The sequence below is a fragment of the Streptomyces sp. H39-S7 genome (genome assembly GCF_027158205.1).
In the GTDB taxonomy this organism is placed as follows: Bacteria; Actinomycetota; Actinomycetes; order Streptomycetales; family Streptomycetaceae; genus Actinacidiphila.
The window spans coordinates 57,505-115,175 of record NZ_JAPVLU010000024.1 but is presented as its reverse complement, the minus strand read 5'-3'; the positions used below and the strand labels follow the sequence as shown (position 1 = coordinate 115,175).

47 protein-coding genes and 4 pseudogenes are annotated in these 57,671 nt (G+C 70.1%); 29 read left to right on the top strand and 22 right to left on the bottom strand.

What is annotated here, in order from left to right; translation table 11 throughout:
* Positions 1-85 precede the first annotated feature (85 nt).
* Both O3X23_RS23635 and O3X23_RS23630 read right to left on the bottom strand, forming a co-directional pair.
* Positions 86-382 (bottom strand): hypothetical protein, encoded by a 297-nt coding sequence (locus O3X23_RS23635; protein WP_269273498.1) that lies wholly within the window; start codon positions 380-382, stop codon positions 86-88.
* A 212-nt stretch (positions 383-594) separates the two neighbouring features.
* Positions 595-1,503 carry a LysR family transcriptional regulator gene (locus O3X23_RS23630; RefSeq protein WP_269273497.1) on the bottom strand — a complete coding sequence of 303 codons (909 nt, stop codon included), beginning with the start codon at positions 1,501-1,503 and terminating at the stop codon, positions 595-597.
* 110 nt (positions 1,504-1,613) lie between these two features.
* Here O3X23_RS23630 and O3X23_RS23625 point away from each other — a divergent pair, with 110 nt between their 5' ends.
* From O3X23_RS23625 to O3X23_RS23585, 9 genes and pseudogenes are all read left to right on the top strand, one after another.
* The gene (locus O3X23_RS23625) at positions 1,614-2,600 is read left to right on the top strand and encodes a fumarylacetoacetate hydrolase family protein (protein ID WP_269273496.1); all 987 of its coding nucleotides are present in this window, start codon (positions 1,614-1,616) and stop codon (positions 2,598-2,600) included.
* 5 nt (positions 2,601-2,605) lie between these two features.
* A complete protein-coding gene (locus O3X23_RS23620) occupies positions 2,606-3,562 on the top strand; it encodes a cyclase family protein (protein WP_269273519.1) in 957 nt (318 codons plus the stop codon).
* 194 nt (positions 3,563-3,756) lie between these two features.
* A complete protein-coding gene (locus O3X23_RS23615) occupies positions 3,757-4,884 on the top strand; it encodes an FAD-dependent oxidoreductase (protein WP_269273495.1) in 1,128 nt (375 codons plus the stop codon).
* Positions 4,881-5,879 (top strand): amidohydrolase family protein, encoded by a 999-nt coding sequence (locus tag O3X23_RS23610; protein ID WP_269273494.1) that lies wholly within the window; start codon positions 4,881-4,883, stop codon positions 5,877-5,879. Before O3X23_RS23615 ends, O3X23_RS23610 begins: the two co-directional genes overlap by 4 nt.
* Before the next feature lie 12 nt (positions 5,880-5,891).
* Positions 5,892-6,830: a VOC family protein gene (locus O3X23_RS23605; RefSeq protein ID WP_269273518.1), complete on the top strand. Its 939-nt coding sequence runs from the start codon at positions 5,892-5,894 to the stop codon at positions 6,828-6,830.
* A gap of 82 nt (positions 6,831-6,912) precedes the next feature.
* The gene (locus O3X23_RS23600; protein ID WP_269273493.1) at positions 6,913-7,869 is read left to right on the top strand and encodes a fumarylacetoacetate hydrolase family protein; all 957 of its coding nucleotides are present in this window, start codon (positions 6,913-6,915) and stop codon (positions 7,867-7,869) included.
* A pseudogene (locus O3X23_RS23595) lies at positions 7,866-8,652 on the top strand (SDR family NAD(P)-dependent oxidoreductase). Before O3X23_RS23600 ends, O3X23_RS23595 begins: the two are co-directional and overlap by 4 nt.
* Positions 8,653-8,661: 9 nt before the next feature.
* Positions 8,662-8,787, top strand: a pseudogene (locus O3X23_RS23590) (CoA-transferase); the annotation flags it as partial.
* 16 nt (positions 8,788-8,803) lie between these two features.
* A complete protein-coding gene (locus O3X23_RS23585) occupies positions 8,804-9,091 on the top strand; it encodes a hypothetical protein (RefSeq protein ID WP_269273492.1) in 288 nt (95 codons plus the stop codon).
* Positions 9,092-9,436: 345 nt separating this feature from the next.
* Here O3X23_RS23585 and O3X23_RS23580 read toward each other — a convergent pair whose 3' ends face one another.
* Positions 9,437-12,511 carry a fibronectin type III domain-containing protein gene (locus O3X23_RS23580; RefSeq protein ID WP_269273491.1) on the bottom strand — a complete coding sequence of 1,025 codons (3,075 nt, stop codon included), beginning with the start codon at positions 12,509-12,511 and terminating at the stop codon, positions 9,437-9,439.
* A gap of 903 nt (positions 12,512-13,414) precedes the next feature.
* On the opposite strand from O3X23_RS23580, the pseudogene O3X23_RS23575 reads away from it, so the two are divergent.
* Both O3X23_RS23575 and O3X23_RS23570 read left to right on the top strand, forming a co-directional pair.
* Positions 13,415-14,530 (top strand): annotated as a pseudogene (locus tag O3X23_RS23575) (cation:proton antiporter domain-containing protein); the annotation flags it as partial.
* Between the two features lie 412 nt (positions 14,531-14,942).
* Positions 14,943-15,581: pseudogene (locus O3X23_RS23570) on the top strand (glycoside hydrolase family 15 protein); the annotation flags it as partial.
* Positions 15,582-15,626: 45 nt separating this feature from the next.
* Here O3X23_RS23570 and O3X23_RS23565 read toward each other — a convergent pair.
* On the bottom strand, positions 15,627-16,163 hold the full coding sequence (locus O3X23_RS23565; protein WP_269273490.1) for a gluconokinase: 537 nt from the start codon (positions 16,161-16,163) through the stop codon (positions 15,627-15,629).
* Positions 16,164-16,451: 288 nt separating this feature from the next.
* Between O3X23_RS23565 and O3X23_RS23560 the strand changes: the two genes are divergently transcribed.
* From O3X23_RS23560 to O3X23_RS23540, 5 genes are all read left to right on the top strand, one after another.
* On the top strand, positions 16,452-17,288 hold the full coding sequence (locus O3X23_RS23560) for an SDR family oxidoreductase (protein WP_269273489.1): 837 nt from the start codon (positions 16,452-16,454) through the stop codon (positions 17,286-17,288).
* A 19-nt stretch (positions 17,289-17,307) separates the two neighbouring features.
* On the top strand, positions 17,308-18,630 hold the full coding sequence (locus O3X23_RS23555) for an NAD(P)/FAD-dependent oxidoreductase (RefSeq protein WP_269273488.1): 1,323 nt from the start codon (positions 17,308-17,310) through the stop codon (positions 18,628-18,630).
* A gap of 36 nt (positions 18,631-18,666) precedes the next feature.
* On the top strand, positions 18,667-20,157 hold the full coding sequence (locus tag O3X23_RS23550) for a cytochrome ubiquinol oxidase subunit I (RefSeq protein WP_269273487.1): 1,491 nt from the start codon (positions 18,667-18,669) through the stop codon (positions 20,155-20,157).
* Positions 20,154-21,173, top strand: coding sequence for a cytochrome d ubiquinol oxidase subunit II (locus tag O3X23_RS23545; protein WP_269273486.1), 1,020 nt, complete (start codon positions 20,154-20,156; stop codon positions 21,171-21,173). Before O3X23_RS23550 ends, O3X23_RS23545 begins: the two co-directional genes overlap by 4 nt.
* Before the next feature lie 88 nt (positions 21,174-21,261).
* Positions 21,262-23,025 carry a cation:proton antiporter gene (locus tag O3X23_RS23540; RefSeq protein ID WP_269273485.1) on the top strand — a complete coding sequence of 588 codons (1,764 nt, stop codon included), beginning with the start codon at positions 21,262-21,264 and terminating at the stop codon, positions 23,023-23,025.
* Between the two features lie 48 nt (positions 23,026-23,073).
* Here the strand turns inward: O3X23_RS23540 and O3X23_RS23535 are convergent, their stop codons facing one another.
* From O3X23_RS23535 to O3X23_RS23525, 3 genes are read right to left on the bottom strand one after another with little or no spacing between them, the layout of a single operon-like run.
* The gene (locus tag O3X23_RS23535; protein WP_269273484.1) at positions 23,074-24,654 is read right to left on the bottom strand and encodes a GMC oxidoreductase; all 1,581 of its coding nucleotides are present in this window, start codon (positions 24,652-24,654) and stop codon (positions 23,074-23,076) included.
* A 58-nt stretch (positions 24,655-24,712) separates the two neighbouring features.
* The gene (locus O3X23_RS23530) at positions 24,713-25,654 is read right to left on the bottom strand and encodes a cyclase family protein (RefSeq protein WP_269273483.1); all 942 of its coding nucleotides are present in this window, start codon (positions 25,652-25,654) and stop codon (positions 24,713-24,715) included.
* A 22-nt stretch (positions 25,655-25,676) separates the two neighbouring features.
* Positions 25,677-27,500, bottom strand: coding sequence for a glycoside hydrolase family 15 protein (locus O3X23_RS23525; RefSeq protein ID WP_269273482.1), 1,824 nt, complete (start codon positions 27,498-27,500; stop codon positions 25,677-25,679).
* 204 nt (positions 27,501-27,704) lie between these two features.
* Between O3X23_RS23525 and O3X23_RS23520 the strand changes: the two genes are divergently transcribed.
* The 3 genes from O3X23_RS23520 (at position 27,705) to O3X23_RS23510 (ending at position 31,674) form a co-directional block, all read left to right on the top strand.
* Positions 27,705-29,141 carry a DUF2252 domain-containing protein gene (locus tag O3X23_RS23520; RefSeq protein WP_269273481.1) on the top strand — a complete coding sequence of 479 codons (1,437 nt, stop codon included), beginning with the start codon at positions 27,705-27,707 and terminating at the stop codon, positions 29,139-29,141.
* 197 nt (positions 29,142-29,338) lie between these two features.
* Entirely contained in the window at positions 29,339-30,685 is a 1,347-nt protein-coding gene (locus tag O3X23_RS23515; RefSeq protein ID WP_269273480.1) for a chloride channel protein, read from the top strand.
* A 65-nt stretch (positions 30,686-30,750) separates the two neighbouring features.
* On the top strand, positions 30,751-31,674 hold the full coding sequence (locus O3X23_RS23510; protein ID WP_269273479.1) for an aldose 1-epimerase family protein: 924 nt from the start codon (positions 30,751-30,753) through the stop codon (positions 31,672-31,674).
* A gap of 118 nt (positions 31,675-31,792) precedes the next feature.
* On the opposite strand, the gene O3X23_RS23505 is transcribed toward O3X23_RS23510, so the two are convergent.
* The gene (locus O3X23_RS23505) at positions 31,793-32,248 is read right to left on the bottom strand and encodes a MarR family winged helix-turn-helix transcriptional regulator (protein ID WP_269273478.1); all 456 of its coding nucleotides are present in this window, start codon (positions 32,246-32,248) and stop codon (positions 31,793-31,795) included.
* Between the two features lie 116 nt (positions 32,249-32,364).
* On the opposite strand from O3X23_RS23505, the gene O3X23_RS23500 reads away from it, so the two are divergent.
* From O3X23_RS23500 to O3X23_RS23460, 9 genes are all read left to right on the top strand, one after another.
* On the top strand, positions 32,365-32,757 hold the full coding sequence (locus tag O3X23_RS23500; RefSeq protein ID WP_269273477.1) for a nuclear transport factor 2 family protein: 393 nt from the start codon (positions 32,365-32,367) through the stop codon (positions 32,755-32,757).
* A gap of 102 nt (positions 32,758-32,859) precedes the next feature.
* Positions 32,860-34,083 (top strand): alpha/beta hydrolase family protein, encoded by a 1,224-nt coding sequence (locus O3X23_RS23495; protein ID WP_269273476.1) that lies wholly within the window; start codon positions 32,860-32,862, stop codon positions 34,081-34,083.
* A 576-nt stretch (positions 34,084-34,659) separates the two neighbouring features.
* Positions 34,660-35,910, top strand: coding sequence for an MFS transporter (locus tag O3X23_RS23490; protein WP_269273475.1), 1,251 nt, complete (start codon positions 34,660-34,662; stop codon positions 35,908-35,910).
* Entirely contained in the window at positions 35,907-37,736 is a 1,830-nt protein-coding gene (locus O3X23_RS23485; protein ID WP_269273474.1) for an alpha/beta hydrolase family protein, read from the top strand. Before O3X23_RS23490 ends, O3X23_RS23485 begins: the two co-directional genes overlap by 4 nt.
* Positions 37,733-37,861 carry a hypothetical protein gene (locus O3X23_RS23480; protein ID WP_269273521.1) on the top strand — a complete coding sequence of 43 codons (129 nt, stop codon included), beginning with the start codon at positions 37,733-37,735 and terminating at the stop codon, positions 37,859-37,861. Before O3X23_RS23485 ends, O3X23_RS23480 begins: the two co-directional genes overlap by 4 nt.
* A gap of 145 nt (positions 37,862-38,006) precedes the next feature.
* On the top strand, positions 38,007-39,908 hold the full coding sequence (locus tag O3X23_RS23475) for a RiPP maturation radical SAM C-methyltransferase (RefSeq protein ID WP_269273473.1): 1,902 nt from the start codon (positions 38,007-38,009) through the stop codon (positions 39,906-39,908).
* A gap of 53 nt (positions 39,909-39,961) precedes the next feature.
* Positions 39,962-40,621, top strand: coding sequence for a DUF5825 family protein (locus O3X23_RS23470; RefSeq protein WP_269273472.1), 660 nt, complete (start codon positions 39,962-39,964; stop codon positions 40,619-40,621).
* A gap of 417 nt (positions 40,622-41,038) precedes the next feature.
* Entirely contained in the window at positions 41,039-42,244 is a 1,206-nt protein-coding gene (locus tag O3X23_RS23465) for an NADH:flavin oxidoreductase (protein ID WP_269273517.1), read from the top strand.
* 98 nt (positions 42,245-42,342) lie between these two features.
* Positions 42,343-42,615: a hypothetical protein gene (locus tag O3X23_RS23460; protein WP_269273471.1), complete on the top strand. Its 273-nt coding sequence runs from the start codon at positions 42,343-42,345 to the stop codon at positions 42,613-42,615.
* A gap of 121 nt (positions 42,616-42,736) precedes the next feature.
* Here the strand turns inward: O3X23_RS23460 and O3X23_RS23455 are convergent, their stop codons facing one another.
* The 3 genes from O3X23_RS23455 to O3X23_RS23445 all read right to left on the bottom strand — a co-directional run bounded on the left by O3X23_RS23455 (position 42,737) and on the right by O3X23_RS23445 (position 44,598).
* Positions 42,737-43,180, bottom strand: coding sequence for a PaaI family thioesterase (locus O3X23_RS23455; protein ID WP_269273470.1), 444 nt, complete (start codon positions 43,178-43,180; stop codon positions 42,737-42,739).
* A 114-nt stretch (positions 43,181-43,294) separates the two neighbouring features.
* Complete coding sequence (locus O3X23_RS23450) at positions 43,295-43,966, bottom strand: enoyl-CoA hydratase-related protein (RefSeq protein ID WP_269273469.1); 672 nt, start codon at positions 43,964-43,966, stop codon at positions 43,295-43,297.
* A gap of 50 nt (positions 43,967-44,016) precedes the next feature.
* Positions 44,017-44,598, bottom strand: coding sequence for a TetR/AcrR family transcriptional regulator (locus tag O3X23_RS23445; protein WP_269273468.1), 582 nt, complete (start codon positions 44,596-44,598; stop codon positions 44,017-44,019).
* 167 nt (positions 44,599-44,765) lie between these two features.
* On the opposite strand from O3X23_RS23445, the gene O3X23_RS23440 reads away from it, so the two are divergent.
* Positions 44,766-45,329 (top strand): TetR family transcriptional regulator, encoded by a 564-nt coding sequence (locus O3X23_RS23440; RefSeq protein ID WP_269273467.1) that lies wholly within the window; start codon positions 44,766-44,768, stop codon positions 45,327-45,329.
* 67 nt (positions 45,330-45,396) lie between these two features.
* On the opposite strand, the gene O3X23_RS23435 is transcribed toward O3X23_RS23440, so the two are convergent.
* The 11 genes from O3X23_RS23435 to O3X23_RS23385 all read right to left on the bottom strand — a co-directional run bounded on the left by O3X23_RS23435 (position 45,397) and on the right by O3X23_RS23385 (position 55,725).
* Positions 45,397-45,663: an ester cyclase gene (locus O3X23_RS23435; protein WP_269273466.1), complete on the bottom strand. Its 267-nt coding sequence runs from the start codon at positions 45,661-45,663 to the stop codon at positions 45,397-45,399.
* Between the two features lie 70 nt (positions 45,664-45,733).
* Positions 45,734-46,687 carry a GlxA family transcriptional regulator gene (locus O3X23_RS23430; protein WP_269273465.1) on the bottom strand — a complete coding sequence of 318 codons (954 nt, stop codon included), beginning with the start codon at positions 46,685-46,687 and terminating at the stop codon, positions 45,734-45,736.
* A gap of 23 nt (positions 46,688-46,710) precedes the next feature.
* Positions 46,711-47,355, bottom strand: coding sequence for an HD domain-containing protein (locus O3X23_RS23425; RefSeq protein ID WP_443047945.1), 645 nt, complete (start codon positions 47,353-47,355; stop codon positions 46,711-46,713).
* 265 nt (positions 47,356-47,620) lie between these two features.
* Positions 47,621-48,970: an NADase-type glycan-binding domain-containing protein gene (locus tag O3X23_RS23420; protein WP_269273463.1), complete on the bottom strand. Its 1,350-nt coding sequence runs from the start codon at positions 48,968-48,970 to the stop codon at positions 47,621-47,623.
* On the bottom strand, positions 48,967-49,566 hold the full coding sequence (locus O3X23_RS23415) for a phage tail protein (RefSeq protein ID WP_269273516.1): 600 nt from the start codon (positions 49,564-49,566) through the stop codon (positions 48,967-48,969). The genes O3X23_RS23420 and O3X23_RS23415 overlap by 4 nt, the downstream gene beginning before the upstream one ends.
* 62 nt (positions 49,567-49,628) lie before the next feature.
* Positions 49,629-51,587, bottom strand: a complete 1,959-nt coding sequence (locus O3X23_RS23410; RefSeq protein ID WP_269273462.1) for a putative baseplate assembly protein — start codon at positions 51,585-51,587, stop codon at positions 49,629-49,631.
* Complete coding sequence (locus tag O3X23_RS23405; protein ID WP_269273461.1) at positions 51,587-52,030, bottom strand: GPW/gp25 family protein; 444 nt, start codon at positions 52,028-52,030, stop codon at positions 51,587-51,589. Before O3X23_RS23405 ends, O3X23_RS23410 begins: the two co-directional genes overlap by 1 nt.
* The gene (locus O3X23_RS23400) at positions 52,030-53,928 is read right to left on the bottom strand and encodes a VgrG-related protein (protein WP_269273460.1); all 1,899 of its coding nucleotides are present in this window, start codon (positions 53,926-53,928) and stop codon (positions 52,030-52,032) included. Before O3X23_RS23400 ends, O3X23_RS23405 begins: the two co-directional genes overlap by 1 nt.
* Entirely contained in the window at positions 53,928-54,650 is a 723-nt protein-coding gene (locus tag O3X23_RS23395; protein WP_269273459.1) for a CIS tube protein, read from the bottom strand. Before O3X23_RS23395 ends, O3X23_RS23400 begins: the two co-directional genes overlap by 1 nt.
* A gap of 3 nt (positions 54,651-54,653) precedes the next feature.
* On the bottom strand, positions 54,654-55,091 hold the full coding sequence (locus O3X23_RS23390) for a phage tail protein (RefSeq protein WP_269273458.1): 438 nt from the start codon (positions 55,089-55,091) through the stop codon (positions 54,654-54,656).
* A 154-nt stretch (positions 55,092-55,245) separates the two neighbouring features.
* Positions 55,246-55,725: an extensin gene (locus O3X23_RS23385; protein WP_269273457.1), complete on the bottom strand. Its 480-nt coding sequence runs from the start codon at positions 55,723-55,725 to the stop codon at positions 55,246-55,248.
* Positions 55,726-57,671 lie beyond the last annotated feature (1,946 nt).

Sequence of the window (57,671 nt, the reverse complement as noted above, 5' to 3'; positions counted from 1 at the left end):
GAGCTATCGCCGACGGATTTCAGAAGCGCTACGCCTGTGCTCCGCCACCCGGGCTGTGCGGCCGGCTTGACCTGCTACTGCCTGGTCACGGCCCGGTCAGCGCCGGCTTCGGGTCACCTTCGGCTGCGGCCGGGTCGGGTGCGCCGGACTTACGCAGGTGTACCAGCAGGGCGGCGAAACCGGCGAAGAAGCCACTCGCCAGCCCGGAGATCGCATGATTCACCATATTGGCAGTCTCATTGGAGGGCAGTCCGACGAGGGCTCCATTGATGCAGGAACTCAGCATGGCACCGATGAAACCGCCGATGCCGCCACTCACCAGGGAGACGCGGACATCCGCGGAACGCAGGCCACTTCGCCCCGTTGTCCTGTATGCGCGCATGAGTGAGTTCCTCTCGATGGGCCGGAGAAGACTGCCGGCGGCGATGCAGGACACACTGCGGCACCGCCCACCTGTCGAGGAAGACGCGGACCCATTGCTTGCGGTGATAGCACCTATCGGCCGACTGGATGGGAGACGGAACCGGAAGCCTGTCCTGCCTGCGCGAGCTGACCACCCGTGCAGGACGCGGCTTCATCCGAGCGCAGGAGCGGTCAGCGGCGAGCCATCTGCGCTCCGAGTTTCATCGCTGTCTCACGCAGCCAGATGTGAGCGGCGTCCTGGGTGTGCAGGGGGTGCCACCACAGAGCCTCCGCCACGGGGACCGCGTCGAAGGGGCACGGGAGAATGCGTACGGCGTACGCGTCGAGCAGTTGCTGCGCCAGGCGTTCTTGGATCATGGCGATGCGGCGGGTACCCGCGACGAGGGCGGGCAGGAGCTGGAAGCTCTGTGTGGAGACCTCGATGTGGGGGTCGATGCCGAGCATGCTGAGTTGGCGGTTGACGGGCGTGTCGTAGGGGCGCTGGTAGATCGCCCAAGGGAAACGGGCGAGGTCTTCCAGGGTGAGCCGGTCGGACACCTCGGGGTGATCCTCGGACACGACACACACCCAGCGGTCCTCGTAGAGCTCGACGGTGGGGAAGCCGCTGATGATGCCGTGCGGCATGAGGAGACCGTCAACGGTGCTGAGGATCGTAGCGGTGTTCTCCAGGATGTCCGGCGGGGGCTGGAGGAAGCGCAGACGAATGCCCGGCGCTTCTTTGTGGAGAAGGCGAGCGAGCTCGGTGCCGAAAGTGGCCACACCGTAGTCGACGCTCAGGAGGGTGAACTCGCGTTCCTCGACGGCCGGGTCGAAGTCCGCCTGCGTGGTGAAGAGGCGTTCCAGCAGGTCGCAGGCGGTGGCGGTGCGGGTGAGCAGGGCGGTGCCCAGGGGCGTCAGTTCGTAGCGGTTGCCGGTGCGGAAGAGCAGCTCGTCGTCGAAGTGGTGGCGCAGCCGGGCGAGGGCGGCGCTCATGGCGGGCTGACTGAGGCCGACGCGGTGTCCGGCTCGGGTGACGTTGCGCTCCTCCAGCAGCGCCCGCAGGGCGACGGTGAGGTTGAGATCCAGGCTGGCGAGGTTCACCGGCGGCTCCTGCAGCTATTCGTTGCGTAGATAGTCAGTATCCACAGAATCGATTTCCTTGATTGCTCGGCGGGGTCCAGATTAGTGCCAACGCATGGAGAGGAAACCCCGTGGCAACACTCGCGCAATTTTCCGGCCCCCTCGCCGTCGGCACTGTGTCCGTGGCCGACGGAGCGCCGTTCCCGGCTCTGGTCGTCCCCGAAGGGCGTGTCCTGGACATCGCTCAGGCGTTCGGGGAGCCCGGGCTGACGGTCAGGGATCTTCTCGAGGACTGGGAGCGGAGTCTGCCGCGCCTGGAAGCCCTGGCCCAGGACGGTGCGGGGGAGTGGGTAGCACTCGCGGACGTGCGCGTGCACGCACCGCTCGAGCCGCGCCAGATATTCCAGTCGGGTGCCAACTATCGCAAGCACGTGGTTGACCTGGCGGTGGCTCATGAGCCGGCGGACGGTCGGCCCGCGGAGCAGGTCCGGGAGCAGACTGCGGCCATGATGGACCGCAGGGCGACCGAGGACCAGCCCTACATGTTCATCGGACTGCCCTCCGCTGTCACCGGCCCCTACGACGACGTTGTTCTGCCGGCCTGGTGCGAGAAGCCCGACTGGGAATTGGAACTCGTCGCCGTGATCGGCAAGCCCGCTCACCGGGTGCCGGTCGAAGAGGCGCTCTCCCACATTGCCGGGTACACCATCGCCAACGACCTCACAGCTCGTGAGCTGGTCTTCCGCCGGGACATGCCGGAGATCGGCGCCGACTGGCTGCGTGCCAAGAACGCCCCCGGTTTCACCCCGCTCGGCCCCTGGATCATCCCCGCCGCTTCCGTCGGGGACCCCGGCAGCCTCCAGGTGACCCTGGAACTCAACGGCGACACCATGCAGGACGAGTCGACCAAGGACATGATCTTCGACGTGGCGCGGCTGGTCTCCTACGCCTCGCAGACCACGCCCCTGCTGCCCGGTGACCTGGTCCTGACCGGAAGCCCCGCCGGTAACGGCATGCACTGGGGGCGCCTGCTGCGTGACGGTGATGTCATGCAGGGCACCGTCACCGGTCTGGGCACCCAGCGCACCCGTTGCGTCGCGGAAGTTCCCGCCCCGTGAGCGCCCTGGACCGCAGCGACCCCGAGGGTGCCATCGCCCACGCTGCGACGTCCTACTCCAACTGGGACCGGTGGGGAGCGGACGACCGGCTGGGCACCCTGAACTTCCTCGATGAGGCCAAGCGCAGGCAGGGCGCCGCACTCATCCGCCGGGGCACGGCCTTCTCGCTCTCCCAGCGCTTCGACATGGATGGGCCGCAGAAGGGCTGGCGGCGGCGTACCAACCCCGTTCACACGATGCTCGACACGGGCACCGACGCCGCACTGGGGTTGCAGGGCTTCCCGCACGGTATCGGTGGTGCGGACGATGTGATCGCCATGCCGTTGCAGTGCTCCACCCAGTGGGACGGTCTCGGTCACATCTTCGACCACGGCAAGGCGTGGAACGGCCGCAACGCCGCGGAAACCGTCACCTCCGCCGGAGACCTGGTCACCGGCATCGAACACATGGCTCCGCACGTCGCGGGCCGTGGCGTGCTCCTGGACGTCGGACGTGTCCTGGGCGTGGACGGGGAACTGCCCGACGGCTTCGCCATCACCGAGGAACACCTCACCGCCAGCGCCGAGGCGCACGGGGTGGAAGTGGGTCGCGGTGACATCGTCATCGTCCGCACCGGGCAGCTCACCCGGGCCCGCCGCACCGGCTGGGGCGAATACGCGGGCGGCCCGGCCCCGGGCCTGTCGTTCACCGCCGCCGGATGGCTGCACCGTACCGAGATCGCCGCGATCGCCACCGACACCTGGGGCTTCGAGGTGCGGCCCAACGAGTTCGACCACGCCTTCCAGCCGCTGCACCAGGTCGCCATTCCGAACATGGGCCTGCTGATCGGCGAGATGTGGGACCCCGACGCGCTCGCGGCGGACTGCGCGGCCGACGGGGTGTACGAGTTCTGGCTCACCGCGGCCCCCCTGCCCATCACGGGCGCCGTCGGGTCGCCCGTCAACCCGATCGCCGTCAAGTAGCCGTCCCGGAGAGCCGGCCGGACGGAATGCGTCCAGGACAGCCGTATCCCGCCCGGCCCCTCGCCAGGACCCACCCCGACCCCGCTCCCGATGAACGCACTTCGCGTGCCCTCCACACCTACTCCGGTCTCCGGACCGACCTCCAGCCGCTGCCCGACGACGCGCGGCCCCTCAAGCGGGAGGAACCCCGAAACATGACTCATCAACCCACCGTTCTCGTCATCGGCGGCGGCACCGCGGGCAACGGTCTCGCCGTTCTGCTCCGCACAGCCGGCATCGCCGTCGATCTGGTCGAGGCCAAGGCCGACTGGAACGCCTACGGTTCCGGCATCACCCTCCAGGGCAACGCCCTGCGCGTCCTGCGGGAGATCGGCGTCTGGCAGGAGGTGTGCGCCCAGGGCTACAGCACCGACGGTGTCTCGATCACCACTCCCGCCGGCCACGTGGTCTTCACCCAGCAGGACGTGCACACCGGAGGCGACGACCTTCCCGCCACCTTGGGCATGCAGCGCCCCGCACTGCAGAACATCCTCATCGCGGCCGTCCGCGCCTCCGGAACCTCCGTCCGCCTCGGCTGCACGGTCGAGAAGCTGGCGCAGGACGCGACCGGCGTGGACGTGACGTTCACCGACAGCACCTCGGGCCGGTACGACCTGGTGGTGGCCGCCGACGGAGTGAGTTCCAGCACCCGGGACGCCATCGGGATACCGGACCGGCCGGTGCCCACCGGCATGGCCATCTGGCGCACGCCGGCGCCGCGTCCGGAGGGCGTCACTCGCACCCATCTCGCGTACGGCGGTACGGCGTTCATCGCCGGGTTCTGTCCCACCAGCGACACCACCCTGTATGCCTACCTCGTCGAGGCGAACCGGGACCGGGCCGCGATCGACCCGGCCTCGTACGCCGACGAGATGCGCAGTCTCGCCCGCGGGTACAGCGGGTTCTGGGACGAGATCCGCGACACGATCACCGATCCCGCGCAGGTCAACTACACCTGGTTCGACCGGCACCTGGTGGAGGGAGCCTGGCACCGGGGCCGGGTGGTCCTGGTCGGCGACGCCGCCCATGCCTGCCCGCCCACCATCGCGCAGGGCGCCGCCATGTCGCTGGAGGACGCCTCGGTCCTGGCGGAACTGCTCAGCTCCCACGACGTGTGGGACGACGCGCTGTTGACCGCCTACCGCGACCGTCGCATGCCTCGCGTCCGCAGGGTCGTCGACGCCTCTGTGCAGATCGGCCAGTGGCAATTGGACGGTGTCCGCGACGCCGACGTCCCCGGCCTGATGGGCCGCACCATGGCCGTACTCAAGGAGCTCCCGTGACCACCGCACCAACCGTCGACGTCCACGCCCACCTCCTTCTTCCGCAGCTCCAGGAACTCGTCGTCGACCGCCCCGGTTTCGGTGCGGCCCGCGACCTGGACGCCCGCCGCAACGGACCTGAGGCGTTGGCCGTCAGCGGACCCATGGTCGGCAGTCGCATCGCGCTGCTGACGGACGTCGACGCGCGGATCGCGGCCATGGACGCGGTGGGCGTCGATGTCCAGTTGGTCTCGCCCTCGCCGTCCCACTACCACTACTGGGCCGACGAGAACGTGGCCCGCACCGTGGGCGAGTTGGCGAACACCGCGACCGCCGCCCACTGCGCAAAGGCCCCCACGCGCCTGCGCGGCCTGGGCCTGGTCCCGCTCCAGCACCCGAAGCTGGCCGTCGAACTCCTCGATCACGCGCTTGCCCAGGGTATGTGCGGCGTGCAGATCTCCTCGCACGCACCGGGCCGCGAGCTGTCCGATCCGGCCTACGCGCCCCTGTGGGCCCGGGCCGAGGAGACCGGCGCCCTGCTCTTCCTGCACCCCTTCGGCTGCACCCTCGACGAGCGACTCGACCGGTGGTACTTGTCCAACACCGTCGGCCAGCCCACCGAGAACGCCGTCGCCCTGTCCCACCTGATCTTCTCCGGCGTCCTGGACCGCCATCCCGGACTGCGGATCATCGCGGCGCACGGGGGCGGGTATCTGCCCACGCATATCGGCCGGTCCGATCACGCGTGGCGGGCACGTCCGGACGCCCGGGGCTGCGCGGACGAGCCCAGCAGCTACCTCAAGCGGTTGTACTTCGACTCCCTCGTCCACGACCCTGCCGTCCTGCGCGAACTGGTGCGCGTGGCCGGCCCGGACCGGGTGCTGCTCGGCTCCGACTTCCCTTTCGACATGGGCACCGACGATCCGGTGGCCGCTCTGCGCGCCGCGGATCTGCCCGAAGCCGACTTCCACGCCGTCCGCGGCGCCAACGCAAGCGCGCTCCTGCGCCTCGCCTGAGGAGGAACGATGATGAGTGGACGCCTGCTCACCCACCTGCGACACGTCGATCTCGCCGTGCCGGACTACGACAAGCAGCTCGACTTCTACGCAGGCGTCTGGGGCCTGACGAAGGTCGCCGAGGACTCCGGTATCTCCTACCTGGCCGCTGAGGGCTCGCCCGAGCAGTACGTGGTGAGACTGCGCAAGGCCGAGGACAAGCGCCTGGACCTCGTCGCCTACGGTGCCGCGACCGCGGCCGACGTGGACGCACTCGCCGAGAATCTGCTCGCCGGCGGCGTTCAGCTGATCACCCGCCCGGGGAAGATGGACACCCCCGGCGGCGGATACGGCTTCCGGTTCTTCGACGTCGACGGCCGCACCATCGAGGTGTCCGCCGACGTCGAGGCACGGGTGCACCGGCGGGTGGAGGAGAAGGAGGCCATCCCGGTCCGGCTCTCCCACGTCGTCCTCAACTCCCCCGATCTGAACCGCACTCGCGAGTGGTACGAGAGCCACCTCGGCTTCGCACTGTCCGACAGCCTCAGCTCCCCGCACATGGGCGAGGTCATGCACTTCATGAGGATCAGCAACCAGCACCACTCCATGGCCCTCGCCAAGGGACCCCACACCTCGCTGCACCACGTCTCGTTCGAGATGCGCGGCCTGGACGAGTACATGCGCGGCTCCGGCCGGGTGATGCGGGCGGGCTTCCGCAAGATCTGGGGCCCGGGCCGGCACATGGCCGGTGACAACACCTTCACGTACTTCCTCGACCCGCACGGCAACACCGTCGAGTACACCACCGAACTCGAGGAGCTCGACGAGGACACCTGGCATCCCCACGTCTACGACTTCTCCCAGCCGGAGGTCACCGACCAGTGGGGCACCGCCAACGCGATGAACGAGATCGTCGCGAAGGAGTCCTTCAACGACGTCGACCGCGGCGTGTTCCTCGCCCCGCCGGTCTGACCCTCCCTGATCTCCGGGGGCGCGGTGCCCTGTCCTGCCCTGACCCACGGCCCCGCCCCCGGACCACCCCTGGAGTACCGCCATGCGCTTCGCCTCCTACGAACACCACGGCCGCCGCCTCGGCATCGTCGAGGACGACGGCCGCCTCTACCCCGTGCCCGGCCACGACGACCTCCTCGCCCTGATTCGCTCCGGCCGCGCGCACGAGGCCGGCACCGCCACCCTCGACGTCCCCGCCGGCCCGAAGGTGCGGGACGTCAGGCTGTTGCCGCTGCTGCACCCTCCGACCGTGCGCGACTTCGTCACCTTCGAGGAGCACGTCGAGGGCGTACGCCGGTCCGTCGAGGGCACGGCCGGGGTTCCCGCTCAGTGGTACGAGGCGCCCACGTTCTACTTCGGCAATCCGTACGCGATGATCGGCGCGCACGACGACGTTCCGGTGCCCCCCGGGTCCTCGGTCCTGGACTTCGAGCTCGAAGTCGCCGCCGTCATCGGCCGCGAAGGCCGCGACCTGACCCCCGAGCAGGCACGAGACCACATCATCGGCTACACGATCTTCAACGACTGGTCGGCCCGCGACCTGCAGTCCGCCGAGATGAAGGTGGGGCTGGGCCCCTGCAAGGGCAAGGACACCGCGACGACCCTGGGCCCGTACCTCGTCACCGCCGACGAACTGGAGCCCTACCGCGATGCCGACGGCTTCCTGCGCCTGGCCCTGACCGCCGAAGTCAACGGCGAAGTGGTCGGCAAGGACCTGCTGTCCAACATGAGTTGGACCTTCGAGGAAATGGTCGCCTACGCCTCGCGCGGTACGGCCGTCATGCCGGGAGACGTGCTGGGCTCGGGCACCTGCGGCAACGGCGGCTGCCTCGCCGAACTCTGGGGTGTAAGGGGCGAGCAGACACCGCCACCCCTGCGGCCCGGGGACGTGGTGACACTCACCGTGGAGGGCATAGGTACGGTGTCCAATCGCGTGATAACCGGATCGTCGGCGGTGCCGTTGCCCACGGGACGCCACCGGCCCCGGAGCCGGCCGTGAGGGAAGCCCGCCCTGGCCGGCTGCTGGGCAAGGTCGTGGTCATCACGGGCGCGGCCCGTGGCCAGGGCGCTGCCGAAGCGACAGCCCTTGCGCAGGAAGGTGCCCACGTCATCGCCACCGACGTGACACCCTCTCCAGGCTGCCGCCGGCTAGATGTCACCAGCGGGGCGGCGTGGACCGAACTCGCCGCTGAACTGCGCCAGGAGCACGGCCGCGTCGACGGCCTGGTCAACAACGCGGGCATCACCTGGCGCGCCCGTCTCGGCGACGTGGGGGCCGAGGACATGGCCCGCGTGCACGCCGTGAACGTCATTGGTCCACTGCTCGGCATCCAGCATCTCCTGCCGCTCATGCGACCCGGCGCCTCCATCGTCAACATCGGCTCGTCCGCCGCACTGACCGCCCACCCACTACCCGGTGGCGTACACCACCAGCAAATGGGCCCTGCGTGGGCTGTCGAAGACCGCGGCCATGGAGCTGGGGCCACGGGGCATCCGGGTCAACACCATCCATCCCGGTTTCATCGAGACGGAGATGACGGCCTCAGCCGATCCCGCCTTCCGTGCGGCGAATATCCGCGAGACCCCTCTGGGCCGTACCGGCACGGTCGACGAGGTCAGCCCACTGGTGGTGTTTCTCCTGTCGGAGGACGCCTCCTTCATCACCGGTGCTGAAATCCCTGTTGACGGCGGATACACCGCACACGGCGGAGCGAGAGCCATCTCTGACGCCTTGCGGCCCGGCGCCGAAGAGATCTTTGCGTCCCGCAGTGAAAAGGATTAGCCGCACCTCATGGACAAAGTCAGCGCAAGCGCCGCGGAAGCCGTTGCCGACATCCCCGACGGTGCCTCGCTCCCCGTCGGCGGATTCGGCCTCAGCGGCATCCCCGACGCTCTCATCCGAGCCCTCCACCCTCGCGTGAGATCATTCGTCCATGAGCAGCGACCTGGAAGTGAGTGCTCTGGCGATCAATGTCACGATCCCGCAGGTGCTCCGCTGGACGGACACTCGGCGCGGTGAAGCGTTCATGCTGACCACACTCAACGTCCGGCTCCTCCCGGACGGTCACCTCGCCGTAAAGGCCTATGGCCGACCAGTGGGTGGTGGCCGGGGCGCATACGTCTCGTTCCCTGTCCCCGACAAACCCGAACTGGCGGCCCTGGTCGCCGGCGCCGCCGGCCGTGCCAGTGCGTTGTGGGCCGCCCATCGTGGTCTCGGCTGAGCCTTATTCGGCTCGAATGGGTTTTCCTCACCCGCTCCCGCGAACACCGTGACCTGACCCGCAGATTCCTCCTCGACGAGCTCCTGGAACGCCTGCACTACCCCGCCGCTCTCGAACGCTTTCCACACCCCGGCCCCCGCCGGCGCGGCCCCCTGGTTCCACCGGACGCTGACCGATGGGCAGGGTGACGACAAGGCGTTCCAGTGCGGGGAGGACGCCAAGGGGCCCGGTCCGATCGTGACTGGCCCCACCGCCGTTCGGCGGTGGGGCCAGGGGTGCAGGCCGTTCACGGAGAGCGGCTACCTGTCTGGTGCCCGTCGGGTCGTTCGCCGTTGCGGGTGGGTGTTACGCGCAGGTGACCTTGAGTGCGGTGTCTGCTGCGCACATGAGGGTGGTAGTGCCGTTGTTGGGGTCGCTGGCATAGGGGTTGGCGCCAGTGCGGGTGATCGTGAGGGGGTGGGCCGTGCCGGGCGTCATGGTGCCGACGGTGAAGGAGATGAGGGGGGTGATCTTGTCGGTTCCGGCGGGAATGGCGCCGGTGTCGCAGGTGAGCGTCCGGCTCGTCGTGTTGATCGTGCACGAGGAGGGGGCGGTGGGGTTGGTGAAGACGGGCGGGTAGGCGAGTTGGTAGGTGACGTTGGTGGCGTCGCTCGCGCCGAGGTTGAACACATCGGGTGTCACGGTGATGTTGCCGCCGCCCGCGATTGCGGTTGAGGTGGTCAGGACGGGCAGCGGATTGGTGGCCGGTGCCGGCGGCGAGAGCGCGGAGGCGGGCCCCTGTCCGCGGGCGGTGACCGCGGTGACCTGGACGCTGGCGTGCCCGCCTTCGATCTGCGGGATACGGTCGGCGGGGATCGGCATCGAGGTGGCGGTGCCGGGGGCGGTGCCCAGGACCGTTTCGGAGCCGGCCGGGTCGCCGGGGTTGTTCACGACGGTGACCACGTACTCCTCGATGGCGCTGCCGCCGTCGGCGGGCGCCGTCCAGGTCACGGTCGAGCCGTCCGGACTGATCGCCGGCGCGTGCGGGGCCGCGGGCAGACTCGCCCCGTGGTGGTGCGCAGCCTGGGCGGTGACGGACGGGCAGGTGGCCGTGCCGGCGGTGGTGGCGTTGATCAGGTCGGTGTAGTTGGTCCCGGGGTGGGTTGGCGGGGTGTAGAGGCCGGTCGGGCTGACGGTGCCCAGGGAGCCGGCCGCCATCGACCATGTGACGGCTTGTGCGGGGTCGCAGGCAGCAGGCCAGGTGACGGCATACTGCTTGGTCGCCGCTGCGGCGGCGGTCAGGGACTTCGATGCGGTCCGCGGGCCGGTCGCGGCGGCCGGCGCCGCGCTGGACAGGGACGGTATCGGGAACGCCCCGGCGCTCTGGTAGAGGGGGAAGGTGGTGTTGTAGACGACGCCTCCGAACGAGAACGACGTCAGTTTGAAGTCCAGGAGGAAGAACACCGACACTTTCAGTGGCGCGGTCACCTTCAGCCAGGGCGTGGCGGCGGTGTCCGCGGTGATTTCGATGGAGGGCGTGACCTCCAGCTCGGGTCCGGCGACGTCGTAGATGAGGATCTTCAGTGACACGGGGAACGCGAACGTGACCGTCGCCGCGGCGTTCAGGTCGTAATTGAACGCCGTGACGGGGTTTTTGGTCAGGTCGGTCTTGTGCGTGTTCCCGCTGCTGTCGCGGTGGACCTTGCCGCCCATGGTCCGCTCGTACGTGGCGTTGAAGGTGAACTTGATCGAGCCGTCGATCGAGGTCTGGGTGTAGATCGTCAGCGAGGGGCAGAACGCGATCGCGTAGACGATCACGCAGCCCGTACCCGCCGGCTTGAGAGTCAGCAGCGGCTCGCGCTGCGTCTCGTGCTTGTAGGCGATGCCCAGTTCGCCGGTGATCGATGCCTTCGCGGTCGCGGTGGCGGAGAAGTCGTAGGTGAAGGTCTTGGTGGAGTACCACGAGCCGTTCGGGTCGTCCTGGAAGCTGGCGTTGGCTTCCCAGTTGGTGGTCAGGCTCAGCGCGGCGGTCAGTTTGGCGGTGATCGTGGCGTTGCCCAGACGTTCCTTCATCTTGGGGTCGTCGTTGAGCTTCTGGGCCAGATCGAGGGTGAAGGTCTTGTTGGCGATGGGGATCGCCACCTGGGGTGCCATCGTGGCCTGGAAGTTCGGGTTGAGCATCTGGATCCGGTAGCCCTGGGCGCCCGAGGTCGCCTGGTTGCCGTGGGCGGTGAAGTCCAGGGCCCGGAAGGCTTGTTGCAGCGCGGCCTGACTGGTGGTGAGGGTGACCGTGCCGCCCGTAGTGCTCTTGCTGTCCACGACGCGCAGCAGGCCGGAGTGGGCCAGCGGATTGGTGCTCTCGCCGACAGCGATGATGTTCTTCACCGCCAGGTTCGTGACCTGGGCGGGCGGGTTGGTGAACACCACGGTGGTGTCGGTGACGCGGGTGATGGTCGCGATGGACGCGGCGGACAGGAACACGGTGCCCGCCGCCAGGGTCGGGTGGGGTGCGGCCGTGACCGGGGTGCTGGTGGCGCTGAGCTGTCCGTTGTGCTGGGTCCCGGTGACCGTGATCTTGTACTCGACGTCCGGGGCCAGACCGGTCAGCGTTGTGCGGGTGGTGGTGGCCGGCACGGTCGCCACGACGGGCGCCTGGCCGGGCGCGACGGCGTCCACGATGTAGTTGGTGATGGTGTGCCCGCCGTTGTCGAACGGCGCGTCCCAGCTCACCTGCAGGGAGGTCGGGTCGGGCTGGGCGCCGTCGGCGCCGGGCGGGGGTGGCCCGGCGGAGACGTCCTGCGGGGCGCTGGAGGTGTAGGCGGGCCGGGCGGCGACGGTACCGTTCGCCTCGGCGCCCACGGTCTGGCTGTCGGACGTGCCGGCCGGCGAGGTGCCGGCAGCATTCGTCGCGGTGACCGTCACCGAGTAGTACTTGCCGTTGACCAGACCGGTCAGGGTGGTGTGGATGGCGTTTCCGGCCACGCTCGCGGTCACACTGGCCCCGGGGCCGTTCGGTGTCGCGGTGACCGTGTAGGACGTCACAGGCGAGCCGTTGGGGTGGGCCGGGTTCCAGACCACGAGCATTTTCGTGTCCCGCCCCAGGACAGTCGCAAGGGTGGGGGCCAGTGGCGGCTTCGGGGTCTGCGGGCCGCCGATGAACGGGGTCGAGACGCCGGAGAGCGCGCCGCCCGCTGTGGTTTCGGTGGCCTCGAACGCATAGTTGGCATCGTTGGTCAGGCCCTGGATCTTCACCACGGGCGGGTTGGCCGGGTCGGGATTGAGCACGTGCCCGTTGGCGATCGGCGCGCCGGTGGGGTCCCCGTTGTCGTCGAGCGCGTACGCGTGGACGTCGACGCGTGCGACCGGTTCCTGGGCGGTGTCGCCCATGGTGACGGTGACATGCACCGTGCCGGTGGTGAACGGCTGTACCGAGTCGATCATTGGCGCCTGCAGGGCCTGCGCCACCGAGCCTGACCGCTGTGGCGCGGCGTCAGCCACGCTCACCGAGCCGGTGCCTAACCCCAGCACCACCACTACGGCTAGAGCCGTACTGCCCCACGCTCGCCTGCCGCGGGTTCTCCTGGAAAGCCACATGCTCACGCCTCTCCGCACGCGGGCACACAGAATCCCGCGTGCTCACGTCACGGATGAACGGCGGTGGGTAGAAGTGATCGGCTCCGCCCGCACGCGCAACACGCATGAACAGAACCTGACCCGCCGCAGGGAACGTAGCAATCCCTTCGGTCGAACATATGTGAAGAGCAAAATATGCTTAGGGGATACGCCATGCCCTGCCTAAACCGCGCAAAAAGGCGTAGGAAAATCGAAATGCCTGCCATGTGGCGATGTGTGCGACCCCGTTGTCGAGGTGCGTCACCACAGTCACGCTCCGGGCCGAAGCGGCTGGTACCCGCCCATCCCGGCTCAGCCGGTTGGGCCGGCCGGGGGAAGCCGTTCCGTCCAATGGCCCCACAGCGGCCCCGTCAGGGCTGCCCTCACATGCGTCCGGTACTTGCCTGATCCTCGCCTGCCGGGCAGCGGCCGGACGGGCCGGAGCAGTGGTGTTGCCGGCGATCGCCGCGTACACCTGCGCCGACGCTACCGGCTGTGGGGCTGGGCCGGCTTCTGGGACCCGGCTTCGGGAGGCGCGGAACGCGGCAGGTGGCCGCGACGGCTCATCGACCAGGCGGTGCCGCCGGCAGGGAGGCAGCGCCCGGTTGACCTCCGTCTTCGAGGCCGACCACGGCAGAGCGGCGACCCTCCAGGTGGTGGCACGACCGTAACTCCCTGCCGGTCGGTACGGCCGCATCCCCCCGCATCAGGGCTCCACCGAAGGGAGTTGCTGTGACAGACGAAGAGGTCCTTCTCGGGATCGCACTGACCCTGGCCCTTGCCACCGGCTCGCAGATCCTGGCGAGTAAACTTCGTGTGCCCGCCCTGATCATCCTGCTGCCGGCGGGGTTCGCTGCCGGCGCGATGACCGAGGTCGTCCACCCCGACAAACTGATGGGGCCGAGCTTCTCCGCCCTGGTGTCGATGTCCGTCTCAGTGATCCTCTACGACGCCGGCCTCGGACTCAACCTGCGCAAACTCACCGGCCGCACACGGTGGATCGTGGGGAGACTCCTCCTGCTCGGCGTGCTGGTCACGTTCCTGGCGACCGCTGCCGTAGCACCCGCGCTGTTCGACATGCCGCTCCGGGAGGCGTCGATGCTCGGAGTGATCCTCGTCGTCTCCGGCCCCACCGTCGTGGGTCCGATTCTCGACTTCGTCCGCCCCACCGACAAGGTGCGCCGCATCCTCATCTGGGAAGGGACCCTGACCGATCCGATCGGCGCCATTCTGGGAGCGCTGGTCTTCCACGCGATCGCCACCACGCACCAGATCGACATCGGCCGCGGCTACCAACTCGGCCAGTTCGCGCTCAGCATGGCCGTGGGACTGGTCGGTGGAGCGGTGGGGACGGGGCTGCTGTGGCTGACGCTGCGCACGCTCCGGCTGGGCGAGACACTCGGAACGCTGGCTCAGTTGGCCACCGTGATCGTCGTGTCCGCGTGCTGCGACATCGTCCGGGACGACACAGGGCTCATCGCGGCCATCGTCACCGGGCTCGCCGTCACCAACATCGGTAAATTCGACATGCCCGCGCGGCGCCCCTTCTTCGAGGCGCTGGCCCAACTGATCATCGGGCTGCTCTTCGTCTCGATCTCCGCCACGATCACGCCGGCCTCCCTCGTGCCCGTACTCCTTCCCAGCCTGGCCCTCATCGCCATCCTCGTCCTCGTGGTACGCCCCCTCGTCGCGTACGTGTCGACTGCACGCTCCGGGCTGGCCGCAGGTGAGCGGGCCTTCGTCGGATGGATGGCCCCCCGCGGTATCGTCGCGGCCGCCACGGCAACGGCGTTCTCGGCGAACCTCGTCAATCGAGGAGTCGGCGGGGCCGCCAAGATCCTTCCCGTCACGTTTCTCGTGATCGTCAGCACCGTCGTTGTGTACGCTCTGAGCGCCGCGCCGGTCGCCAGAGTGCTGCGCCGACGTGGCCGGCGAGAAGGCGGACCGCTCGGGTCTGGCCGTGCTGGTCGACCCGGAGACCGTGCTCAAGGACGGCCCCGCAGACGTGGTGCTGGACGCGAGCAAGGCACACCTGCTGCGGACCGAGGCGCCGCAGCGCACCGAGGACCGCCAGCGCAAGGTCGACTTCAACGTCCCCTACAAGGGCTTCGACCCGTACACGGACTACCGCAGCGCGTACGTGCTGCCGCCGAACTACGACGACGTCTACGTCGCGCCGACGAAGCCGATGCAGCAGGGCGAGTTCATCCTGACCACCCGCTGGCGCAAGGGCGAGCCACAGCTCAGCCTGAGCGCGTTGGGCGGCCGACTCGACTTCGGCACACTGGTGCAGTCGGGCAGCGCCCTGGGCACCGCCACGGTGTCCTGGGTGGCCTTCGACCGCGCTGTTCGGATCGCCCACGACGACGGCCGCCCCGCGGCCCGCGGTCGCTGGGTGGACGCGCGTGACGAGATCTACGCGCAGGTACTCAGCCGGGGATGGGACCCGAAGAAGCAGGCCTTCGTGCAGCATTACGGCGACGACGTGCTCGACTCGTCGCTGCTGCGGATGCCGACGGTCGGCTTCATCACGCCGGATGATCCGATGTGGAAGTCCACCTTGGACGCGATGGATCGTGAGCTGGTCAGTGACAGCCTGGTCTACCGCTACAACCCCGAGGCGTCACCCGACGGGCTGCGCGGCTCCGAGGGAACCTTCTCCCTGTGTACGTTCATGTACGTCGACGCCCTGGCACGGGCGGGGCACATCGACCGGGCCAGGCTCGTCCTGGAGAAGATGCTCACCTACGCCAACCACCTGGGCCTGTACTCCGAGGAGATCGGCCTGACGGGGCGGCAGTTGGGGAATTTCCCGCAGGCTTTCACGCACTTGGCCCTGATCGACGCCGCGATCACCTTGGACGCGAGGCTCAATGGGGCGCCCGGGGACGGGACGTAGCCGTCGAGCGGGCCGTCTCCGCGTCCGGCGGACCACCACGGGCGGTCAGGCCGGCCCGCCGGTCCGGAAGCGGGCGATGGCGGCCTGGACCGAGCCGATGATCGCGTCGGTTCCGGCGCCGGCGTCGACGGTGAGTCCGGGCTCATCGTCCTGCAGCGGTTCCAGCGCCCCGTACTGGGAGTCCAGGAGGCGGGCCTTCATGAAATGCCCGGTCCGGTGGGCGATCCGGGCGTGGGCGGTCTCCTCGTCAAGGGCCAGGTAGAGGAACCAGACACCCGGACCGGCCGCACGGAGCACGTCCCGGTACTTCCGCTTGAGGGCCGAGCAGGTGACAACCGCCCCCCGGTGAGCGTGGGAGGTGTCCCGGATCGAGCGGGCGATGCTCCGCAGCCACGGCTCGCGGTCCCCATCGTCGAGTGCCTGCCCCGCGGTCATCTTGGCGATGTTCGCCGCGGGGTGGAAGTCATCGCCTTCCACGAGGGGCACATCGAGACGCTGGGCGAGCAGCCGCCCCATGGTGGACTTGCCCGACGCGGAGACACCCATGACCACGACGATCGCCGGTGCTGGTCCGGAATTCACCACAGTGCCCCTCGCCGGTCTGGACAACCCCTCGCGGAGATCATGCAACCGCGGGCCGCCGGTAGGAGAGTGCGGGCGCCGTGGGCCGGAGAGACACACCCGGATGGCTCCTCGACGGTGCTTGCGGACAGCCGAGCGGTGGCCCCTGCGCCCGCCTCACATTGGGCCGTCGGGGCGATCTCGGTGAGTCCATCGGGCGAGCCGCGCGCGCCGCCCGGTCAGGACGGGACTCGACCGGGAAGTGTTCCCCACTGAAGCCGGATTCGCGGCCGACGACGGGAGACAGCAGTGACCTCAGCTGTGGACGAGGGCCGGCGGGCGGTGCCGCAGATCCTCCGTGGACAGAAGGCGCTGGTGACGGGGGCGAACTCCGGCATCGGCAAGGCGACCGCGATCGGTCTGGGGCGAGCCGGTGCCGACGTCGTCGTCAACTACGTCTTCGGCAAGGAGGCGGCCGAGGAAGTGGTCGAGGAGATCAAGTCCTTCGGGGTACGGGCGTACGCGCACGAGACCGACGTCTCCCAGGAGGACCAGGTCGTCGCGATGGTCGCACGCATGGTCGAGGAGTTCGGCACGATCGACATCATGGTGGCCAATGCCGGGCTGCAGCGGGACGCCGCGATCACCGAGATGAGCGTTGCCCAGTGGCAGAAGGTGCTGGACGTCAACCTCACCGGCCAGTTCCTGTGCGCCCGGGAGGCCGCCAAGGAATTCATCCGCCGTGGTGTCGTCCCTGAGGTGTCCCGCTCGGCCGGGAAGATCGTCTGCATGAGTTCGGTCCACCAGATCATCCCCTGGTCGGGCCACGTGAACTACGCCTCGTCCAAGGGCGGCGTCCTGATGATGATGCAGACCCTGGCACAGGAGCTCGCCCCGAAGGGGATCAGGGTGAACGCCGTGGCGCCCGGCGCCATCCGCACCCCCATCAACCGCAGCGCCTGGGATACGCCCGAGGCCGAGGCCGACCTCCTGCGGCTGGTCCCGTACCGCCGGGTCGGCGACCCGGAGGACATCGCCAACGCGGTGACCGTCCTTGCCTCCGACCTGCTGGACTACGTCGTCGGCACCACGCTGTACGTCGACGGCGGGATGACCCTCTTCCCCGGGTTCGCCACCGGAGGCTGATCACACGGTGGAAGACCATGTGACACCCCGAAGGGTGGTCATCCTGGGTGGCGGTTTCGCCGGTCTCTTCGCTGTCCGGGCCCTGCGCAGCGCCCCGGTAGCGGTCACCCTGGTCGACAGCCGTGCCCACCACCTGTTCCAGCCCCTGCTGTACCAGTGCGCCTCCGGCATCCTCTCCGAGGGACAGATCGCCCAGCCGCTGCGGGCCGTCCTGCGCCGCCATCCCCAGGTGCGGTGCCTCCTGGCGACGGCCACCGACGTGGACGTCGCCGGGCGGGTGGTCCACGCGGAGCGGCCGGACGGCGGCATGCTCGAGTTGCCGTACGACGATCTCATCGTGGGGGTCGGCGTGCGGCAGTCCTACTTCGGGCACGACGAGTTCGCGCCGTACGCCCCTGGCATGAAGACGCTCGCGGATGCGTTGGCCGTGCGGACCAAGCTCTACCAGGCGTTCGAGATGGCCGAGGCGAGCACGGATCCGCAGGAGCGCGCGCAGTGGCTCACCTTCGCCCTGGTAGGCGGTGGCCCCACCGGGGTCGAACTGGCCGGGCAGATCCGGGAGATCGCCGCCCACACGCTCGACCGGGAATTCTCCACCGCCGACCCCGGCCGGGCGCGCGTCCTGATCTTCGACGGATCGGACGGGTTGCTCGGCGCCTTCGGGCCTGCGCTGTCGCGCCGGACCGCCCGTACCCTCGACGCCCTCGGCGTCGAGGTCCACCTGGGGTCGATCGTCACCGATGTGGACGACCGGGGCCTGACGGTGCGCCGCAAGGACGGCGGCACGGATCGGGTGGAGGCGCGCACGGTGCTGTGGACGGCAGGGGTCGAGGCGCCTCCGCTGGCGACGGCGCTGGCCCGGGCGACCGGCGCCGAGCAGGACAGAGCGGGGCGCATCCGGGTCGAGCCCGATCTCACCATCGCCGGCCATCCGGAGATCCGGGTCGTCGGCGACCTGATGAGCCTGGACAGGCTGCCCGGCCTCGCGGAGGTCGCGATGCAGAGCGGCGCCTACGCCGGCCGCAGCATCCGCCACACCGTCGAAGGAAGGACCCGCAAGCCGCGACCGTTCCGCTACCTGGACCTCGGCAGCGCGGCGTACATCTCGCGCGGCAGAGCCGTGGTGAAGATGGGCCGCTTCCACGCCTCCGGATTCCTCGGCTGGCTGATCTGGCTGTTCATCCACATCGCCTTCCTCACCGGCTTTCGCAGCCGAGCCGGCGCCCTGCTCAGCTGGGCGGTGGTCTTCGCCACCGGATCGCGCCGCGAACGTGCCTTCGTCCCAGAGGCCCCGCACGGCGCCGCCGCCCGAGCCCTCCCCCCCGTCCGGTCCACCGGCTGACCCCGCTGTCAACCGGCCCGAGCCACCGAGGCCCGCATGAACACCGCAGCACACCTTCTGGCGACCACCCCTCCACAATTGCTGCCGGCCCGGGAACTGATGGCGTTCACCCTGGCCTCCCACATCCTGCTGGTGCCGCTGGGGGTGGCACTGCCGTTCATCACGCTGGTGATGCATTACCGGGGACTGCGCAAGGCCGATCCGGTCGCGATGCTGCTGGCCCGCCGCTGGTCCGCGGTGATGGCCGTCCAGTTCGCCGTCGGCATCGTCACCGGTACGGTGCTGTCCTTCGAGTTCGGACTGCTGTGGCCGGGCATGATGGGCCGCTGGGGCGACGTCTTCGGCATCGGGTTCGGCGTGGAGGCCTGGGCGTTCTTCCTCGAGGCGATCCTGATCGCGATCTACCTCTACGGGTGGCGCAGGCTGAAGCCGTGGACGCACTTCTGGCTCGGTGTGCCGCTGCCGCTCGCGGCGTTGCTGGGAGCCTTCGGCATCATCGCCGCGAATTCCTGGATGAACACTCCCCAGGGCTTCACGCTCGATCCGAGTGGCAGGCCCGTGAACGTCAGCGTCCGGCAGGCCATCTTCACGCCGATGTTCGGCCCGGAGTACTGGCACTTCGTGGTGGCGATGTTCCTGACCGCGGGATACGTCGTCGCCGGCATCTACGCGGTGGGCTGGCTGCGCGGCCGCCGGGACCGCTACCACCGCCTCGGGTTCACCGTCCCCTTCACGGCCGCCGCGATCCTCACACCGGTGCAGTTCATGCTGGGCGACTCCATCGCACGGTCGGTGTTCCACAAGCAGCCCGTCAAGTTCGCCGCTACCGAGATCGTCTGGAAAACCGACACCCACGTACCCGAGTACATGTTCGGCCGTCTGCAGGAGGACGGAAGCATCAAGGGCGGCCTGAAGATTCCCCAACTGGACTCCATTCTGGCCGGGTTCAGCCCGAAGACGCCGGTCACCGGATTGTCATCGGTACCCGCCGCCGACCGGCCCACCGCCACCCAGGCCACGATCGCGCACTGGGCCTTCGACATCATGGTCACCATCGGCAGCCTGCTGATCCTGCTCGCGCTCTGGTACGGCTGGTGCTGGCTGCGCCACCGCGACCTGCCCCGCTCCCGTTGGTTCTTCCGGTGCGCCGCCGTCTCCGGCGTGGCCTGCCTGCTGACCGTGGAGTGCGGCTGGATCACCACCGAGGTGGGCCGGCAGCCCTGGATCGTCTACCAGAACATGCGGGTCTCCGAAGCGGTGACGCCCACCGCCGCGTCCTCGCTGTGGACCATGTTCGGCATCGTCGTCACGGTCTACGTGCTCGTCTTCGGCGCGTTCCTCGGCGTGGTGCTGAAAATGCGCAGCCGCTGGCGGCTCGCCGACGCCGACTCCGCACGGGCGTCGGCCGAGGGCCCGGAGACCGACACTCCCTACGGACCGCGCCCTGAACTCGCCGCCACCGGGACGCGTTCCGGCACGTCGCCGACCGATCAGGGCACCGGCACGGCATTCGGGGGCGACCAGTGACCGCCACCGCCGTCGCCTGGATCCTGTTGCTGGTGATCGCCGCCTACGCCTGCGGCGGCGGCGTTGACTACGGCGCCGGGTTCTGGGACCTGCTGGCCGGCGGTGCCGACCGCGGCAAGCAACCGCGCCGGCTGATCGACCACGCCATGGCGCCCGTCTGGGAGGTCAACAACGTCTGGCTGATCTTCGTGTTCATCCTGATGTGGACCGGCTTCCCGGTGTTCTTCCAGACGGTGTTCACCGCGCTGTGGCTCCCGCTCGCGCTGGCGGCCGTCGGCATGGTCCTGCGCGGGGCCGGCTTCGCACTGCGCAAGCCCGCCCGGCGGCTGTCCGCCCGCCGGATCTACGGCGCCGTGTTCGCGGTCTCCTCGTTGCTCACCCCGTTCTTCCTCGGCGCCGCTGCCGGAGGGGTGGCGTCCGGGCGGGTCGCACCGGGTACCACCGCCTCCGCGGACGCCTGGTCCAACACCACCTCGATCATGGCAGGGCTGCTCACGGTCGCGGCCACCGCCTTCCTCGGCGCGGTCTTCCTCACCGTCGACGCCCGCCGCTTCGGGGCCGTCGAGCTGGTCGGCTACTTCCGGCTCCGCGCCTGGATCAGCGCCGCGGCCCTCCTGGCGCTCGGTGTGATCGGCCTGACCGTGACCGACCCGCACGCCTCCTACGTCCATCACGGTCTCACCCACGGGATCGGGCTCCTCCTGGTCCTTCTCGCCGTGGCAGCCGTGGCGGTCACCGCCCTGCTGGTCGCCGGTCCGGCCGCCGGGTGGGCCCGCTACACATCGGTGGCCACGGTGGCCCTGCTGGTCGCCGCCTGGGGCTTCGCCCAGCGGCCCTATCTGGTGCCCACCTCACTCACCGTCCAGCAGGGCGCGGGTGCGAGCGCGTCGCTGCAGTGGATGCTCATCATCGCGGCCGTCGCGCTGGTGCTGATCGGACCCGCGCTCGTCGTGCTGTACCGCCTCGACACCCACGGGGTGCTGGAACCTCTCGCCGATGAGGATGTCGCACGGTGACGGTTCCGCCGTCCCGACTGCGGCCGTTCACCGGTGCACGCGACGACGGCGACAGACGTCACCGAAGACCCTCCCAGGAGGATGTGTTGTGACACCGGATGAGGTGCTGGTCGGCGTCGGATTGATCGTGGTGCTGGCGGTCGGCTCGCAGCTGCTGGCGAGCCGGTTGCGGGTCCCGGCGCTCCTCATCCTGCTCCCGGTCGGCTTCGCCGCCGGCGCGCTCTCGGACGACGTCGACCCCGAACGGCTGCTGGGCCCCGCGTTCTCCCCGCTGGTCTCGCTCGCCGTAGCGGTGATCCTCTATGACGCCGGGCTGGGCCTCGACCTGAAGCGGCTGAGCGGTCACACACGGCGCGTCGTGGTCCGCCTCCTCTGGCTCGGCACGATCATCACCTGGGTGTCCGCCGCTCTGTGCGCGGTACCGGTGCTGAGTATGTCCATGAACGCGGCCATCATGCTGGGATCGATCCTGGTGGTCTCGGGGCCCACGGTGGTCGGGCCGCTGCTCAACTTCGTGCGCCCGACCGAGCGCCTGCAGCGCATCCTCGTTTGGGAGGGCTCCCTGATCGATCCGATCGGCGGCATCCTGGGCGCGTTCGTCTTCCACAGCGTCATCGCGAGGGCCGGCCAGAGCGGCTTCGGGAGCCAGTTGGGACAGTTCTGGGTCAGCGCGCTGGTGGGCCTGGCCGGCGGTGCGGTCGGGGCGGGCGCGCTCTGGCTGGTGATGCGGCACCTGCGGCTGACCGAGGTGCTCGGCACCACGGTCCAGTTCGCCGCGGTGGTCGGCGCGGCGGCAGCCTGTGACGCGGTCCGTGACGACACCGGCCTGATCGCCGCCGTGGTCATGGGAATGGCCCTCGCCAACGCGCGGGGCCTCGACATCCCGGCTCGCCGGCCCTTCTTCGAAACCCTGGTCTCACTGATCATCGGGCTGCTGTTCGTCTCCATCTCCGCCACCGTCACCCCGCAGTCACTGCGCCATGTGGTCCTGCCGGCGCTCGCCCTGGTGGCCATCCTGGTCCTCGTGGTCAGACCGCTGGTGGCGCACATCGCGACCGCGGGGACCGATATCCCGCCCGGGGAACGGTGGTTCGTCGGCTGGATGGCCCCGCGCGGTATCGTCGCCGCGGCCACCGCCTCCACGTTCTCCGTCACCCTGGTCCAGAAAGGCGTCGACGGCGCCGATCGGATCCTGCCGGCCACCTTCGTCGTCATCGTCGCCACCGTCATGCTTTACGGCCTGACCGCGCTCCCGGTCGCCCGGCGGCTGGGGGCGCTGCGCCCCGCACGGTCGCGACCGCTGCTCGTGGGTGGTGATCTGTGGGCGGTCGACCTGGGGCGCGCCCTGAACGCGGCGGGCCTGGACGTGCTGATGTGGGCCGGCGCCCATGACCAGCGCGCCCGGATCGAGGAGGCCGGGCTCGAACTGGCGCCCGGCGAGCTGCTCGCGGCGGCCACCGGCGCCGGCGCCGAGCTGGAAGGCATCACCAGCGTGCTGCTGCTCACCGAGGAGGACGACTTCAACGCGCTCGCGACGATGAACCTCCAGGAGAGGGTGGAAGGCCCCGTCCACCGTCTCGGACCCCTCGCCGGTGGCCACGGTGTGGTGGCGCCGTACACCGGGGGTGATGCGCTCTTCAGCGCCGGGCTGACGCGGCCGGAGCTGGTCCGCCGGTACGCGGCCGGCTCCCGGATCGTGACGCACCACGGCGACGGGGCGGTCCCCGCGGGACACGAGATGCTGTTCGTGGTGCGCCCGGACGGGCAGCTCGCACCGGTCACCGAGGCCGGTGCCCCGACGGCGCGCCCCGGAGATGTCAGCGTGCTGCTGACTCCGACGCCGGGGCTCTGAGCGCCTCGGGCCGGCCAAGGTGCCCGGACGGGTCGTCCGGGCGCCGGCTCAGCCCAGCCGCTCCGTGATGTGGTCGCCGACCCGCAGGGCGTTGGCGATGGCGGTCAGGGAGGGATTCACGGCGCCGATGCTCGGGAAGAAGCTCGTGTCCACGACATACAGGTTGTCGAGGTCGTGGGCCTTGCAGTTGGTGTCGAGCGCCGAGGTCCGGGAGTCCGATCCGAAACGGACGGTGCCCGCCTGGTGCGCGGTGGCACCGATCGGCATCCCCTTGTGCAGGTAGAGGCTGTGCGGCAGCAGGTGGTGCGGATGCATGCCCAGGTGCCCCAGCATGCCGCGCAGCTTGTGCTGCAGGCGCTTGAGTCCCTCGACGTTGTTCTTCTCGTCCAGGGCGAGGTGGATACGGCTGTCGCCGTCCAGGGTCACGCGGTTCTCCGGCTGCGGGAGGTCCTCCCCGCACAGCCAGAAGTCCACGGCGTGATGGGCCAGTACCTCGAAGGGCATGTCCGGAGAAGCCATCCCGGCCCAGCGCGGCGCCTCGCCGCGGATCTGGTCGGAGTCGGACTTGCCCAGCATCTGGATACCACCGAGCGGATAGTCCCAGTCGTCCGAGCCCAGGTACCAGTCGTTGAGCGCGAGTGTCTTCTGGAACTGGGTGTCGTTCGGCTCCTTGGACACCGCCATCAGCGCCTCGTTGTTGTGGCGCATGTAGTGGCGGCCGACCACGTCGGAGGCGTTGGCGAGCCCGTTCGGGTGCTGCTCGTTCGCCGAACGCAGCAGCAGTGCGGCGGAGTTCACCGCCCCGCAGGCGACCACGACGATGTCGGAGCTGAAGTGGGCGGCCGATCCGTCCTCCAGTTCGGCCACCACTGTGCTGATGCTGCGCCCAGCGGGGTCGGTCTCGAGCCGGCGAATGTTGGCGCCGGTGAGCAGGGTCACGTTGGGGTGCTCGAGGGCGGGGTCGACGCAGATCACCTGCGCGTCCGCCTTGCCCCGTACCAGACAGGGGAAGCCGTCCACCCGGTTGCAGCGGATGCACACACTGTCGTTGGTCGCGCGACCGTGCTCGTCCTGGGTGAGGTTCACGCCGATGGGCAGGTGGAACGGGTGCAGGCCCTTCTTCTCCAGGTCGTCGCTGAGTTGTTGGATCCGCGGCTCGTGCCGCACCGGCGGGTAGGCGTACTGGGCGCTGACCTCGCCCTCGCCGGGGTCCTCACCGTGCCGGCCGTGCACGAGGTAGAGGTGCTCCGCCTGCGTGTAGTAGGGCTCCAGGTCCTCGTAACGGATGGGCCACGCCGGGGAGATGCCGCCGTGATGACGCAGCTCGCCGAAGTCCTCGGGGCGCAGGCGGAACAGCGCGGCTCCGTAGAACTTGGTGTTGCCCCCGACGTAGTAGTTGACCTCGGGTGGGAACGTGTCGCCGTGCTTGTCGTACCAGAACTCCGGGGCCCGGTACTTGCCCTTGACGAAGACCGCTGTGGACTCCCAGTTGTCCCGTTCCCGGGGAAGGTAGCCGCCGCGTTCCAGGAGCAGGATGCGCTTGCCGGTGGGAGCGAGCCGGTGGGCGAGGGTGCCGCCGCCCGCTCCGGTGCCGATGATGATGACGTCATAGTGTTCGTTGTCAGCCATGTCGACCACCTCGGGGTCAGGGATCCCTGGAGCGGGTGCGTGCCCGGCCGATTGCCGGTCAGAGAATCGCGATGGGGTTGACGGGTGAGCCGGTGGCCGCCGGCAGCCGCAGGGGTGCGACCACGCAGAGGAACGACCAGCGGCCCTCCTGTTCGCAGAGCGGCACCAGGTCCTCGAACTGGAGGTAGTCGAGGAGGTGCAGACCGAGGGCGTGGATGCCCAGGACGTGCACCGGGAAGTCCACGCCGTCCGTGGGGCTCGGGGCGGTGTCGTTGTTGCTGTCGCTGCCCAGGGCCGCAACTCGGCGTTCGGCGAGGAACTCCATCGCGGTCGGGTGCAGTCCGGCCCGGGTGCGCGCGGCGTCCCACGGTCCCGTCTCGTTGCGCCGCCGGCGGTGGCCGACCCGCACGAGGAGCAGATCCCCCTCCCCGACCCGGACCTGCTGGGAGCGTTCGGCGGCGACCAGGTCGTCGGCGCTGACATGATCGCCCGGCTCGAGCCAGGGCACCTCGCGAACCCGCGGGATGTCGAGCAGCACACCCCGGCCGACGATTCCGTTTCTGGCCAGTTCGACGGAGAGGGCCGTGGCGCCGTCGGCGGTGACGGTGGCCGCGGGGACTCCGCCGTACAGGGTGCCGTCGTAGACGACGTGGCACAGCGCGTCGAGATGACTGTCGGCGTCGCCGTGCACATCCATGCTGAAGTGGTCGGTGGCGAAGTGGAGTCCCGTGGCGTCGGCGGCCGCCTCGGGCAGGCTGGTCAGCCGGTGACCGGCCGGCCGCGGATTGTCGGGCGCGGGCCGGGTCTCCACCGGCGAGGCGAGCGTAACGGTACGGCCCGAGCGGACCTCCGCCGTGGCAGCGCGGACCCTGTCGGGCGTGAGGGTGTCCAGGGCGCCCCGCGCGCCGCCCGCGGCCTGCCCGCGCAGCCGTTCATACAGGGCCTCGAACTCATCGGGGCGCTGGCGTGGCTGGCGCCCGGGCCGGGTCTGGTCACCCATCCGCATCGCTCCTCGCGTCGTCTCAGTCGCGCTGCCGGTCGAGGGCATCGTCCAGGGTGCAGGCCGCCGTGATGAGCGAGAGATGGGTGAACGCCTGCGGGAAGTTGCCCAGCTGCTCGCCGCTCGGCCCGACCTCCTCGGCGAAGAGGCCGACGTGGTTGGCGTAGGTGTGCATCTTCTCGAACGTGTACCGAGCGGGGCCGAGACGTCCCGCCCGGGCCAGCGCGTCCACGTAGAGGAACGTACAGAGGCTGAAGGTGCCCTCGGAGCCGCGCAGACCGTCGGGAGAGGCGGCAGGGTCGTACCGGTAGACCAGGCTGTCGGAGACCAGCGTGCGGTCCATGGCGTCCAGGGTGGAGAGCCAGGACGGGTCCTTGGGCGCGACGAAACCGACTCGGGGCATCAGCAGCAGCGAGGCATCCAGGACCGCTTCCCCGCCGTAGTGCTGGACGTAGGCCTGCTCCTTCTCGCTCCAGCCGCGCTCCATGACCTGTTCCAGGATGGCGTCGCGGGCCTTCGTCCAGCGCTGGGTGTCGGCAGGCCGGCTGAACTCAGTGGCGAGCTTCAGACCGCGGTCGAACGCCGCCCAGCACATCACCCGGCTGTAGGTGAAGTCCTGGCGCCCGCCGCGAGTCTCCCAGATGCCCTCATCGGGCCGGTCCCACGAGTCCGCCAACCAGTTCAGGGTCTCGGACAGGATCTTCCACCCTCGATAGCCGGACTGAACGGCGACCTCACGTCCCTCCGACAGGCCGTAGAGCGCCTCGCCGTAGATGTCCAGCTGCAACTGGTCGGAGGCCGCGTTGCCCAGCCGGACCGGGGCCGACCCCATGTACCCCTCAAGGTGGTCGAGGGTCTCCTCGGTCAACAGCGGCGTCCCATCGACCCGGTACATGATCTGAAGGCGCTCGCCGTCCTTTCCCGCCGAGTCCCGCAGCCGGTCGCCGAGCCAGCGGGTGAAGTCCGTGGCCTCCTCGACGAAACCGAGGTCGAGCAGGGCACGAATGGAGAGTGAGCCGTCACGGACCCAGGTGTAGCGGTAGTCCCAGTTGCGTTCGCCGCCGACCTGTTCTGGCAGGCCCATGGTGGCGGCGGCGACCGGGGCTCCGGTGGGGGCGTAGGTGAGCAGCTTGAGGGTGATCGCGGAGCGGTTGACCATGTTGGGCCAGCGGCCGCGATAGTTGGACCCCTGCACCCACTTCTGCCAGAACTCTGCGACTTCCCAGAGCTGTTGGGTGACACCATCGACGGTGGGCGTCGGCGGGAGCTGCCCGTCGGCGTCGCAGACGGTGAACACGGCCACGGCCTGCTGGCCGACCTTCAGGGTGATCGAGCCGCGCACGTCGTCGCCGTCCCGCTCCAGCGGGAAGCTGCTCTGGAGGTACGCGGTGACACCCGGTGCCCGGAAGGTGGCGGCGGTCGCGGACCCGAGGTCGAGCTCATGGGTGGCCCGGGCATAGTCGAACCGTGGCCGGCACTCCATGTCGAACCGGACCGTACCCCGTACCGTGCGAACGGCCCGGACCAGGGTGTGGCGGTCACTCGGGGTGCGGCTGCGGTTCGGCGGCATCCAGTCGATCACCTCGCCGACGCCGTCCGGGGACATGAAGCGGGTCACCAGGACGGCGGTGTCGGGGTAGTACAGCTGCTTGCACGAGGCTTCCGGATTGCTGGACGTCATTCGGAAGTATCCGCCGCGGTCGTGGTCGAGCAGCGCGGCGAAGATGCTGGGCGAGTCGAACCGGGGGGCGGCGAACCAGTCGACGACTCCCCGCGAGGAGACCAGTGCGGCGGTCTGCAGATCGCCCACCAGACCGTGATCGGCTATGGGGGGGTAGCGGTCCATGAGAATCCAATCTCCGACATATCACTACCCGGTCCACTATCCGTCACGCCCCACATACGCGCCTCTGGGGGCACCGTCACCGTGTCCCACCTGCTCCGATGTCCCGTAAGTGCCCAGGGATCGTGCTGCGTGAGTCATCTCCGATCGCGCCGATGTCGGAGATATCCGCGATGATCGGAGATGAGTGCACACGGGAGGTATTCGATGACCGAACAGCCCGACGCGACGATACGGCCCGGACCTCAGGCCACGCCCGCGGAACGAGCGGCCCGCGGCAAGGCGGCCCGTCGTGATGTGCCCCGTTCGAGTCATGCCGAGTTCACACCGCCGGCGACGCGACCCGATCCGCTGGGCATCCTCGAGGGTCAGTCGGCAACCCGAGTGCCCGAGCTCCTGCCGATCCGCTACGGCCGGATGACCGAGTCACCCTTCCGTTTCTACCGCGGTGCTGCCGCGATCATGGCTGCCGATCTCGCCACCACTCCGAACTCGGGAATCAGAGCCCAACTGTGCGGAGACGCACACCTGTTGAACTTCCGCCTGCTCGCTTCCCCGGAACGCAGCCTGCTGTTCGACATCAACGACTTCGACGAGACGCTGCCCGGCCCCTGGGAGTGGGACGTCAAACGACTGGCTGCCAGCCTCGTCATCGCCGGTCGGGCCAACGGCTTCACGGACGCCGAGCGCGCCGACATCGTGCGGGCGACCGTACGGTCCTACCGCGAGTCGATGACCAGGTTCGCGAGTATGGGCCATCTCGACGTGTGGTACGCGAGGATCGACGCGGACCGTCTGCAGGAAGTGGCGGCCGAGCAGTTGGCGAAGCGCGGCCGTAAGGGCGTGGCCCGGGCCCTGGCGAAGGCCAGGACCAAGGACAGCCTGCAGGCCTTCGGGAAACTCACCGAGCTGGTGGACGGACAGACCCGGATCGCCGCCGATCCTCCTCTCATCGTGCCGCTCACCGACCTGCTCCCCGACGCCGAACGCAGTTCCCTGGTGGAGCAGTTCCATGAACTGATCGGGCGCTACGGCCGAAGCCTCGCGTCGGATCGGCGCTCGCTGCTCGCGGGCTTCCGCCTGGTGGATGTGGCCCGCAAGGTGGTCGGCGTCGGCAGCGTCGGCACCCGCTGCTGGATCTTCCTGCTGCGCGGCCGGGACGGCGATGACCCGCTGTTCCTCCAGGCCAAGGAGGCCGACACCTCGGTGCTCGCCCCGTTCGTGGGCGCGAGTGAGTACGAGAACCAGGGCGAGCGGGTGGTCGCCGGGCAGCGGTTGATGCAAGCCGCGAGTGACATCTTCCTCGGCTGGGAGCGGGTGGACGGGATCGACGGGCGCCGACGCGACTTCTACATCCGTCAGCTCCGTGACTGGAAGGGCATCGCCCAGCCGGAACTGATGGTGCCGCGGGGCATGAGGGCGTTCGGTGAAGTCTGTGGCACCACCTTGGCCCGCGCCCACGCGAGGTCCGGCGACCGGATCGCCATCGCCGGATACCTGGGGCGCGGCGAATCGTTCGACCGTGCGCTGACGACGTTCGCCGAGAAGTACGCCGATCAGAACGAGCAGGACCACCAGGCGCTGGTGGACGCGGTCAGAGACGGCCGGATCACCGCAGCGGAGACGGAAACAGACTCTTCCTGAGCGCGATGGCGCGGCTGTGGCGGGGGAGCGGACACGCGCCGTCCGCGGAGCGCCATGGCGGAATGCTGGGCCATCGGAATGAGAGCCCGACCACCGTCGCCCGGTCGGCACCGGCACACCCGGGAGCACCGTCGCCCCGTGATATCACGGGCTGGAGACCTCGTGTGCCCGGGTGCCAGCGCTGAGAGACGGTGATCATGTCGGCCGACGGTGTCGGACAGCCAGGGGCGGCCCCCAAGGACCCTTTCGCGCTGGTCCGGGGGCGTGGGTACCCCGTCCTTCTGGTGGTGGCCGCGGTGCTCGGCGTTCCGATCTCGGCGGCGGCGTTCGGCTACCTCGCCCTGGTCTCCGGACTCCAGTCGCTGACCTACACGGACCTGCCCAAAGCGCTGGGCTTCCACGGGACGCCGTCCTGGTGGCCGGTGCCGCTCCTCACCCTGGCGGGGCTCCTGGTCGGCCTGACCATCCGCTACCTGCCGGGCGGCGGCGGCCACAAGCCGGCCGAAGGGCTCGTGGCCGGAGGGCCGGTCCCGGTCATCCATCTGCCCGGCATCGCGCTGGCAAGCATCGCCTCGCTGGTTCTCGGCGTCGTCCTCGGCCCCGAGGCGCCGCTGATCGCGCTGGGCAGCGGGGTGGCCGTCGGCGCGGTCCGCCTCGTCAGGAAGGACTTCCCGCCGGAGGCGACCGAAGTGGTCGGGGCCGCCGGGAGCTTTGCCGCCATCAGCACGCTGCTGGGGTCCCCGCTGATCGGAGCATTCCTCCTGATGGAGGCGTCCGGCCTCGGTGGGGCGATGCTCGGCATGGTGCTGGTTCCGGGACTGCTCGCGGCCGGAGTCGGTTCGCTCATCTTCACGGGCCTGGGCTCGTGGACGGGCCTGGGCACGTACTCGCTGGCCCTGCAGCAGGTGCCGCACGCCCACCGGCCGGACATCGCCGGGTTCGGCTGGGCCATCGTGGTCGGGGTGGCGGCGGCCGTCGTCGCCACGGGGATCCACCGGCTCGCGCTGTTCCTGCAAGCACGGGTCGAGCCGCGGCGAGTGGTGGCCACCGTGCTGGCGGGCACGGTGGTCGGCGTCATCGCGCTGGTCTACGCCGAGGGGACGGGCAAGGCGGCATCCGGGCTGCTGTACTCCGGGCAGAGCGCGCTGAACCCCCTGCTCGCGGCGAGCGCCGGGTACTCGGCGGGCACCCTCCTGGTCCTCGTGCTCTGCAAGGCGCTCGCGTACAGCGTCTCCCTGAGCAGCTTCCGGGGCGGCCCCATCTTCCCCGCGATGTTCGTGGGCGCGACGGGCGGGCTCGCCCTCGCCCATCTGCCGGGCCTGGACGTGACATCGGGGTTCGCGATGGGTGTCGGCGCGATGTGCGTGGCCATGCTGAAACTCCCGATGACCTCGGTACTGCTGGCCACTCTGCTGCTGGGAAGGGAGGGCCTGACCGTGATGCCGCTGGTCATCGTCGCGGTCGTCGTGTCGTACGTCATCTCGCTCAGACTCGCCCCGGTGCCCGCCGACGATCCGGCGGACGCATCCAGCGCCCACCCGTAGCCCAGAACCCCTTCCGGCGACCGCGGCGCGGACGCCGGAACCCGACTCCGAACCGGAGGCCTTACGTGTCCGAGAGCCCGAGCGGGCAGCAGATCCTCCTGCGCCACGGTGAGCAGACCGCTGTCGTCGTGGAACTGGGCGGTGCGCTGCGCGACTACTCGGTCGACGGCCACCCGGTGCTGGACGGCTCCTCGGCCGAGGAGCACATCACCGGAGGCCGTGGTCAGCTCCTCGTGCCCTGGCCGAACCGCATCGGCGCGGGCCGGTATCGCTGGAAGGACCAGGATCTCCAACTCCCGCTGACCGAGCCGGAGAAGGGGAACGCCATTCACGGGCTGCTGCGCTGGACGTCCTGGCAGGTGATCGAACGCGAGGAGCACCGGGCACTTCTGGGCGCCACCCTGTGGCCGCAGCCCGGCTACCCGTTCCACCTCGACGTCCGAGTGGGGTACGTGCTCGGGGCGGAGGGACTGACGGTGACCGTGGTCGCCCGCAACCTCGGTGCGGACACAGCACCCTACGGCGTCGGCCAGCACCCCTACCTGACCGTGGGCACCGAGGTGGTGGACGACGCGGTGCTCCTTGTCCCGGCCCGGAGATGGCTCCCGCTCGACGATGCCGGCATGCCCCTCGCGGCCGAGGATGTCACCGGTACGCCGTTCGACTTCCGCACGGCCAAGGCAGTCGGCGGGCAGCGACTGGATACGGCCTTCGCCGAACTGGAATGGGATTCCTCCGGCCGGGCCGTCGTACGTCTCGCGCACCCTTCGGGTTCGCACGGCACCGACCTGTGGCTCGGCGAGGGCACCGAATACGTGCAGGTGTATACCGGCGACACCCTGCCTGAGCGGCGGCGCCGGGGCATCGCGGTCGAGCCGATGTCCTGCCCGCCGAACGCGTTCCGAAGCCGCAACGGTCTGGTGGAGCTCGAACCAGGCGCCCTGCACACGTTCCGATGGGGCCTGCAGGCGTGGCGTCAGCGGGACTGACGCCACGTCGAGGAAGTCCGATACGCGGCGGGCTGGGTACCGGCGCCTGCACCGCCGACCCGGCGTCAGCCTGAGCTGCCACCGCGAACCGCGCCCACGCCCGCCGGGCCCGTGACGGTCAGTCGTGGTCGGCGGCGAAGGGTCCCTGGTCGACGAAGCGGCGCAGAAGGCGGGCGAAGGTTGCGGCGTCGCCCTGCGGCCAGGTGGCGAGCGAGTCCTCGATGGCGTCCGCGAGTCGCTGCCGGGTGACGGCCACGATGGCGTGGCCGTCGTCGGTGAGGGTGAGCAGGGTGGCGCGGCTGTCGTCCGGGTCCGGGTGGCGCGCGAGGAGGCCGGACCGCTCCAGGCGGTCGGCGCGCCGGCTGACGGTGGTGCGGTCCAGTCCGACCTCGCGGCCGAGGTCGGCGGCGCTGCGCGGGCCGGTGCGGGCCAGGCCGCTGAGGACCGGGTAGGTGAGGTCGTCAACCGCCTCCTCCAGGCCCTCGGTGAGGTGGGCGTGGAGGCGGGTGCGGGTGCTGCGCAGCAGGAGCATCCCGAGGGTGCGGGCGATGTCGTCGCCGGTCGTGTTGGTCACTCCTCCAGATTAGCGTGCGCGAAGCACGCTTTCCCTGTACAGTCATAAGCGTGCTTTAGGCACGCATATCTGGTGCTCGCTGTGCGGGCAGTCATCACCACACCGGGGGAGATCCCATGAACCGCACCGACATCCGCGCCGCCCTCACCGACCTGCTCCTCACCCCGGGCCTGGACCTGGACGAGGCCGCCGAGCGGCACTTCGCCCCCGACTACCGCCAGCGCACCGACGGCAGCTGGGTGGATCGCACCGAGTTCCTCGCCCATATCGCCCACCTGCGCACGGTCGTGGCCGGCGGCTCGGTCGCCGTCCACGACGAACTCGCGGACGGCGACCGGTACGCCGACCGCCACACCATGGAGGTCGTCAAGACGGACGGCTCCACGGTCCGCATGGAGGTCTACGTGTTCGGCGAGTTCGCGCCCGACGGCCGCTTCCGCCGGATCGAGGAGACCACCTTGCTGCTCGAAGGCTCCGAGGCCGACCGCGGCCTCGGCAGTGCCCGCTGAACCCCTCGCGCCGACCCCCGGCGTCGGAAGGCTCCAAGGCCGACCGCAACGCCGCCGCGCCTGTCCGGCCCCGCTCGATCCCACACCTCCGAGGAGACTGCCATGAAGCAACTGCTGTTCCCGAACAACACCCAGTTCTGGTACGAGACCCTGCGCTCGATGAGCCACATCGCCTACGGCGGCGCCGATTTCGGCGAGGTCGTCTCCACGAGCGAGCGCATCGTCGAGGGTGACTACGACAGCTGGCACCAGGAATGGATCGCCACGGCCGACCGGGTGGCCGACGAGGCGCAGAAGGCTCTGGACGCCGGTCACCCGGTCAGCGCCCGGGACGGGTTCCTGCGGGCCTCGAACTACTACCGGTCGTCCGAGTTCTTCCTGCACGGCAACCCCTGCGACCCACGCCACGACCACGCCTACGACCGCAGCATCGCCTGCTTCCGGGCAGCCGCCGCGCTCTACACCCCGCACATCGAACCGGTCCGCATCCCCTACGAGGGCACCACGCTGCCCGGGTACCTCTACCGGGCCGACACCACCGGCACCCCCCGGCCGACCCTGATCATGCACAGCGGCTTCGACGGCACCGCCGAGGAACTCCACTTCAGCGGGGCACTGGCGGCCGTGGAGCGCGGATACACCGTGCTGACCTTCGACGGCCCCGGACAGCCCGGCCCGCGCCACCACCAGGGGATGGTCTTCCGCCCCGACTGGGAGAGCGTCATCGCCCCCGTCGTCGACTTCGCCGAAACCCTCCCCGAGGTCGACAACAGCCGTATCGCGTTGTTCGGCTCCAGCATGGGCGGCGTGCTCGCCCCCAGGGCGGCGGCCTTCGAACACCGCCTGGCCGCACTGATAGCCGTCGACGGCGTCTACGACCTCGGCCAGATTTCCGTCCGCAACATCCCCGGTGACCGCGACGCCGCCGAACGGCTGCTGCGCGCGGAATCCGCCCCCGAACTCGACGCCGGCTTCGAGCAGATCATGGCCCAGGACGCAACCGCCCGCTGGGCGATCAACCACGGCATGTACGTCATGGGCGTGGACACCCCCCGGGCCTTCAGCGCCTCCTACCTCGACTACACCCTCCACAACGGCATCGCCGAACAGATCCGGTGTCCCACCCTGGTCTGCGACGCGGCCGAGGACGAGTTCTTCAAAGGCCAGCCCGAGCAGCTCTACGACCACCTGACCTGCCCCAGAACGCTCATGGTGTTCACCGCCGAGGAAGGCGCCGGAGCGCACTGCCACCCCGGCGCGATGCGCCTTTCCCTCGCCCGCATCTACGACTGGCTCGACGACACCCTCACGACTGGCCGCAGGTGACGGACTGGCGCCGGAATAAGCCATTCGTCATGACGCGGCGTGTAAGCGCACATGCTTTCCTCGGCGGCAACTCAAGGTTCGCTCAATAGGACGGAGTCCGTGCTCACGCGGGCTCCGCACGGCATGCTGACGAGTTGACGGCAGTTCCCCGCGCCGAGGACGTCACGTCATGGGCGGGAAAGCACCCGGCCGGATTCGGCCATATCAAGACGACGCCCGAGCCGATCCAGGGGACGGCGTCTCCACGGAAGGGAAGGACGTCAATGGGAAGGAATTAAAGGGATAAACTGGGCTGATCTGTGCATTCAACGCCGCGCCCGGACCATGTCATTGAGACGTTGGTGTCCTTGCGCGCCGGTGCAGGTCAGCGCGTTGTTCCCCGGTGTGGGCACAGAGATCAATTGGCCGGCATCCCGGAACTCCGGACTTCATGATCGAGAATCGCATTCGAACACAGTGTTGTGATAGGCGTCACTGTTCGATACGCTCACGATCCTCGACAGCCGTAAGTCCGAATATTGCAGGGGGCATTGTGGGTGCGTTCGTGTCGGCAATTCCCTCCGGGCGTCCTTCTTGATGGATACCTCCGAAGAGAAGGTGAAACCTCCGGACCCCCTCTTACCCGACAGCGCGTCCCCGTTCCGTAGGCGGGACTTCTTTCTCTTCTGGACAGCGGGTGCCGTCGACGGCCTCGGCACCTGCGCATCCTCCCTTTTCCTCCCGCTGATTCTGTTGGGTGCCGGATATCCGGCCGGTCTTGCCGGACTCGTCGCGTCGGTTTCCCTGGTCAGCGGGCTGGTGGTCTCGCCGGTGGCGGGCGTGTTCGCCGATCGGTGGCCGCGCAAGCCGATGATGTACACGGCGGCAGTCGTCGCGGCGGGCGCCATGGGATCGGTGTTCGTGGCCGTGGCCCTCGGGCATGTCGTCCTCGCTCACGTCCTCGTCGCGGCCGTGATCGAACAAGCGGCCAGTGCCACCTACGGGGCAGCCGCCTCCGGGACGATCCGGCGGCTGGTGCCGCCCGGGGAGTACACGCGGGCGATCGGATACCTGCAGGCGCGGGACCAGGCCGTGCAGATCGTCGGGCCGACGCTGGGCGGTGTGCTGTACCAGCTGGCGCGCTGGGTGCCGCTGCTCGCGGACGCGGTGTCCTTCCTGCTGGTCGCGGTATTGAGCAAGGCGATCCGCGCCGACCTGACGCCCGTGCGGGAGGGGCCGGCCGCGTCGTTCACCCGTGACCTCGCCGAGGGACTGCGCTTCGTGTGGGCCGAACCCTTCCTGCGCTTCGTGGTGGTGTGGACCGCCGGGATCAACGCGCTGCTCGGCGCGCTGTACTTCCACGCCGTGTTCGCCTCCCATGCCCGGGGCGCCAGCCCCTCCTCGATCGGGCTCATCCTCACGCTGGCCGGTGTCGGCGGACTGCTGGGCGCATTCGCCGCGCCGTGGCTGGTGCGGCGGGTTCCGGCCGGGCGGATCGTGACGAGCGCGTCGTGGGCCATGGTGCCGACGGCGGCCGGACTCGCGTTCGCGTCCCGGACCTGGGCGTACGGGCTGCTCCTGAGCGGCGTGTCGTTGATCGTGCCGTCCGTGGTGGTCGTCCTGCAGACCCAGGCGGTGCTGGTCACTCCCGACCGGCTGCTGGCCCGGATGGGAACCGTCCTGGGCACCGCCGGCCAGGGTGTCGCCGTGCTCGCGCCGGTGGCGGCGGGGGTCCTCGTGACCGCGTACGGCGGTCGCTCGGTGGCGCTGGGCTGCGCGGGCGCTTTCGCCGGGCTGGCGCTGTACGCGACGTTCAGGGCCCGGCTCGTGGTGGGAGGAACGCCGTGACGCCGGCCGCGGCGAAGACGGCCGCGCGCACCTACGGCGTCTACCGGCCGGTCCTGCCGGTGACCAGTCCCCGGCACCCGGACCGGATGGTGTACACCGGGGACGCCGACGGCCGGTGCGAGATCTTCACCTGGGACCGCTCCACCGGCGCCGGACGGCAGTTGACGGACCGCCCGCACGGCACGCTGCTGTGCGCCATCGACGAGGACGAGGCCGTCTGGTGGTTCGACGAGGACCGCGGTGGCAGCGGCTGCTGGCGGACCCAGCACTTCGACGGCGGTCCGGACCGCCCGGCGCTGACCGGAGTGCCGCACGGGCGGCCCGCCGGACTGGCGTTGGCGGCCGGGGGAGCGGTGGCCGTCGGCATCCGCACCTCCGAAGGGCTCAGCGTCCATCTGGGGAGGCGCGGCGGTACCGGCACCCCGGTCCTGCGGACGACGGACTCCGGCACGCTGTGCGACCTGGCGCCGGGCGGGGGGCTGCTGGCGGTGTCCGGCCCGGCGCACTCCGCCCGCGCCGTGACGCTGCTGACCCCGGACGGGGCGACCGTCGCCGTGCTCTCCGGCACCCAGGAACGCACCTGGGCCCTCGGCTTCGCGCCTGCAACGGGCCTCCCGCTCAACCCCGCACCGGCGCCCGGCCGGCCCCTGCTGCTGGTCATGCGCGAACGGGAAGGCCGCTACCACCTCGGCACCTGGGCCCCCGGGCGCGGCCTGGAACTGCTGCCCTGGTGCTCGTTCGACACCGAGATCGCGGCTCGCTGGTATCCCGGACCGGGCGGCACGCGGGTTCTGGTGCGGCAGGACCGGCACGGGCGCAGCCGGCTGTTCACCGCCGACCTGGACCGCGGCGAGCTGGTGCGATTACCGAGCCCGGAGGGCAGCATCCTGGACGCGTTCCCGGCCGCTGACGGGGATGTGCACGTCATCTGGACCGACGCGGTGAGCGTGCCGCGCGCGATGTCCCTGTCGGGTGCGCAACTGCCCGGCCAGAGCCAGTGGCGCCTTCCCCGGTTCGGCCACCGCCAGAACCTGTGGACTCCCGGACCCGACGGTCCGGTGCATACCCTCGTCACGACGCCCGCGGACCGCCCCGCGCCGTATCCGCTGATCCTGCTCGTCCACGGCGGCCCGGCCGACCACGACCGCGACGCCTACGACCCCATGGTGCAGGCTCTGGTCGGCTCGGGTTACGCCGTCGCCCGCGTCAACTACCGTGGCTCGACGGGCTACGGGCCGCGCTGGCGCTCCGCCTACTCGGAGGGCGTCGGGCACACCCAGGTCGCCGACCTGGTGCGGGCGCGCGCCGAGCTGCTCGAACGGGGCATCGGCCGGGAGGGCTCCGTGGGCCTGTGCGGCACCTCGTGGGGCGGGTACCTGACGCTGCTGGCCATGGGGACCAGGCCGGAACTGTGGGACGTCGGGGTGGCCGTCAAGCCACTCGCCGACTGCGTCACGGCCTTCCGGCACTCCACGCCCGCCCTCCAGGCGCTGGACACCGCGCTGTTCGGCGGCACGCCGGACGAGGTGCCTGACGCCTACGCCCACGCCTCCCCGTCCTCCTACGCGGCCGCCATCCGCTCCCCACTTCTGGTCGTGGCCGCGCGGCGGGACGTCAAGTGCCCGCCGGAACAGATCGAGGCGTACCTGGACGTGCTGCGCGCGGGCGGGGTGGCCCACGAGCTGATGTGGCTGGACTCCGGCCACGACGGCTACGACGGCGCGGACCACCTGGCCGTGATCAAGCGGTCCCTCAGATTTCTCGGTCGCGGGCTGCCCTCGGCACCCGTGCGGGCCGAGCCGCCCCCACACCAGGAGAGGAGGTGAACATCATGCAGAAGGACATCATCCACGGCGACCCGCTCGATGGCGACGAGGAGAGCCGCAAGCCCGGCGTCGGCGTCGTCGTCTACCTCCGCTCCGCGGAGGAGATGGAGGACGAGGACAAGTAGCGCAAGGGGGCCGGCCGCGCCCTCCACAGCGCGACCGGCCCCAACCCCGCCGATCCCCGGCACCAAGCTGACCGCGCGACCGGCCGGGACCGGTGCCTGACCGACGCCTGACTCCGTGCACGCATCACATGAGAAGAGGCCAGCCATGCGCGTACTCCTGGTGAACATGCCCTGGGCCCCGATCGATCTCCCGTCGCTGGCTCTCGGAATTCTCAAGCGCAGTGTCGACGAGCGCGTTCCGAACGGAACGGCGGACATTCTCCATGCCAATATCGAATACGTGGACTGGATCACCAGGACCACCGAGTTCACCCTGGAGGACTACTCCTACTACGCGCTGGGGTCCTATTTCCTGGGGTGCGGCGACTGGGTGTTCTCCTCCGCCCTCTACGACGACCCCCAGTGGCGGGTTCCCGAGTTCACCAAGGCGATGAGCAGTCGGGTACGCGGGCACCGGATGGAGATGACGAAGGCGCTGCACGCGACCGCGCCCGATTTCGTCCGAGGCATCGCCGAACGCATCGTGGAACTGGCCCCCGACGTCGTCGGTTTCACGTCGACGTTCCAGCAGAACACCGCCGCACTGGCGGCCGCCAAATACGTCAAGCGCCTCGCACCGCACATCGCGACGGCCATGGGGGGCGCCAACTGCGACGGCAAGCAGGGCGAGGCCGTCCACCGCAACTTCCCCTTCATCGACTACGTCCTGCGCGGTGAGGGCGAGGTGTCGTTCCCCGCGCTCCTCAACGCGCTGGACGCCGGCGAGCCGCTTGCGGACGTGCCGGGGCTGTGCTGGCGTGGTGAGGACGATTCATCCGTGGTCAACGCCATGAGCACCACGCCGCTGCCGCCCGCCTCGATCCTGCCGCCGGACTACTCCGGGTACTTCGAGCGCCTCGCCTCCTCCCACGCGCGGAACTGGGTCGAGCCGAAGCTGGTGGTCGAGGGTGCGCGGGGCTGCTGGTGGGGCGAGAAGCACCACTGCACTTTCTGCGGGCTGAACGGTTCGTTCATGCAGTTCCGCAGCAAGAGTCCGGACGTGTTCTACGACGAGATCATCGAACTGGCCCGCAAGCACCGGGTCCTGGACATGTACGTCGTCGACAACATCCTGGACATGGGCTACGTGAAGACCGTGCTGCCGCGCATCATCGACAGCGGGTTCGACCTGCGCATGCACATCGAGATCAAGTCCAACATGCGGCAGGGGCAGCTCCAGACCCTCGCCGACGCGGGCCTGATCTTCGTCCAGCCGGGCATCGAGAGCCTCAACAGCCGGGTGCTGACGCTGATGGACAAGGGCGTGACCGGCGGCCAGAACGTGCGGATGCTCCGCGACGCCGCCACCGTCGGCCTCTCGGTCGCCTGGAACTACCTGCACGGATTCCCCGGAGAGGACGCCGAGGACTACGACGACGTGGTGGCGCAGCTCGCCGCGCTGGAGCACCTCAACCCGCCGGTCGGCCCGTCCTCCCGGATCGCGATCGAGCGCTTCAGCCCGTACTTCAACAAGCCCGAGCTCGGTTTCTCCGAACTGCGGCCCGCCGAACCGTACCGGCTCACCTACGACCTCCCCGATGACGAGATGTTCGACCTGGCGTACGTCTTCGACGTTCCGCCGCGCGGGATCGGCGAGGACGTCGTCCGCCGCCTCGACCAGGGCATCGCGCAGTGGAAGCGGAACTACTCCGGCAGCCGTCTCACCCACTGCGATCTGGAGGACCGGATCGTGCTGGTCAGCAAGCGCCGATCCTTCGACTGGACCTACCTGGAACTGACGGACCCGCTCGAACTGGCCCTGTTCAGGCTGCTCGACCAGCCGCACGCGGTGAAGGCCGCCGCCCGCAAACTGCACGACGCCCACCAGGTGGGGGAGGAGGCTCTGCGGCAGGTGCTGGCGCGGTGGCGGGAGCTCGGGGTGGTCTTCGAGGACAGCGGGCAGTTCGTGCAGATCGCGCCGCCCGCCCGCAACGAGGAGTTCCTTCGTATCGACTTCATGCGGCACACCTCCGCCCGCGAAGCCGAACTCGCCGCGGCGACCGTCTGACCACCGCCGAGACTGCCGACGACTGCCGACGACTGCCCCACGGAGAGACGACGATGACTCCAGCACTCACGGGCACCGCGCCCTTCACCGTGACCGCCGCACGGGACTACGAACCGGAGGTGGGCGCGCTTCCCGGCATGTCGCTGGGCACCTACGAGATCGACATGTCCGGCGGCGAGGCGGCACGCCGGCTCTTCGCCGCCGGGGCCCGGCACGTCACCCTTCCCCGCCCGATCGACGTGACGGACCCCGCCGACGCGGCCTGGTCGGTGCGGGCCCTCAGCTTCGTGGGCGATCTGTCCAGTCTGGCCATCTCGGTCGGCTGGCAGCTCCACACCGGCCCGGATCCCGACGCCTGGCGCCACTACGGTCATCTCCACCCGCCGACCGCCGTCCTCGGTACCGCCGACCCGGCCGCGACGGCGCTGGAGTGGCGCAACGCGTACTACATCTGCAAGTGCGTCTTCCGGTACGGCCCCGGCTTCGTGCAGGTGCGCGACCGACGCTACGGCGAGCTGCACCGCTTCACGATCGACGAACCGGAGTACCACCAGGCCATCGAGACCCTGACCGACGGGGCCCCCGCCGACGCGATCCCGGGGCCGATCCTGGACGACCTCATGGGCGAGACGCTCGTGCTGCGCTTCGGCGACCACCTGTGGTGGGCCCCGTACCGGGTCCGCCGCTGGTCGGAGGCACCCCTGGTGATCTGAGCCGGCGGCGGAGCCCTGTCGGCACCTCGGGCCGGCCGGGAGCACGGGCTCCACCCGGCACCGTCCCCGGGCGGGCACCGGAATCCCGATGATCGCGGGCGGTGACGCCGTGCGCTCTGAATGACTCTGTGCGACGCGCGGTCGGCGGTGGTCGGTGGAGCTGACGGACGCGCTGGATGCGGGTGGCGCTCTCAGGGCTGACCATGGTCGTGGTCGGGGGTGTGGCGACGGCCGCAGATCGTCAGGAACCGGCAGCGGCGGCTGACTGGCGTCGACGAGATGGTCCTGTCGTTGTCCGCTCAGGGTCTGACGCACGGTGACATCTCCGCCCTCCTGGCCGAGGCCCGGTGGGCCCGGTCCAGCTCGCGCATCACGCCAACTACTGACAGTTCGTCAGGTATCTGGGATGCTCTCCGCATGACCGCCGCCACCCCGCCTCCGGACTCTTCCGGTACGGTCCCGGACGTGCTCCGCCCGGCCCAACTGGGCCCCCTGCGGCTGCGTAACCGGATCATCAAGGCGGCCACGTTCGAAGGCGTCACCCCCGACGCCCTGGTGACGGATGCGCTGATCGAATACCACCGCCGTCCCGCCGCCGGAGGCGTGGCGATGACCACCGTGGCCTACTGCGCGGTCGCCCCTGAAGGCCGGACCCAGAGCGCACAGTTGTGGATGCGCCCCGCGGTGCTGCCCGGGCTGCGGCGACTCACCGCCGCCATCCACGAGACGGGCGCCGCTGTCGCCCTCCAGCTCGGGCACGCAGGACCCGTGGCCAACGCTCGCTCGAACCAGCTCCCAGCCCTCTCCCCGATGGGCGGGTTCAACCCGGTCAGCCTGCGCCGCGACCGTGCCGCCACCCCCGAGGACCTGGACCGGGTGATCCGGGCCCACGCGTCGGCCGCTCAGCTGGCCGTGGACGCCCAGGCCGACGCCGTGGAGCTGCACCTGGGCCACAACTACCTGGCCAGCGCCTTTCTCAGCCCTCGGCTCAACCGCCGCACGGACGATTACGGCGGCTCCCTGCCCCATCGAGCGCGCCTCGCCCTCCACCTCGCCCGTGCCGTGCGGGAGCAGGTCGGGGACCGGATCGCGATCACCGCGAAGCTCAACATGACCGACGGAGTGCGCGGCGGGCTGTCCCCCGACGAAAGCCTCCAGGTGGCGCGCTGGCTTCAGGAGGACGGCTCGGTGGACGCACTCACTCTCACCGCCGGCAGTTCGCTCCTCAATCCCATGTACCTCTTCCGCGGGGAGGCTCCGCTCAGGGAATTCGCGGCCCAGTTCCCCCTGCCGCAGCGGTTCGGCCTGCGCACGCTCGGCCGGTCGTTCCTGCGCGTCTACCCTTACGAGCCGCTGTATCTCCTCGAACACGCACGGAGGTTCCGCGAGGCGCTCACGCTGCCGCTGATCCTCCTGGGCGGCGTCACCGACCGCGAAGGGATGGACCGGGCCATGACCGAGGGCTTCGAGTTCGTCGCCATGGCCCGCGCCCTGCTGCGCGAACCCGACCTGCCACGGCGCATAGGCCGCGACCCAGCCACCCGCTCACTGTGCATCCACTGCAACCGCTGCATGCCCACGATCTACACCGGAACCCACTGCCCGCTGATCGACACCCCGTAGCCAAGCCGCGCCCACCGACGGCCGCCGACGGCCGCCGCGAAAGACCGACCAAGACCGCGCGGGCCGGTCAGGGACAGGGCTCCCCGAACTTTACTGCGGTGAACTTCACCGGCTGGCCCGTCAGCGCCGTCCCGGGCAGCGGGATCTGCGTGCACACCTGCCAGTTCGATTGGACGATGATGACTCGGGAGCCCGTCGCGTCTGCCGGGGTGATCGACGTGGACGGGTCGAGAGCACTGATCGCGGTATTCAGCGACTTGCCCACGGAGTTCGGCATGACCTTCCCGGCCTTCGAGGGTGCCTTTCTGGTTCTTGAGGGGCGAGTGTCCCGCACGGGGCGCCTGGATGTCCGGGGTGTGGCTGATTCGTGACGAGATGCGGCATGGGTCACGAGTGCGAGTGTCAGTCCGCCCCGGTCGGGAAAGCCGCTCACAGATCGGTCGGACAGAGACTCGGGGTGGCGCCGACGATCAAGGACGCAGGCCACTTCCTCTAAAAGATCATGCAGGTGGTGGTGGCGTGAGCGATCAGTTTGCCTTGGTCGTCCAGCACCTTGCCTTCGGCGGTCGCGGTGCGGCGGCCGGTGTGGATGACGGTGCCTTCGGCGGTGAGTGTCTGTCCGTCGGTGCGGGCGGCACGGATGTAGTTGACCTTGATTTCGAGCGTGGTGTACCCGGTGCCTGCCGGGAGGGTGGTGTGGACGGCGCAGCCCATGACGGAGTCGAGAAGCGTGGCGGCGATGCCGCCGTGGACGGTGCCGAGGGGGTTGGCGAAGTCGGGTCGCGTGTCGAGGGAGATGACGATGCGGCCGTGCTCGACCTCATCGAAGCGCATGCCGAGCAGGCGGCCGATGGACGGTATGTCGGTGGGGCGTTCGGTCTGCACCCAGCGCATCAGTTCCAGGCCGGTCATGGCGGTGTAGTCAGTGGTGGTCACGGCTGTTCTCCTTGGGTGCTGCTCTGCTGCTGCGACGGGGCCGCCGCCGTTGGGCAACCGGGGCAGCCCGAGCCCCGGGCGGAAGGCCCGGGGCTCGGGCCGGTGGGGTGGTGGTCAGCCGAGGGGGTTGGTGGTGTCGCGCAGGGTGGTCAGGACCGGGGCGTACATGCGGGCCTTGATGGTGCCGAGGGTGTCGCCGGCCTTGTTCACCTGTGCCTGGGCGATCTTGATGGCGGTGGAGCGCACGGCGTCTTCGCCGACCGCCCGGTCGACGATGCCGACGGCTGCTGCGTCGGCGCCGCCGTAGCGGCGGGCGGTGACCATGGCCTCGTGGGCGGTCTGCGGCGCCAGCCGGGACTGGATGAGGGCGGCCATGCCGGGGGAGAAGGGGATGTTGATGTCCGCTTCGGGCAGGCACCAGTAGCCGCGGTCGGCGCGCATCACGCGGAAGTCATGGGCGAGGGAGAGCATCGCGCCGGCGGCGAAGGTGTGTCCCTGCAGCGCGGCCACGGTGATGACCGGCAGCGACAGCATCCGTGCGAACAGCTCATGGACGGAGACGACGTAGTCCTGGTGCTGGTCGGCGTGCGCGAACAGCCAGTCCAGGTCGAGGCCGTTGGAGTAGAACTTTCCGGTGGCGGCGGTGACCAGGGCGCGGGGACCTTCCGCCTTCTCCACCTCGTCGAGCGCGGCGCTCACGGCGGTGAGCCAGTCGGGGTGGAAGCGGTTCTCTCCGTCTCCGAGATCGAGGACGAAGACGTTGTCCTGACGGTCGAGCGAGGGCATGGCGACTCCTTCGAGCTGCGTAGGTGAAGCGGTTGTCCTGAGGCCGGGGACTATGGCCGGGGCCATGGGTCGGTGGCCCCAGGGCGACCGACCAGGGCATACAGGAGCAGGTCATGGATCTCGGCAGCGGCGGCCTCGATCGGGGCGGTGCTCCGTTCGGCGCGGGACATGATCACCGCTCCTTCGACCGCCGCGATGATGAAGACGCCGAGCCTTCGGCTGCGTGCCTCGGTCAGGCCGTGCCGCAGGAAGAGGGCCGCGAGGGCGTCCTGCCAGCGGGCGAAGACGGCAGCGGCGGAGCGGGCCAGCTGGGGTGCTTCGTCGTTGGTCTCGACGGCCACCGCCACGATCGGGCAGCCGGCCCGGAAGTTGCTCTCCACGAGCTGGTCGCGCCACAGCACGAAGAACGCGTCGATGGCCCTCACCGGATCATCTGCCTGCATGGCGGCGTCGAGCAGCCCCGCGATGAAGTCCCCCGCCAGTGCCACCGCCTCGTCGATGAGCTGCGTCCGGCCGCCGGGGAAGTGGTGGTAGACCGACCCGCGCGGGGCCCCGCTGTGGGCGAGAACCTGGTCGATGCTGGTCGCGCTTGCCCCGTACTCACGCAGGAGAGCGGCAGTACTGAGGATCATGCGGTCACGGCTGTCACTCCTGCGCGGGCTCACCCACCTACCACTTTCTCGTCGACGAGGCGGCCGCGATAGCCGTCTACTAATCAGTAACATATGGTGTATGGCATAGAACATGCAAGAGGATTCGGTCCGGCGGCTTCAAACCATCCGGATGGTTTAACAGGTGCATGGCCTATGACTCAGCGGCGACCCGGGCACGCTTGCTGGACGCCGCATACGACGAGTTCGTAGAGCGCGGCCTGGCAGGCGCCAGGGTCAACCGGATCGCGGATGCAGCGGAGTCGAACAAGCAGGGCATCTACGCGTACTTCGGGCCGAAGGACGCGTTTTTCGACGCGGTGCTGAACTCCCGGCTCCAAGCGCTCGCCGACCTGGTGCCGTTCGAGATCGACGACCTCCCCGGCTACGTCGGCTCGTTGTTCGACTACTTCGTCGCCCACCCCGGCATCCTCCGGCTCGCACAGTGGCGTGCCCTGGAGCGCCCGGAACCGTCCCCTGTGATGGTCGACACGCACGTCGGGAAGGCCCAGGAACTGGCGACGGCGCACGGCGCCCAGCTCGAAGTGGCTACCGACGTGATGATGCTGATCCTCGCGCTGGCGCAGGTCTGGAACACGACCGCAGTGCCCATTCGCACCCCCGGGGGAGCGGAGACCGCGGAGCGGTTGGAGCGCCACCGGGCGTCGGTGGTGCGCGCCGCGACCGCGATCGCCCGCGAACCGCTCGGCTGAACCCGCAACCCGGTAATGGCCGCGCCCTGCGCGACCCTCGCGGTGCTCGCAGCACCCACCGGTGGGATCAGGCGGGGTTGCCGCGCAGGAAGAAGGGCCCGCAGGCCCGCGATGCGATCTTCCAACCGTCGGGAGTGCGGAGGTAGCGGTCGGTGCACTGCCCCATGGCGAAGGGCAGGGTGGCGGTCCGGCCCTGCGACGGGACGCCGAAGAACTCGGAGGTCTGGGTCGCGGTCAGCTGCCAACGGGTCGCCACTTTGGTTCCCTCGGCGATCTGGTCCAGCACCTCGACGCGCAGGGCGGTGAACGCGTCAAGGAGGTTCTTCTCCGTCACGGCGGGTCCAATGCCCGCTGAGCTCCGGTTACCAGCCATGGGGACGCAGTCATGTCCCGTACGACGAACTTCAGCGGTCCGGTTTGGTGGAGCGAAAACGGGCCCGGTACGTCGTGGGAGCTACTCCCAGCGTCTGGTGGAAGGCGCGGCGCATGGTCTCCGCGGAACCGAAACCGGACCGGCTCGCCACAGCGTCGACGGGTTCGTCGCCCGTTTCGAGGAGGATTCGGGCGGCCTCCAGCCTCGCCGATTCGAGGTACTGCCCCGGCGACATTCCGGTCTCTCCGCGAAACAGGCGGGACAGGTGGCGGGGGCTGACTCCGACGGCCCGGGCGAGCGTGTCCAGGCTGTGCGGGGCTGCGGGGTCCGCCACGACGGTGTCCATGGCGCGTCGCAACTGGGGGTGCCTGGCCTCTTTCGGAGTCAGGCGCACGCTGAACTGAGACTGCCCCGCAGGGCGGGCCATGAAGACGACGAGTTCGCGCGCTACCTCGCGCGCCAGGTCAGGGCCGTGGTCGTCCTCGACCAACGACAGCGCCAGGTCGATGCCGGCGGTGATGCCGGCAGACGTCGTCACGTGCCCGTCCGTGACGAAGAGCGGGTCCGTTTCGACGCTGACCAGCGGATAGGCGGCCGCCAGTGCGTCGGCCAGTCGCCAGTGTGTGGCCGCTCGTCGCCCGTCCAGCACGCCGACGTGCGCCAGCAGGAAGGCGCCGGCGCACACCGAGGTCACCCGGTCCGAGCGGCGCACCACCTCGGCAACGCAGTCGACGATGTCGTCGTCGGTGACTGCCTGCCGCCAGTCGCTTCGGCCGGCCACGACGACCGTGTTCAGCCGTGGCGGGAGATCTCCGGCGGCGCCGTCCACCCCGATCCGTACCCCTGAGGAGGTCCGGACGTCCGCGCCGCTCGGGGAGACCGTCCGGACGTCGTAACGGGCACCGAAGCGGTTGGCGGTCCCGAACACCTCCGCGGGACCCGTCACGTCCAGCAACTGCACGCCCTCGAAGGCGATGACGGCCACCACGCGATCCGTCGAACCCGGCATTACTCGGGCCACGGGGAGTCCAGGATGGTGCGAACGAAGTCACCACGCTCGAAGCCGGGCACGTAGTGGGCGAGGACGTCGGCCTTGACGTTGCCGAAGGTGGTCTCCGGCTTGGGCCGTACGCCCTCGGTGAAGGCATCCAGAATGCGGCGCTTGAAGTCGGGGCGGGGATGCAGTGCCACCACCGCGGAACGCTCCGCTTCTGAGATCTCGTGGTAGCCGATGCCCAGCACGTCTGTCTCCACGCCCGCGGTCACCAGAGCGACCTCCGGCTCCATGAACTGCGGGATGCCCGGAGTGGTGTGCAGGGCGACAGCGGTCCACACACGGCGAATGCTGTCCTCGGGGACGCTTCGTGCCTGTAGGAAGCGACGGGCCTCGTCAGCTCCGTCCACCTCGAAACGGCGCCCACTGCCGTGGAACGGCTCACCCAACCCGAGGTCGTGGAACATCGCCGCGATGTAGAGCAATTCCGGATCAAAGCTGAGATCCCGGTTGCGGCCTTGAAGGCTGCCGAAGAAGTACACCCGCCGCGAGTGGTCGTAGATCAGATCGTTCGTCGTGTCCCGGACGAGCTGAGTCGCCTCACGCGCCAGTTGGGAGTCGGGAACCCGTACACCTGTCGCGGAAAGGTCGTTCGTCACGGCTACCACCTGCCTCTTCATCTGCCGGCGCTTCCGGCCACCCCTCCAGTCTCCGAACCATGCCGGGGTCGCGCCATGGCCGAGAGGCCACATAGCCCACAGATATGGACATCCCTCGGAGGCGCCTCTGGGCGGGCGGGCGAGGAGCGGCGACAGGTCCCGCGCCGGTCGGCCCTCGACGTCACTGCCGCGATGCTCGCCGCCTACGAGGCCGACCCCGACCCACCGCAGGCCCCCGCCCCCAGAAGCAGAGGTCGGCCGGGGTCTATGTGGTGCTGGTCATGGCGCGGGTGAAGAACTCGATCTCCGCGATCGAGACCTGCTTGTCGACACCCGCGTTGTATGCCGAGCGGATGACGAACCGTACGCTGACGACGTTCTGCGCCCGGAATTTGCGCTGCTGGGGGCCGCTCACCTGGTCGAGGTTGACGTGGCGCGTGGTCTTCTTCCCGTCGGCCGTGGTGATGATGGCGTCCATGCGGTGCGGCAGCGCGGCCTGGGAGAGGTCGGAGGCCTTGGTGGAGATGCCGGACGTGATGAGGATGTCCAGCAGACGGGTGGGTTCCTGGAAGCGCGCCTCGATCCACTCGCCGTCGGCGGACTGCGAGACGCCGGGACCCCACCAACTGTTGTTGATTTTGTCGAAGAGCAGCTTCGGCGGGTGGCCGGCGAAGGTACGGGAGGCCGCGGCGGTGTCCGGGGTGACCTGGACCCGCTTCGCGAAGTGGTCGCGGGTGGCGTTCCACGCCGTACCCACGTTGAGCGCGGCGTAGATCACCAGCCCGAGTGCGAGGCCGTACACGATCCAGGTGAAGATGCGGCCGATGCCCCGGCGCAGCCTCGGGCGCTCGCCCGCCCACGGCGCCGGGCGGTTGCCGAAGTTCCACATCCGGCGCCACCAGGGCCGCCGAGCTTCCGGGACACCGGGGCGCTCCGCGAGGGACATGCCGCAACGCCGGCAGAAGTGCCGGTCGGGGCGGTTGCCGACCTCGCACCAGGGGCACGGGGGACCGGCGTCCTCGGCCGGTTCGCCCCTGGGGGCCTGGACCCGGGGGCGGGCCGCGGCGGGCACGCCGGGGAGGACCGGCGCGACTTCCGGTGCCGGTGCGGCGGCGCGCTGGTCGGCGACCGGTACGAGCAGCGCCCTGGCCCGCGCACTCGCGTCTGCGTCTGCGTCCGAGTCCGAGTTCGGGGTCGCGGCCGCCGGGGAGGCGGGGGTCGCCGGGATCGCGGGCAGGGTGGCGTCCTCCTCTTCGGGCGCCACCGTCGGCGCGCTGGCGCCTGCGGTTCCGCGTACGGGTTCGCGCACCGGGTCTGTGCTCCGGGCTCCAGGAGCGGCATCAGAATCCGCGTCGTCGGTATCCGCATCCGCCGACGTACCCCCGTCCGAGTCCGCGGCGGCCGAAGGATCCGCGCCACGCTGCCGGCTCGCCGTACCCGCTCCCCGCTCCCCGCTGTCCGGGGTCCAGCTCAGTACCGCGCCGCAGCCGTCGCAGAAGGACTGCCCCGGGGTCGGCCGCGTGCCGCATTCGGCACAGTGACGTGTCGTGTCCCCCGTGTCGCCACCGGCCGTTGAAGACGATGGCGTGGACGGGGAGGCCTGCTGGCTGGTCACCTGTCGGAAGTCCTTTCTGCGGCGGTCACCTGGACCGTATAAGGCATATGGGCGGGGCAAGTTGCCGCTACGAGGCGCTCCAGGCGGTGCTCGGCGGCGGGGTCGTGTTCCAGCAGCCGTACCGTGACGCGCAGATGCGGGCGGCTGTCGCCGGGGACCGGGCCCAGGGGTTTGGCGTCCCAGGCGGCCGCGCCGCTCTCGCTGATCTCCGGCTCCACGCCGAAGGCGAGCCGTACCGCCTCGGACAGTCCCCGCCGGGTGCCACGGATGCGGTGCAGCCGTACGGCGGAGGTCACCGCGGCGCGCAGCGCGACCGTCGTCGCCGTGTCCTGCGGGTGGCCGGTGGCCGGTGCGGTCAGGGGGGCTTCCGTCAGGTCCCGTTCCAGGGGTTCTCCGGTGCCTCCGGCCATGTCCGGTCCTTCGGTCTCCGCGCCCACCCAACTGCCGAGCCAGCGGGTGAAGTCGGCGGGCGCGATGGAGGGTGTGAAGTAGGCGTCCAGACAGTCGAGCACGTTGTGGAGCGGCGCGAGGGCCTCGTCGATGCCCGCGACGAAGCGCTGGGCGAGATCGTCCTCGGCGAACACCGCCGGCAGCATCACGCCCAGCGGTGCCGAGGAGCCCAGCCCGTCGACGGAGCCGCGCGTGCTCCCGCCGGGGTTCACGACGCGTCTCCTATCACCCGGACGCGGTGGTCGAACGAGAAGACGAGCGCGGAGGGTTCGAGATCGATCCGCTCGGTGGGGTCGCCGCGCCTGCCGCTGAGCGGGTCGGCGGCATGCAGCAGCACCTCGTCCACCAGCTCGACGCCGGGCACCCGTTGCAGCACCGCGAACACCTCGCCCGCCTGCACCGGCCGGCCGAAGGGCCAGCCCGTGCCGTGCGCTCCTCCGGTCAACGGGTCGAGATGGCGGTACAGGGCGTCGTGCGCCTGCCGCCGGACCCGGTCGGTGTCGCTGCCGCGGAAAGCGTGCACCGTCGCGACGACCGTCACTCCCTGGTAGAACGGCGGTCCGACCGCCAGCCGGGTGCCGATCAGTCGCCGGTCGTCCAGGAACCGGGTGATGCGCCCCAACAGGGCGTCCCCAGGGACGAGTTGCTCGAAGCGCAGTCGGCCGCCCGGGTCGGACACGGCCTGCGGGACGACCAGCACCCTGACGGCGTGCGCGCCGTGTTCGTCCGGCTCGGCCGCGAGGCAGGTGATGCGCGCGGTCTCGGGCGCCGCGCGGCGCGCGAGTTCCTCGTAGTCCCGCAGTGTCACGGCGCGGTCCTGCCCACTCATCGTGATGGGCGCCCTGATCTTCGCCTCCTCGACGGTCTCACCGTCGACCCCACCGCGTGCGGCCTCCCGGTTGAGGACGTCGGAGACGTACGGGATGGAGTCACGCAGGACCTGGATGGCACCCCTGGCGACGTTGCCCCCTTTTCCGCCACCCGTACGGTAGCGGCGGGCCCGGATGGGCGCACCCTTGGGCGGTACGGCCCCGTACTGGCGAAGGGTGCCGTCCGGTTCGCGTACGGAGGGGCCGAAGGTGATCTCACCGGTGGTCGCGTCCAGGGTGATGTGCCGGTCGTCGGGGCCCGAGGCGGCGAAGTGGCCGACGGTCTCCCAGTCGACCCAGCCGTCGCGCTCGGCGATCTGGAGGAGCAGCGGCTGCGCGTCGCCGACGACGGGGCTGTTGGCCAGCCGCAGCCGGTGGCCCGGCAGACCGGTGCTCTCGCCCAGCGCTTCGTCCCGAACCGTCTCGGCGTGCACGACGCCGGTGGTGCCGCCGATGCTGAACGCCTCGGCGGAGCGGATGGTGGGCGAGGTGGTGTAGAAGGGCTGGCCCTCCTTCGGCTCGGTGACCCGGCAGCGCAGCCAGCCCGCCTCGCGCCGCCCGGTGCGGGACAGCGCGTGTCCGCCGGGGACGTGCAGCACCACCTCGCCGGGGCGGTTGAGTCCACCGGTGGTGTCCCGTTCGACGTCGCAGCCGGCCCAGCCGTCAGCGGTCCACGCCTCCCAGACGAGCGGCGGCTGCCTGGGGTCGACACCGACACCGTCCACCTGGCTGTCGAGTTCCAGGACGACCACGCACTCGGGGACGGCGGCGCTGAGCCCGAACAGCATGCGGTCACCGGGGCGCGGAGCGTCCGTGAAGCAGTGCACGTCCTTGGACTCGGTGAGGTCCGAGGTGCGGTCGACCGCCTCCTGATCGGCCCACTGGACCACGAGGTACGACAGCTCGCAGGGCACCACGGTGAGTTCGCGCTCGGTGGCGAACACCACCGCGTCCTCGGTCTGGGTACGGACCGTGGCGACCTCGGTGCCCGTCGCGAGCACGACGGGCTGCTGTTGCGGCGCCGACAGCCAGAACGTGACATCGGCGCGCGCCGCGGAAGGGGGGAAGAGGGTGATCCCGATGAGGTCCAGGAACGCGAGGTGGTTCTTCTCGGGCACCCGGTTGAGCCGGTAGACGATCTGGTCGGCCATGTGGGCGACCGTCTCGACGAGGGTCACGCCCGGGTCGGAGACGTTGTGGTCGGTCCACTCGGGGGCGCGCTGCTGGATGTAGCGCTTGGCGTCGTCGACGAACTGCTGGAAGCGCCGGTCGTCGAGGTTCGGGGAGGGCAGTGCCATCAGCGGTCGCTTCCAAGGTGCTCGTCGGGCGTGCCGGACCCCTCGGGCCCGTCGTGGGAGGGGATCACGTAGAACGGGAAGACCAGGCTGCGCGGGTTGTTGGTGCCCGTGATCGAGTAGCGGACGTCGATGAAGAGCACACCGTCCTCCGCGCCGGCCGTCACCGCGACGTCATCCACCTCGATGCGCGGTTCCCAGCGGTCCAGGCAACTGTGCACCTCGTGCTGGATGCGGCCCGCAGTGGCCTCGTTGACGGGCGCGAAGACCATGTCGTGGATGGCGCAGCCGAACTCGGGGCGCATCGGCCGTTCTCCGGGCGCGGTGGACAGGACGAGCCGGATGGCCTCCTCGACCTCGCGTTCCCCGCTGACCAGGGCGATACCGCCGGTGGGGCTGATGCGCAGCGGGAACGCCCATCCGGAGCCGACGAACTGTTCTGCCATCAGATTCCCCCCACGGTCAGCACCGGCTTCAGGTTGGAGGTGAGGAGGCCGGTGGACTTGATCGTGGCCGCTTGCAGGCCGATGTTGATGGCAGCGGTCATCTGCAGGGAGACACCCGCCGTCAAGGACATGGCCGCACCGGCCCTCAGGGTGAGCGCCCCGCCGGCGGCCACGGACGCGACACCGCCCGAGTTCACGGAGAGGGTGGTCCCCGCGTTGATGTTCATCAGGCCGCCGCTGCGGATCGTCACGGAACCCACCGCGTTCAGCGAGAGATTGCCGCCCGCGTTGATGGCCACGGCGGCGGACCCTCTGATGGAGACCTTTCCCTTGCTGTCCACGACGATCTCGGTCCTCGTCCGGTCCAGATTGATGGTGAGCCGGTCGTCGCCGGTGGAGAGCCGCACCCCGCGCTTGAGGCCGACGCTCTGGTCGAGCAGGTCGATGCGGTTGTTGCTGCGGTCGGCCAAGGTGCGCCGGGTGACCTTGCCGCGCGTCGGGTCGTACACCGGCACGTCGACGGGGTCCGGTTTGTCGACGCCGTTGTACAGCCCGCCGATGACGTACGGGTGGTCCAGGGCGCCGCGGTCGAACGCCACCAGCACCTCGTCGTCGACGTCCGGGGAGATCATGCTGCCGCCCTTGGCCCCGCCGAACTGGACGGTCCGGGTCCAGTCGCTGACGTACATGTCGTCCAGCCACGGGAACTTCAGCTTGACCCTGCCCTGCCTCAACGGGTCCTTGATATCGGTGACCAGGGCGTTGGCGACGCTCGGCAGCCTGGCCGGACCCGCCCCGCCGCCTCCGGAGGTGAGCCCGTACAGCGAACGCCACTGACGCCCGCTGACGTCCAGGAACGTCTGGTAGTGCTCCTGGTCGCCGAAGGTGTGGCGGGCGGCCGTGATCGTGTACTTGCCCTGGAACGGCTTGCCGACGTCCTTGAGGGTGACGGCGACGCCGGGCCGCAGTTCGGTGTTGCCGCGCGCCGTGATCTCCACCTCGGCGAAGGAGGAGGTCACGTCGTCCGACAGGGCGTCGGCGGCGTGTTTGACCTCGTCCAGCTTGTCGTAGGGCGTGCCGGTCTCGACGAGCTCGGCCTTGCCGAACGTCTTGGACGCCTGCGACGGCTTCGCACCGATGGCGTAGCCCGGGTTGTCCAGAGCGGGCGCCTTGTAGACGAGGGGCCGCTTGGTGGTGACGTTCCAGCCACGCGCCTCGACTGCGGTCACCTGATCGGCCGAGGTGATCGCCGCGCGGCAGCGCAGGATCTCCTCGCCGCCCTTGAGGACGAACGCGCTCTGTTTGCCCGGCATACCTTCCGGGGGAGCCAGCGCCGCCCGTTGCCGCTTGACGAACTGGAATCTGCCCCTCGAGTTGATGGACATCACCATCTCGTTCTCGTCCGCGAGCCGCTGGACGAAGTCCCAGTCGGTGACGTTGGCCTGGCTGATGAACTCGTACTGGCCCTTCGTCGGTTGGGTCTTCCCCATCGGAAGGCCGCTCTTGCGCGCCAACTCGACGGCGATCTCGGTGGCGGTCTTGTTCTTGTACGCCGCGACCCTGCGCTGCCGCAGCATGCGGTGGCCCTTGTCGTAACCGCGGATGATGGTGAAGGTGCCGGTGCGGTCGTAGTCGGTCTCCAGCGCGGTGACCTCTCCGGTGATCAGCGGCGTGCCCTTGCCGTCGGAGAGGGGCGCGATGACCACGGGCACGCCGATCTCGACGTTCAGCTTGGCGAGGATGTCCTTCTTCTCGTCGCGGAAGGTGAGCTGGAACGCGCCGGGCACACCCGCGCCGAAGTCGACCCGGCCCGCGACCAGTTTCCTGTTCTCCGGGGACTTGAGCTTCGTGCCGGCGATCTGCACCGTGAGGATGTTGGAGAAGCCGATGTCGGACATCAGACGCCGACCTCTTCCGCGGCGGGCAGCATCAGTTCCACACCGGGCGTCAGCGCCTTCGGGTCGTCGATGCCGTTGGCCTCGGCGATCGTGCGCCACACGGTGGCGTCCCCGTACTCGCGCCAAGCGAGGAGGGGGAGCGAGTCGCCGGCCACGACCCGGTGCACCCGGCGGGTGGTGAGCGCGCCGGAGGTGGGGTTCTGGCCGAGAGTGCTGCTCGGAATCTCGTGCAGGTTCACCTGGCAGACGGCCCGGATCGGCATCCCATTGGTGTTGAAGAGGGTGTACGTGGCTTCCACGGAGGCGACGTACGCGTTGAAGCGGGCGGTGGAGAAGGCACCCCACTCGAAGACCACCCACGGGGTCGACGGCTGGTTCGCCGCGATGCTGGCGGTGGTCGTCTCGCAGCAGGAGAAGAGGGCTTCGACCTTCTTGCGCACGTCGTTGCTGTCCGGGTTGTCGGAGCGGTCGAGGAAGATCTCGACCGTCATCTCCCGGGGCTCGGGCCCCATGAACTCCGGGACCGCGCCGTCCCGCACCGCGGCGGTGGGCGTGGTCTTCCACAGAGCCCTGCGGGTGAGCGACAACTGGGACGGGTTGAAGTCGAAGTTGAACGTCTTCATGAGCGCGCCGGGGCGGGTGCTGCTGCCGATCGGTGGCTGATGGATGGCGAGCGTCGCCCGCACCAGGCTGTCGCCGATGCCGAAGCTGGGGAGCTTCATCGGCTACACCTCCCCCGCGTCCGTGAATCCGTGATGGGCGATCTCCAGGACCTCGGTGGCCACGGCGGGGCTGCCCGGGTCGAAGGAAGGACCGCGCCAGCTCACCGGGAGTACGTCGATCAGCCCCCACTGGGCGACCATCGAGCCGTCGGCGCGCAGCGCGGCGATCTGTCCGGTGGGCCGGGTCACTCCCGTGGTCACGGAGGAGATCCACTCCGCCACCTTCGCGGTGGCCTCGGTGAGGGGCCGGGTCAGCGTGATGTTGGAGAAGGTGACACGGGTGGGCAGCTGCCAGACGAATCCGTTGTTGCCGCCCTCCTGCCGCTGCTCGATCTCGACCTGGGAGGAGAGCCCTTCACAACCGTTGAAGTTGCCCAGGCTCTCACCGTCGATGGTGAGGTTGAAGAAGATGGTGGAGCCTGCGTCGAGTTCCTGGGGCATCGGGTGGGGCCTTCCTGCGGTTCCACGCGGGGTTCGGGGTTGAGGCGGTGGAGCATGGGGCGGGGTCTGGACTTACGGGCTCACGGCTTACGGCTTACGGCTCACGGTTTACGGGCTACGTGACAGGTCGTGCGGCTCGGCTCTCGCGGGCCCGTCAGTGGCGTGGGTCGCGCAGCTTGCCGATCCGCTCGCGGTCGAGCCGTAGCTCGGTGCGCAGCAACCGTGTCATCGGCCCGATCAGCCGGTGGACCAGCTCGGCCACCTGGTCCTCCTTCAACTCACGCGGCTTCAACTGGCTCGTCACGGAGGGCGCGGGCTTGTCCGAGGACCCCCCGCCGTCGCCACCGCGTTGCACCGCGACGGACGTGGCGCGGCGCGGGGCGGACACCCGCGCGGTGGCGGGGGCCGCTGCGCGGGCCGGCGTAGGCGCCGCGGCCGGAGAGGGCCGCCCGGCCGGGACAGCGGGCGCCGCCCGCTGCACCGGGAGTGCGGCGGCCGGTACGGGCCGGGTCGGCGCCAGGGACACGACAGCGCTGCGGACCGGCCGGGCCACGGAGGCGGTCGGGGCATCAGCGGAAGCTCTGGGGGCATCGGAGGCATCGGAGCGACCGGAGCCGTCGGGAGTGTCCCTCACCGGCGGACGGGCGGTCCCGCCCGGGACGGGCGGCGCCGACGCGGAGCGCTGAACGACCGGGAGGACCGACGTGACGCTATGGGGATGGTGCCCTTCGTCGCCGCGTCGCGCGGGCGCCGCGGTGGGAGTGGTCAGGGGACGGGCGGCTGTCCGCGGCACCGGACGGACCGTGGCAGACGGGGCGGCCGGCGACGGCGCCACGAAACGCTGCACGGCAGGGTGACGAGTGCCGACGGTGGCAGTGCCGGTGCCGGTGCCGGTGCCGCTGCCGGTGGTCGCGGTCTGAATGCGGTGCAGACGCACCGGAGTCGGGGCGCTATGCGTCGGCGGCGCGGTGGCCGGCGACGGCGGTCGTACGGCACTGCGGACGCCCGGGAGCGCGGGTGCTCCGGGAGCGGTGGCCCGCTGCACAGCGCGCGGAGAGGCGGCCGCCGCAGGGTTGCCCGTCGGCGACGGTGTGAACCCGGCAACCGGGACCGGCCTTGAGGACCCCACCAGCGGGGCGACCCGAATCGGCTGTGGCCGCGACGCCGATGACACGTCGGCCGACGCCAGGGGTACGGCGGGCGCCCGCACCACGGATGGCAGGGCGCTCGTCGGGGCCACGGAGGTACGGGGGGCCGGAGCGGAGGTGCGGGCCGGGGCAAGGGACGACCGCTGCACTCGCGGCGAGCCACCCGGACGACCGGATCCGGATGCGGCGTTCACGGCGGGGCGCAGCGGCTCTCCCCCCGCGGAACCGGGCAGGGAAACGGGCAGGGAACCGGAAGCGGGACGGGCACCGAGTACCGGCACCGACCGTGGGCGACTCACGGGCGTGGCGTCGGAGGTCGTTCCCGGCCACCGCACCGGCACGGTGGGCACTGCTGCCCGCTGCGTCGGAAGCGCGCCCACCGACAGGGGGACTCCGGATCCGCTCGCCACAACGGGCCGCGTCGAACTCGTCGACTGCGTCGCCTTGTCGGCGCCGCTCCCGCCGGTGCCGATCGGCGGCCGAACGGGAGCGCTGGGCGCCGACGCGCCACCACCACCTGCCGGACCGGTGGCTGCCGGACCGGGACTGCGAACCGCAGCCGGACGTGGAGAAACCGGAGGGGCGCTCGCACGAGGGCCAGGCGCGGGAAGCCGTCCCAGCGGCGGTTTCCCCGCAGGGCCGGACCCACCACCCGGGCCGCTCGGCGTCGGCGCGTCACCACTGGGGGCTCTCCCCGGGGTGGCGAGCCGCTGCACCGGCAGCGGGCCGGCGGCAGTCCCCGTAGCCGCACCGGGCGTCGCCGCGGACTGCGCACGCGTCGGAACGACGGGACGCCCGGCGGCGGTGCCGGGCTGTGGCACGGCGCCGCTCGCACCCGTACCGGAAAGGGAAGGGCTTGAGATTGCGGGGAAGTCGAGGGACTTGGAGGAGTCGGCTCCGGTGACCGGGCCGGCCGAACCGGCCCCGGTGGGTGTCGCCCGACGCTCACTCGATGACGCGCGGTCAGTGAGGTCGCGCCGCTGTACGGGCAACTCCGGTGGGGGAGTGGTAGCGGGCGCAGCGGGGTCCGGAGCCGGCCGCGCGGCCGGCCGTACGGATGGCGGCACCGGGGTACTCGGCGGCCCGCCGGACATCGGGGACCTCTGCACGAGGGGTGTGCCACCGGGAGCCGGGGCACCGATCTGGCGACGCACGGCCGGGGCAGCCGCCGGGTTCGCCGCCTGACCGCCGACAGGTCCACTCACCGGAGCGCCCAGCCTCGGCCGGACGGCAGGACGAGGCCCGGACGCAGGGGCTCCGGGTGTACTGGCGCCGGGCGTGCCTGTCCCGGACGTCCCGGACGTCCCGGACGGGCGCGCCACAGCGGGCGGCCCGGCTGCCGGTGTCCTCTGTACGGGCGGCGTTCCGCCGTTCCCGTCATCGCCGGACGCGCTCACCCGACTCGACGGCGCTTCGCCCCCGGAGATGCCCG

Bases quoted from the DNA above. Each gene is read 5' to 3' on its own strand.
- O3X23_RS23635 (WP_269273498.1), bottom strand. From the start codon at position 382: ATGCGCGCATACAGGACAACGGGGCGAAGTGGCCTGCGTTCCGCGGAT.
- O3X23_RS23615 (WP_269273495.1), top strand. From the start codon at position 3,757: ATGACTCATCAACCCACCGTTCTCGTCATCGGCGGCGGCACCGCGGGC.
- O3X23_RS23605 (WP_269273518.1), top strand. From the start codon at position 5,892: ATGAGTGGACGCCTGCTCACCCACCTGCGACACGTCGATCTCGCCGTG.
- O3X23_RS23600 (WP_269273493.1), top strand. From the start codon at position 6,913: ATGCGCTTCGCCTCCTACGAACACCACGGCCGCCGCCTCGGCATCGTC.
- O3X23_RS23585 (WP_269273492.1), top strand. From the start codon at position 8,804: ATGAGCAGCGACCTGGAAGTGAGTGCTCTGGCGATCAATGTCACGATC.
- O3X23_RS23580 (WP_269273491.1), bottom strand. From the start codon at position 12,511: ATGATCGACTCGGTACAGCCGTTCACCACCGGCACGGTGCATGTCACC.
- O3X23_RS23550 (WP_269273487.1), top strand. From the start codon at position 18,667: ATGAACACCGCAGCACACCTTCTGGCGACCACCCCTCCACAATTGCTG.
- O3X23_RS23535 (WP_269273484.1), bottom strand. From the start codon at position 24,654: ATGGCTGACAACGAACACTATGACGTCATCATCATCGGCACCGGAGCG.
- O3X23_RS23530 (WP_269273483.1), bottom strand. From the start codon at position 25,654: ATGGGTGACCAGACCCGGCCCGGGCGCCAGCCACGCCAGCGCCCCGAT.
- O3X23_RS23525 (WP_269273482.1), bottom strand. From the start codon at position 27,500: ATGGACCGCTACCCCCCCATAGCCGATCACGGTCTGGTGGGCGATCTG.
- O3X23_RS23520 (WP_269273481.1), top strand. From the start codon at position 27,705: ATGACCGAACAGCCCGACGCGACGATACGGCCCGGACCTCAGGCCACG.
- O3X23_RS23515 (WP_269273480.1), top strand. From the start codon at position 29,339: ATGTCGGCCGACGGTGTCGGACAGCCAGGGGCGGCCCCCAAGGACCCT.
- O3X23_RS23500 (WP_269273477.1), top strand. From the start codon at position 32,365: ATGAACCGCACCGACATCCGCGCCGCCCTCACCGACCTGCTCCTCACC.
- O3X23_RS23495 (WP_269273476.1), top strand. From the start codon at position 32,860: ATGAAGCAACTGCTGTTCCCGAACAACACCCAGTTCTGGTACGAGACC.
- O3X23_RS23490 (WP_269273475.1), top strand. From the start codon at position 34,660: ATGGATACCTCCGAAGAGAAGGTGAAACCTCCGGACCCCCTCTTACCC.
- O3X23_RS23475 (WP_269273473.1), top strand. From the start codon at position 38,007: ATGCGCGTACTCCTGGTGAACATGCCCTGGGCCCCGATCGATCTCCCG.
- O3X23_RS23470 (WP_269273472.1), top strand. From the start codon at position 39,962: ATGACTCCAGCACTCACGGGCACCGCGCCCTTCACCGTGACCGCCGCA.
- O3X23_RS23465 (WP_269273517.1), top strand. From the start codon at position 41,039: ATGACCGCCGCCACCCCGCCTCCGGACTCTTCCGGTACGGTCCCGGAC.
- O3X23_RS23450 (WP_269273469.1), bottom strand. From the start codon at position 43,966: ATGCCCTCGCTCGACCGTCAGGACAACGTCTTCGTCCTCGATCTCGGA.
- O3X23_RS23445 (WP_269273468.1), bottom strand. From the start codon at position 44,598: ATGATCCTCAGTACTGCCGCTCTCCTGCGTGAGTACGGGGCAAGCGCG.
- O3X23_RS23440 (WP_269273467.1), top strand. From the start codon at position 44,766: ATGGCCTATGACTCAGCGGCGACCCGGGCACGCTTGCTGGACGCCGCA.
- O3X23_RS23415 (WP_269273516.1), bottom strand. From the start codon at position 49,566: ATGCTGCCGGCGGTGTTCGCCGAGGACGATCTCGCCCAGCGCTTCGTC.
- O3X23_RS23410 (WP_269273462.1), bottom strand. From the start codon at position 51,587: ATGGCACTGCCCTCCCCGAACCTCGACGACCGGCGCTTCCAGCAGTTC.
- O3X23_RS23405 (WP_269273461.1), bottom strand. From the start codon at position 52,030: ATGGCAGAACAGTTCGTCGGCTCCGGATGGGCGTTCCCGCTGCGCATC.
- O3X23_RS23400 (WP_269273460.1), bottom strand. From the start codon at position 53,928: ATGTCCGACATCGGCTTCTCCAACATCCTCACGGTGCAGATCGCCGGC.
- O3X23_RS23395 (WP_269273459.1), bottom strand. From the start codon at position 54,650: ATGAAGCTCCCCAGCTTCGGCATCGGCGACAGCCTGGTGCGGGCGACG.
- O3X23_RS23390 (WP_269273458.1), bottom strand. From the start codon at position 55,091: ATGCCCCAGGAACTCGACGCAGGCTCCACCATCTTCTTCAACCTCACC.